We start from the raw sequence: 57,671 nt of genomic DNA, 5'->3' as shown, positions 1-57,671 counted from the left end.
TAGCCAAATTTTCCAGTCACATCGGTAAGATTAAACGAAATGCCAGATTTTCGTTGAAAAATTGGGTTATGAGAGGTGGATTTAAATGAAAAATCAAAATCCACAACCAGACAATTGTATAAACATCAGCGGTGCTGTCAAAACAACTAGTGTTTTCCATGGAAAGCCGATAATAAAACATCGCTTCTTGCGGGAAGCGATGACTAACAACTAGCTCTATGTATTTTGCTTAGAATGAGAAATCGAACGATGTGGTAAACCACAGGAGATTTTTATGTCCTTTACCATCCTCATTTCTTCCGATACAGTTAACCCAGGATTCTTTTGAAGCGTCATTACCGGTATAACGTACACCTGCCCGAACCTTGGCATTGTCATTGAAGGCATAGACGAGATCCGATCCAAGTCCCCAGTAGATGTAATTTTTTTTGCCTCCATTGAGGGTTTCTCCGGCCACATTTTCGTCCAGTTCAACGCCCTTATCATCGGTACCTTTGGTCAATGACTTGGTGGCTTCGTTGTATACCACATAGTTATTGGTTGTCTCTTCGGTATCATTTTTCCATTCGGACCACGGTATACCAAAAGGTCTTCTTGCTGTATCATAGCCGAGTTTTGCGCTCAAATCAATTGAGAACCCAGAAAACCCATATTCACCGAGATCTACCGTATGGCCGATCATACCTTCAAAATTTAATTCTTCCCGATTGAAGTCATAGGCACAATACAGAGATGGTTTTAATAGCACATCTGCTGTCACACCAACATATACCTCATTGGTATTGGTCCTTTTAAAGAAAATAGGTTCTAAATCATAGGACACATATTTCCCATCGTTGACAAGGCCTTTGGCCGGGACGACGGCGGTACCCAGTTCTGGCACATCTACCTTACCAAGCACTCCGGCGACTTTGCCGCGAAGATTGGTATAGAAGTGATGTATGTATCCCACATCAACGGAGAAGGTATCATCCACCGGCCATCTAACACCGGCATAGATATCCACTTGGTTCATTGTTTTTACTGTATGATTACTACCATCTTCCACGCTGGCGACTGTAGTATTTTCTTCATCCTCACCCTCTTTAGCCTCAGGCTTTTCTTTGAATGGAACGGCGGTTAGCGATAATTCCTGTCCTGCCTTACCTTTATTCTCACCATCACTAGGGGTATAGGTGGTACTAATGGCGTCTTCCACATCAGGTGCTGGATTACCAGATCCGGATGTACCCACAAATGCGTTCATACCAACATAGAATTCACCACGGTCAAATAACGGTAACCCGACTTCAACCTGAGGTCTAAATATCTGTTGACCTTGTTTACGGCCACGATATTCAAATTCAGAATCAAATCCAACATTGGATCTTACGGATAAATCCGGCCAATCAATTGCATTTGCATAACTGACTATAAACAAACTACCTAAAAGTGTAAAAACTTTTTTCATTCTCATATTCCTTTAAGTCTCCGTTCCTTTTGGCCCCTTATTCAGAACCGCTAACAACGTGTTAGTAGTATCTGTAATATTGGGTATCATGTCAATACTCTTTTGAAACAAATTATAAATTATTTGATCAAGATCATAAATTTGAAAAGAATGCTAGACATTTATTGTAAAAAAAAACTCAATGTGCCTATGCCAACCTTGGTCTTTTCGATTGTTAGTCAGGAATATGGTGTGGGAAAGACTACAACTGCCGTGAATCTATCGGTATCTCTGGCGCTAAAAGGCGTTAGGACATTACTGATAGACTTCGACCAGGCAGGTATTGCAACCAAAGGACTTGGTTATGAAAAGGAAAACAATGGAAGCTTGTATAGGATATTGCATGGCGCCTATGACTCAGATTGTAATATAAAAAAAACCCGCTATGCAAATCTATCCATAATACCATCCGATGAGAATCTGAAGGCGATCGAAACAGGGCTCAGGGAAAATGGTGATTACCTGATGGTCATTCACGAGGCAGTCTGCACAATAAAGGATTCTGGTGATTTTGACGCAATCATTTTGGATTGCCCTCCGGTGGGGGAATCCTCTGCCATCGATATCATCGGTTCTGTGGATAAACTATTGGTGGCGCTTCGAAGTGAGTACACCTCGATGGAGGTCATGTCCCAGATATCCAATGCCGTTGAGGCTCTTAAGCTGCATGATCTCAATAAAACTTTGGAAATTGGTGGTATAATAATGACCATGTTTGATATTAAGACCGACCTATCAACCAAGGTTTTCGAAGATATAAAAGCCCAGTTCAAGGGGTTGGTTTTTGAAACGGTTATACCTAGATCCAGCAGATTGAGCGAAGCCACAAGGCTGGGAAAATCCATATTCGAGTACGACAAAATGAGCAGCGGTGCCAAGGCCTATGATCGTCTCGGCCTAGAAGTTATAGAGCGTTTTAAACTGGTATAGTTCTATATTTCCCGGGCAAAAAATGGGATTTTATCAAGTATCTTAGTCTGCAGGTCTTCGAAGCACAGATAGAGTGCTGGAACTACATATAGTGTAACTATCTGCGAGAACACAAGGCCGCCAACCACAGCCAGTCCAAGCGGTATCCGTGATACTCCGTCAGCCCCGAGACCGGCGGCTATGGGGATCATGCCCATGAGTGCTGCCAGCGTTGTCATTATGATTGGTCTAAAGCGCTCCAGGCTGGCTTTGTGAACTGCTTCGGCGGGAGAAAGTCCTTCTTTTTGCCGTGCTATGGCAAAATCCACCATCATGATGCCGTTTTTGCCAACGATTCCGAGCAGCATAAACAGCCCAATGAAGGCGTAGAGTGATAGTTCATAGCCGCAGAACATAAGCGTTGCCATCCCACCGAGCATGGCGATCGGCAGGGCCGAAAGCACCGTGAGCGGATGGATATAGCTTTCGTAAAGAATTCCAAGTATCACATAGAGCACAAATATGGCTACGATCAACAGGACTAGAACCGACTGGGTGGTTTCCTTGAATGTGGCAGCTTCGCCATGAAATGAGCCAAGCACTTGCTGTGGAAGAATTTCTTTTGCTTTCTTAGCTATGAACTCAGTGGCTTCACCCAGAGGAAACCAATCCTGTAGGTTGAAAAATATGGTGACCGATGGGAAGTTATTGATATGGTTTACAGAAATTGGACCAAGGGTTTCTGACATTTTTGCCACCGAATCAAATGGCGTCATTTGGCCACTTTTGGAGCGGAAAAATAGGTCTTTGATGTTTGATTTATCAGTCCTTTGAGATTCTTTTGCCGTCACGATCACGTTGTATTGCTGCATCGGTGTTTTTATAATATAGGATCGGTTTTCCGAGAAGGATTGCTTAAAACTGTCTTCGATCTGGGTGGTGGTGATGCCATAGATCGATGCCTGGTCTCGGAGTATTTCGATGTTTAGTTCCGGGTTGCTGAGGAACAGGTCGGATGACACACTGGTAAACCCTGGATTGCTCATCATTTCCATCATCAATCTTTGCATAGGTACTACCAGCTCTTCAGAATTTTGGCAGGTCATGGCAAAGGCATATTTACCCTGGTTTGTGCTCATGGCACCGGTATTTATATGAAGATTTGGCATGGGTTGTAAAAATGTGAGAGCGCCCGGGATTAGGAATAGATCTTTTGTTAGCCTAGTGGCTATGTCCTGGATTTTTGGACGCTTGCCGTCCTTTAAAAACGCTATCAGCATACCTTGGTTGCTTGGTAACATGCCGGTCAGACAGGATAAACACAGGTACTGATTGATGGTTGGATCGCTCTCGAGAACCTTGCTGATTTGGTCCTGGTAGCTGTGCATTTGTTCCGGCGATGTACCTTCTTTGGTTAGAAATACACCACGGAGTACGCCGCTATCACCGGCCGGCAGAAATGTTTTTGGTAGTGACGAGAAGCTCCAATACAGGAGAAATAGGCATAATACCCAAAAAATGACCGACATATAACGCAGATTCAGTGCCCAATGGAGGGTCTTGCCATAGAATGACAATATAAGATTTTCGAATTTTTTTGATATCCGCTCAAGCAGAGTTTTTTCTTTTCCATGGATCGATTTCAACATCCTTGCGCACATCATTGGTGTCACCGTCAGCGAGACCAGCCCGGAGGAAAATATGGCCACGACTATGGTGATTGAGAATTCTCTAAAAACTCTTCCTAGCTGACCGGTCATAAACACCATGGGGATGAACACAGCGATCAGAGATAGGGTCATGGCCAATATGGTAAAGCTCACTTCTTGCCCTCCGTTTATGGCCGCTTCGGTGGGATTTTCGCCAAAAACTTCCATTCGGCGTACCATGTTTTCCAAAAAAACGATGGCGTCATCCACCAGGAAGCCTATGGCCAAAGTCATGGCAAGCAGAGACAGATTATCGACGCTGTAGTCCAATAATCGCATGACAATGAATGTCATAAAGAGAGAAAGTGGCAGTGCTACAGTTGGGATAATCGTTTCGGTGAACCGGCCAAGAAAGATAAATATGACCAATATTACCAGTATAAATGCGATGACTATGGTTTCTTTTACGTCGTTTATGGACTCGATGATTTGCACCGATCGGTCGTAGGATGGTATCAAATTCATGGATTTTGGCAGCTGAGACTGGACGACGGGTATCAATTTTCTTATGGATTTAGCGACTTCTATGGTATTTGAACCGGCGGCTCTGGTGGTGGCTATCATGACGGCCGAATCTACTTTGTCGCTATCGGATCGCCAAAACACCAGCCTGGTGTCGTTGGAAGCGAAGCCATCGATGGCCTGGCCGATATCCTTTAGATAGATGGGCGAGCCATCCCGGTAGTCGATGATTATTTCATTGTACTGTGGGGCCCGGTCCAGTTGACCTAAGGGTTTTATAACCAGTGAGTTGGTGTGGCCATTTAGGGTGCCAGCGGCCAGAGAGGCTGTGTGCTTTTGCACCGCACCGACCACATCGGACATGGTGAGTCCTTTGTTGAACAGCTTATTGTTGTCGATTTCTAGACGAACTGCCCTGGAAACGCCGTAGACCTGGCATTTTGAGACCCCGTGCAACATACTTATTTTGTTCGCTATCTCATTGGATGCAAAGTCGTAGAGTTCGCCTTTTGACAGCACATTACTGGTCAGTGCCATGAAGTGGATCGGCGTGCTATTGGGGTCAGATTTTTCGAACATTGGTGGCGTGGGTAGATCCGGCGGGAGCGACCCTATGGCTCGGGATATGGCCGATTGTATATCGGTGGCCGCGGCGTCGATATTTTTGTTCAGGCTAAATTGCACGGTGATGGTGGTGGATCCCTGGGTACTTTGGGATGTAACTAACTCTAATCCAGATATTTGCATGAATTCCTTCTCCAGTGGAGAAGCCACATTGGCGGCCATCATAGACGGGTCCATTCCTGGGAAAAAAGCTCTTACGGTTATGACCGGATAGTCGACACTTGGCAGGTCGCTGACCGGCAGAGAAAAGTAGCTATACAGTCCTGCCATGGCGCAGGATAGCGCCAGAAGAACTGTCATGACCGGACGTTTAATAAATGGCTCAGATATGCTTTTCATCTATGAATTATCCTGGAATTATTGTTATTCATCTTGTTGCATCACAATTATTTGTGACCCATTGCCTAGCATTATATTGCCTTTTAATATTACGGTTTCATCCGCGGCCAGGCCTTCTTTTATCACCGTACGATTATTATAGGTTTCACCAACGGAGATTTGCCTGAGCTCAGCGGTGTTATCTGGCTTTGCTACGAGCACATAGTACCTATTGTTCCCATGGATTTTTATGGCTTCCGTTGGCAGGGTAATTGCATTGTTAAGTGTTGTCATTTTGAGCCTTACAGTAACAGATTGGCCTGGCCAGAAGCTGGTGTCTTCATTTTCGAGGCTGGCGCGTAGATGGATTGTGCCGCTGGACGGATCAATGGAATTATTGACAAAGTCTAGGGTCCCGGTGGCTGTAATGCTCGGATCGGAAATGCTTGATACTTCGACATCCAATGAATCTTTTTCCGAAAGATATCTGTTGAGGTCAGGAAAATAGGTTTCGGCTATGGAAAAATCGACGTATAGTTGCCAAACGTTTTGGATGTTTGCCAATACGGTTGCCTGGGATACAACATTTCCACAGTCGACCTGGTATTTGCCCATCAGTCCATTTATCGGTGATGTTATGTGGCAATGTTCTAGATCTACTTTGGCTTGAACGATTTGTGCCTCTATCTGCTTTATACTTGCCCTGTCTTGCAGCACCTTCGATTCACAGGTTTCAAATTCCTGCTGGGAGATATAGTTGTCCGGTAGAAGGGATTTGGATCTGGTGAGTTTTGCCTCATCTAGTTGGAGCTGGGCCTCGGCCTTGGCTAGCTCGGCTTCGAGTTTGGCGAGGGTGGCTTCGTATTTTCTTGGATCTATTGTATATAACATTTCATTGATTTCCACATAGCTACCCTGGGCCACATGAACCTCTTTTATTTCTCCTGGCACCTGGGCTGTAATATTGATCGATTCCTGGCTAATGCATTTTCCTAGGCTGCCTACGGTTATGGGGACATCCATAACCTTGGCTGGGGTTACGGTGACTGGCACAGGCGGTCTGGCTCCTGGACCTCCGGGTATGCCAGCGCTTTTTGGAGTTTTGGTATTACATCCATGAAAACCAATCGATAGCAACACCAGGGCGATTAATTGACACCTATTTGATTTTGTCTTCATATTATTAAGATTTTATCTATTTCTATCATTTATTGTTAGGTTGCCGGCGGCATAGGCCAATGCGGCTAGGCTGATTGCTAAACCGTTTTTGGATGCCACCAGTTTTTGTCTGGCCGATGCCAAACTGTTTTGGGCTGTCATCAAATCTAGGAAAGAACCCAGACCATTTGCATAGGCAAGCTGTATGGAGTCGAAAGCTTCCTTGGCAGATTTTTCATATTCACCTGCAGCTTTCAATTGTCGGCAGGCTGACTTAAATTTATGGTATTGATCCCAGACATTTTTGGCTGTATCGAGCTTTGCCGCCTGTAGTTCATGTTTTGCAGCGCGGGTTCTTGCCCTGGCTTCGATGACATTATTAAGGTTTGCAAAACCATCGAACAGATCCCATTGCAGGCCAACGAAGGCGCTGTATTTTTGGTAATTGCTATCGTAGTGTTTAACCTTATTTATGGATCCTGTGAATCCCGCTATCAACTCTGGCATCAGATTGCGACTGGCTGATTTATTGGCCTGGGTGGCTGCATCGAACCTGGCTTTGGCTGCCAGGATATGGGGATGGCATTCCAAGGTTTTGGCGAGGATATCGTCGACCTGCCCCAGCAATGCGTCATCTATGTTGTTGTCAATGTTTGGGTTAAAAATATCAATCTGGGATGATACCTGGAGTCCTAGGACCCTGGCCAATTCAGCCCGGGCCGTCTCAATATTTGCCGACGAGTGTTCAAATTGAAACTGGGCTTGGCTAAGATTTGCCCTGGCTTTTAGGAGATCGTTGATGTTGCCCAGGCCGGAATCATATCTACGTTGGGCATATTCAAGAGAAGCCTTTGCGTCATCGAGACTTAGCTGATTTGCTGAAACCGCTTCCTTGGCTGAATCAAGGTTGAAGTAGGCCATTTGGACCGAGAATGCGAGTGTTTGCAAGGCCCTGTTGTACTGGAAGTTAGCGGCCAATAATTCGGATTTTGCAGCCTCGGCCCGGGCCCTATGGGCGCCGAACTTGAAAAGTGAATAGGTAATTTCTATCTGTGGATAAAATACCGTGGATTCATGGGTTATAAGTCGTTTATTATCAGATGGATTTTGTCCTGCAATATCCTTTGAGTTGGCCGCGATGGCCTTCAGTTTAACCTGAGGAAAAAACACAGCGGCGGCTTTGCCCTTTTGTGCCTCGGCTATTTTAGCCCTCTGCCAGGCCAGTCTGGTCTCGGGATTGTTCGAGAAGGCTATGTCAAGCAATGTATTAAGATCCGCAGGCCAGGTTATTTCAGTGGAAGGTAGGTCTTCTTCGGTACTGCATTCGGCGGGCAGATAATCAGAAGGACTATCACAGTTAACTGGTTGCTGGTCAGTATGGTTGCACGCGCAACCAAACAATGAAAGCATTACAATAGCCCAGCCGGCCAATTTATATGAAAAGCCCACGATAACTATTTTCTAACATTGTTTATTGATTGGCAAGTCTTTTTAAGTCTTTTTGTCACATTTTTTTATAATTTCGCCATGGTTTAAGTATAAAATTTTGCCATTTACATAAATTTCGCCGCGGCACGAGATAGCCTGTCATTCAACGCCATGCCCAGGCCGACGGCCGGTGCTTTTTCACAGAAAATTGTGTCATAACCACATTGATCCAAGTATCTTAGTATTGAGAAAATATTTCTGGAAGCCTCGGATAAATCTCCGTTTTCGCTCAGCCAAAAGGTGTCTTTTTTTTCCTGGACGGGCCTTTTCAGGTACACAATGGCGGTGTTACTGGCGGCCGCTGGAACCCTGTCGGCGTCAAATAATCTCAGTTTTGTATTTGGGCTGTAGTGTCGTTTAAATAGTCCCGGGGCTGCCGGGTCCGTGGTGGCCATTTGCCTAGGGCTAACCACTTCTAAGCCAGTGGCTTCCTGTAACATCTCTGCGGTTATTGCTCCGGGTCGTAAAATCTTTATTTGGTCTTTGGAAAGATCTATTATGGTGGACTCCAGGCCTATTTCGCAGGGACCGCCGTCGAGGATATGGTGTATTTTTCCCTGGAGCGAGTTCATAACATGTTTTGCTGTGGTTGGACTTATATACCCGAACTGGTTTGCACTGGGCGCAGCCAATGGTACCTTGGTCCTAACCAAGACTTCCCTAAAAACCCTGTGGGCTGGAATCCGGATGGCTACGGTGCGCTTTGAGGCCGTTATTTTGTTTCTGACGGAATCGGCCTTCGGTAACACAAACGTCAGTGGGCCAGGGCAGAATGAATCCACCAGGAGATTTAGGCTAGGGATAGTGTCATCCTTGATTTTTGTAAGGTTTAACAAGTCGTTAAGGCCTAGGACATGGACTATCAATGGATCCGTAAATGGCCGGTTTTTTATGTTAAATATCTGATTTATAGCGGTTTCGCTGGTGATTATGCCAGCTAACCCATAGACGGTTTCTGTGGGCAGTGCGACCACACCACCGGCCAACAATTCCCTACTGACCAGCGCAAGTGAATCGTTGGTTACACTTAAAATACTCGTATCTAAAGTCACTTATCTATTTCATTAATAGCATGTTACGAGCCCTCTTTATCATACGAGTTATATGTCTTTGTTGCCTGGCCGACAGACCTGTATATTTTCGTGGCAGAATCCGGCCAGTACCGGTAACATATCTGGCCAACTGTTCCACATCACTCCAATCGACATCTAAAGGCGACTTTTGGTCAGCCACTTTTGCATTTGTATTTTCCATAAGCACGGGTTTCATAGATAGAAAATTTCGAACATAAAAATCAAGAATAAAGTGCTTATTACAATTTTTTTATATAATAATCAGATTTCTATTGAATTTTTACAGAAAACATGCTGTGCTCATGAAATCTAAAAAATAAAACCATGAACACACTGGTGTTACTATTAAACGAATTTTACTGTGACGATTTGACTCAACAGAATGGTTATAACATAGTCAAGCTCAAACAGTTAATAAACTTCAGAGGATTTGAAAAAATTGTTATAGTATTGGATGGAATCCGTGAAGTAAATTTGGATGCGGTGCTGAAAATTTTCTGTGAGCATCTCTGCTGTGACAAAAATATAATACGTTTTGTTGAGTCAATTAATAGGGTTATTTATGAGGTTATACCGATTAATACCGATGATTTTTATGTATTTATGCCGGTCAGTGCCATGAATAAAGACAACCCGCTTCATGATATTTTCGAAAAAATGCAGCCCAATAAAAAAATACGGTTATGTCTCATTGGAGTGCCGGAAGTTATTGATAATAAGTTTGATACAGAAGTAGAGCTGCCACCAATAACAAATGGTGGATCCGTATTTGAGGACCTGTGGTCGTAAAATTGCTCTTGGCTATCATTTTTTCGTTGATATAATGCCAAGATTAATTTTTGACAACGGTGTAATGAATACGAGGCTTGACCCGCTGGAATACTATACCGAGACAGATTGGTGCGCCATGATTGCAGAGGCTGAAAAACATGAGACGCCGTTCTTGCTGATAAATCTCGGAATAATACGTAAAAGGTATCAGCAGCTAAAGGAGTTGTTTCCCTATGCAGTTGTTCATTATGCTGTTAAGGCAAATCCAAGTTTGCCGGTTTTGGAATTGTTACGTGATCTGGGAGCAAATTTTGATGTGGCTTCGATAAATGAACTTGATAGCCTGCTGTCCATTGGGGTTTCGCCGGATAGAATAAGCTATGGTAATACTATAAAAAAGAAGGTGCATGTTAAGTACGCCTATGACAAAGGCATACGTCTTTTTGCTTCGGACAGTGAAATCGACATAAGAAATCTCGCCGCCGTGGCTCCCGGTTCGGACATTTTTTTGAGAATTCTTGCAGAACACAGCTCCACCGCCGACTGGCCACTGTCAAAAAAATTTGGTTGCCATTCGGATATGGCCATAGATTTGCTTATGCTGGCGGATAAACTAGGGTTAAAACCCAAAGGGGTTTCGTTTCACGTCGGATCCCAGCAAAGGGAAATAGGCGCATGGGATTCATCGATAAGCCGCGTTAAATATATATTTGATTATTTGGAGAGCGAAAAAATCCCGCTTTCGCTGATAAATATGGGCGGCGGGTTTCCGGCCTCCTATATTTCTAGGACACCGGAAATGTCCACCTATGCAAGCGAGGTAACACGTTATCTTACAGAGGATTTTGGTGAAAATTTACCACATATAATATTGGAGCCAGGGCGTTCCCTTGTTGCCGACGCCGGCATTTTGGTCACCGAGGTTGTGTTGATTTCAAAAAAATCTTCCTTTGGCGTGGATACCTGGCTATATACGGACGCAGGTAAGTTCAACGGCCTTATGGAGACAATGGAGGAGAGTATCAAGTATCCGCTGTTTTGTGAAAGTGCTGGTCGGCTGGTTGAAGACTTTATAATTGCCGGTCCAACCTGTGATAGCCAAGATATTATGTATGAAACATTTAGAAACCCATTACCCAGACACATAGACGTGGGTGATAGGATTTACTGGTTAACCGCCGGGGCCTACACATCCAGCTATTCATCCATTGGATTTAATGGATTTCCGCCGATACAATCCTACTTTATAGAGCCATAACCTGTTATAGTCCAAGCTATTACTATTCATCTTGTGCTTTTTCTGCTTTTTCTGCTTTGGATTTTAATTTGGAGGCTTGCTTTTTTGCCTGGGCGCTTTGATATTCGAGCAGGCGTGTGTATTTATATAATGTGAAAAATCCCTGGGATATGGCTATGTACATGCCATGAAATCCGTCCAAAAATCCTAATTTTATCACATAGCATCGAAAAACTTTCCACAGCGCATGGGCCACTATGGACCAAATGTCAACTTTATCTAGTTTATGGTCTTCCACAAACAGGTCTGTGTATTTCAGCATCATCTCGATATGCTTCCTGGTGGAATCGTAGGTATAATGTAACAGGTTACCATTCAACAACTTGACCTTGCCATCTATCTTTAATTGTTCGTGGACGAGCCCACCAGCCCAGTAGCCGTAATCTTTTCTGAAAAGTCTCCTGCAGTGGTCGGGGTACCAGTCACCATGGTGTATCCATTTATTCAAAAAAAATACAATTCTTTTAAATTCAGCGCCATTGTATCGTTTGTCATTGTCTGCGACGAACATCAGTATAGATGACCTAAGTTCTTCTGATACAGCCTCATCGGCATCGATGGATAGGATCCAATCCTTGGTGGCCAGTTGCTTGGCGAAATTCCTTTGGTCCCGGAAGTTTTGCCAGGGATGTTCTATTACCTTTGCGCCATAACTTTCGGCTATTTCGACGGTTCTGTCGACACAATCATTTACGACCACAATGATCTCTTCCACCCAGCTGTGAACGCTATCTAAACAACGAGATATGTTCTTTTCTTCGTTACTAGCTATAATAACAGCGCTAATCGGCAATCTATTGCTCATCATTAATGATCATTTACAATATTTTCATAAAAATCAAAGTGGTCAATTCTTTTATTCGATAGCCAATCTATTATATAATTTACTAAATCCAATATCCAATATTCAACAAATTTTTTTGGTCGGGGCGACCGGGTTCGAACCGATGACATCATGCTCCCAAAGCATGCGCTCTACCAGACTGAGCTACGCCCCGAGGTTTTCATATATAACCACAAATAATTAATAAATTTTGCAATAAAAATAAATTTTTACATATGATTTTACTAGATATTTTTCCTATTTTTTATAACAATTCTCTTGACTCATGCCATGGGTGATCTAGATTGCTTTTCTGAGTAGATAAAGTTATCGACGGTGTTAGGATTAATTTAATATGAATTTTTTTGTTAGGTCATTCAAGGATGTTTTTATGGAAATTGGCCCATTGGCGGCGGTGGTGTTATATATAAGTATGACGCCGCATTATATCGAAAGAGAAAAGGTAAAGACGGCGTATATTAGTTGTTTGGTGGGCTGGGCTGTTTTGGTATTTTTTGCCACCACCGGTGAATGGATTTTTAGAGCGTTGGGCATAGGTATTAACTCATTTAACATATCTAGTGGATTGATATTCATTATGGTAGGCTTTGGAATGCTTCGGGGCAAGGATCCGATGGAAAAAGTGGCCGAAGGCGCGGGAAATAAGTCTCTGGCTAACCCAGCGATAGGTATAATCCCACTGGGAATTCCCATAATAGCTGGGCCCGGTGCGGTTGCATTTTCCATAGCCGAGAATGGCCAATCTAAGAATGTTGCGTCACTTATGGTATTTTTATTGGCCGTAACCTGTGCGGTGTATTGCCTGTATTTGGTCTTTCTTGTGGCGGTAAAAAGTGTACGTAAATTACCAGCAACTGTTGTAAAATTGAGTTACAAATTGTCCGGTTTATTTATGCTTGCCCTGGGTATACAGCTTATGATGAATGGCATTAATGGTGTGATCAATAAAGCTAAGATTCAGGCCGAGACAAGCATTAGTCAGCCCGCATTACCCAAAAAATAGAAATGATCTCGGTGATCGTTTTATATCTTTTATAGCAATGCCAGGTTTTGAGATTGGCCCACGAGATTAAAGAGTTTCGAAGTAACCAGAAGTGGTATATCGTCGATTATAGATAGTGTGATGGCGTCACTGGGTCTACAGTCTAGATCCAGATGTCTTTTACTATCAACGGTACCGGTCATTCGCATTTTGGCGAAAAAAACCGAATCTTTAGCAGAATGGATTATAATGGATGAAATTTTGTATCCAAGCACTGTTATTGCGTTGCTGAGCAGCATATGGGTCGACGGTCGAGCTAATTTCTCTTTGCCTATGGCATCCATAATTGCTTTACCCGACAGTGGCGATATATGTATATCAAATACTTTTTCTTCATTACCTATAAGCAGAGTTGTTACGCTAACGGATGTAATAACTGCTAATAATCCCACTCCCACGACATCCATGGGTGAGACTATAGGCAAAGTATGAATTAAATCAAGAAAATGTAACAAAATATCAAATTATGCCAAATTTTGTGCGATTTTTTTGATGGCCATATGGCAGGTGATTATTTCATCAATGGACTCTGGTTCAAAGTTTTCTGTACCATTCATCAGCTGTTCTATAAGTGTTGGAATGCGGGTAAATTTTATTTTATCTTCCAAAAACAACTCGACAGCTGTATCGTTGGCTGCATTGAAGACCGTTGGCATAATACCGCCGGCCTCTAGACACAGTTTCGCGAGTCGAAGACATGGAAATTTCTTTTCATCCGGTGGTTCAAAGCTGAAATTTATTGGATCGGAGAACGAAACGGTCTTTTGTGAGCTTGGTTGTCTATGGGGATAAAAAAGACAATTTCTTATGGGAAATCTCATGGATTTTTCACTAATTTGGGCAATAATTGACCCATCCAGGAATTCCACCAGGGAATGGACCAGGCTTTGCCTGTGTATTGTGACTTTGATTTGCTGTGGAGCTAGATCGAACAACCACCGGGCTTCGATCATTTCCAATCCTTTGTTTGCCAGCGTTGCCGAATCTATGGTGATTTTTTGCCCCATACGCCAGGTCGGATGTTTAAGTGCTTGTTGTGGAGTTACATAATCCAAGGCATCGGTATCGTAATCCAGGAATGGGCCGCCGGAGGCAGTTAGCCATACCTGTCTTAGGGACTTTTTGTCCTCACCGGCAAGGCATTGAAAAATTGCATTGTGTTCGCTATCAATTGGTAGGAGTTCAACGTTGTTTTTTTTTGCCTGGGCACATAGAAACTTCCCTGCCGTCACAAGTATTTCTTTGCTGGCAATTAGTATCTTCTTTTTTAATGAGATAGCGTTCAGTGTGGCTCTAAGGCCGGCTAGACCGCTCACAGCCATTATGAATATGTCGAAATCGATGTTAGAGACAAGCTCATCCATGGCCTGTTCACCGCTAAATACCCTGCAATCTGCACAAAGTTCATGCAGTTTTTCACTTTCACCGTCGCTGATAGCTAGATTTTTAACGGAAAATTCACCGGATATTTCGGCGAGCCTATTTAGATTGGTTTTGGCTGCAATCCCAACCAGTTCAAAGTGTTGTCTGTGTTCCCTCAGTTCTTCTAATACGCTACTTCCGATCGAGCCGGTTGCCCCGAGGAGTATTACTTTGCTTTTCATATATAACAACTTGTACAAAAATCCTCCTCCATAGATTCGCGAGAATAAATTTGTTTTTTTATAATATTGACTGTGATGTCGTGTTACTTAGACCTCAGTTGAGTCATAAATTTAGTGTTCGGTACGGTGAAAAGTGAAATAAAAGATGTGGGCAGTGTGCGCAAGGTTTTTACCATGACCATTAGTAAAGATGAGGCGCAAAATGAAGAGAACCTGTTGATTAAGGCGATTTCGAGGGATGCTAAGATGCCTGGATTTAGAAAGGGTCATGTGCCAGAGGCTATTGTACGTGCAAAGTTTTCAAAGGATGTAAAGGCCAGGCTTGACAGACAATTATATTCCAGAGCCATGGAGTTTGTAACCAAGGAGCACAATGTTCGGATTTTTTCAGTGGTCAAGGTTGATTCCAACGATAAGGCAAGTGGCGAGAAAGAGCTGGTTATGACCATAGATGTTAAGCCAGATTTTAAACTGATCGATTATAAAAACATAGAGTTCGAACCGATCAGTGCTGAGGTTAGCGATGATGAAATAGATAATGCCCTGGAGCAGATAAGAAACCATAATGCTGACTATATTAGCGTGGATCGCGAAGCCAGGAAAGGTGATTTTTTGAGGCTATCCTACCGCGGCCTACTGACTGACGGTTCGGAGATTTCTAAGCTGGATGCTGTACTGCCTATTTGGGGTAAGCAAAAAAGTACCTGGGAAGAGGCCGGTGCTGAGGATTCACCTGGTGTTAAAGCAATTATCGACGGTATCATTGGTATGAAAGCCGATGAGGATAGGGAAATTGAAACCACATTTCCGGAAGATTTTTCCGTAAAAGCTCTTGCTGGCAAGACAGCTAGGTATGATGTTCATGTTTTTGAGGTAAGGGAAAAGGTTCTGCCAGCGCTTGATGATAGGTTATTTGAGAAACTAAGAGCAAAGACCATCGAAGAGTTGCGGACCCAAATTGTTAATGATTTGAAGGCCCGTAAGGTACAAATGGGCCGGTTCGAACAGAGAGAGCAATTGGTAAGAAAATTGATTGATAGTGTGGACTTTGAAGTTCCAGAAAGCGCCGTAGAGCATGAACGGATTCAAATTTTTAGGACATTTTGGGAGCGACAGGTCCAGGAAGGGGTTTCCCCGGCTGAGCTGGAAAAACACAAGGATGTGCTGTATAAAGACACCGAAGATATTGCTCGAAATAGGGCCAAGATAAATTTTATCCTGGAGCGAATTGCCATTGAGGAAAAAATCACCGTGTCCGCCGATGAACTAAGCCAAATGATTATGCAGGAAGCATCTATGTTGCACACCACACCGGAGAAGCTGGTAAATGAAATAAAAAATGATAGGATTAGGATTCAGGATTTGCAAAGGCGGGCATTATTTAGCAAAACATTGGATTTCTTGATTATGGAAAACACAAAGCATCACCAGGATCCGGCTGGAACCGGTTCAAAGGAAACTTCAAATAACGAGTCGGAGGAGTTGGGCGCTGGAAAGGCAGAGGCGGAGAAGCCCAGGCGTAGCCGATGATGCCAGGGATAATTTGGTCGTTTATGCATGAAAAAAGTACTTCATTTAGAAAAAGAGTCGAATAATTATGAAAACACTTAATGCACATTATCTTCCATTACCTTATGTCTATGAACGAGATGGCAGACAAGAGCGCTCTTGGGATATATATAGTCGCCTGTTAAAGGACCGGATAATTTTTCTTGGGACATCGATAGATGACTTCGTTGCCAATGCCATCGTGGCGCAGTTTTTGTTTCTGCAGATGGAAGATCCCAAAAAGGATATTCACCTTTATATAAACTCTCCTGGTGGTAGCATTACCGCTGGCATGGCCATCTACGATACGATGAAATTTATGAATTGCGATGTGGTTACCTACTGCGTGGGCCAGGCGGCCAGCATGGCGACCGTATTGCTAGCTGCTGGCACAAAAGGTAAACGTTACGCATTGCCTAACAGTAGGGTTATGATACATCAACCCTCGGGTGGCGCCGGTGGTCAAACATCGGATATTTCCATTGCCGCCAAGGAACTTTTACGTTGGAAAAGGACCCTGAACATGGTACTCTCGGAGTGTACGAGTCAGCCGGTGGAAAAAATTGAGAAGGACTCTGATAGGGATTACTTTATGGTAGCCGCCGAAGCTAAAGACTATGGCATTGTCGATGAGGTGATAAAGAGCAAACCAAAACCTGAAGAGACCTAGATTATACCATAACCATCGTCATAAGTAATTGGCCTAGAGCAAGGTGCAACCCATCCAATGGGTGTTGCTATTTATGGCATCGGTCCCAACGTCTGTAAAAATTTTATTGATTTCATTTGGGTATTCAGGAGATATACCCATCTGAAATTGTCTCATCTCGGTCCTTTTATTTTTTATGATTTGATCAAAATTTATCATATCACAGCCAATGTTTACAAGTTTATTATATGTATCTTCAAGAATTTTTATAGTCTCATCGGTAAAATCCTTGCCCGAATGTTCGCAGGCCAGTGAGATGGCCCACATAACTGGTTTGCAGATAAATTCAGATATGGCATGACCTATGTCATTCAACGGCAAATCAAAAAGTATAACTAAGGCTTCTTTCAGTATTGCGGCTAGGCGATCAGGATAATAGTCGCCGATAGAGCCACCTAGCAAATAAGGTAACCATACGACTGGAAGATGTTCATTATTTATTTCTTGTGGAAAGTTCAGGTTATTATATGTGGCCACTTCATGAAAAAATAATTCCAATCTTGTAAAAAAATCCGATGTTGATCTACATAACTCTATGTAATAGTGAAGGTTTTCTGTTTTCGAATAATTGAATTTTAGATATTGATTAGAATAGATGGCTTTTTCGTTAGGTAGAATATTCCTATAGCCCCAGTAACCATTCCTTTGTTGTAATATCCAATCACGCCACGGATTCGCATTGGCAGAAACAACCAGTGATAAAAACCAAACCAATACGACAAACCATCTCGTCTTCATTGTATATGTATTCTGTTATATTTATTGAATATTGTCAATATTTTACACCCTGTAGAGGTATATTACTCCGTCAAAAATAAAATCCATTTGGTTGTAAATACGACCATCCATAACTGACATTAGCTCCGATTGTTTTTTGAACACATTTGACCTGTTTTCTTTCGATAGACCTATTTTCAGTTCAGTTTAGGGCTGGGATTTTTTGGTTTTGGAGTAGTTGGGTTCTACCCCAACACCCTGGCTAACACGGTTACTGTTTTTTTCTACGACCCCTGGTGGATTTACTATTACTGGCTGGGGCTTTATGGTTATTTTTTGCTTTTGCTGCTGTTTCAATAATGTTATTAACCCTAGCAGATTCATCCTTGGCTGTTGGTTTGACATGGGTTGTGTGGTTGCCATTAGCATTGGCCAAATTAGTTTTTTCATTATCAGAAAGCACTACTTCAGCTCTAGCTCTGTTGTCTGCACTTGTGTTTGTTATGTGTATTGCTATCTTTTGCAGTCTTTGTTTGACTGGCTCTAATTCTATACTATATCCGCTATTTGTAAGCTTGTTACAAATACGTTCTATTATATTTATAGACCCTAATGAAAATTCTGAATTTTTATGTTTAAAAGATTCTTCAACGATTTTCATTAGTATAGAATATATACGCTTATGTAAAACGTTAGCTACATTGGCCACACTTTTTAAATCAAACACTTTGCACAACCCTTCATCTAGTCTTTCCTGTAATTTCTTGGGATATCTATCTCCCACACTGCCACTTAATAGGTTTGGCAACCATAGGATAGATTTATTAATTTCTTCGTTTGGTAAATGCTTCTTATTATATTCGCAAATACTACGAAGAAATTCTTCCAATTTTTCAATAAATCCAAAGCATAAATTAGCTACACTAGCGTTGATACCGTTGGAATTATAACCAGAATCATAACCTAGAAGAGTATGTAATTTACTTTCTTCACCGCCTGCTTTAAGATAGTTATTAATACTTATATAAAAGTTACTTCTGGGAATTGCAATTGATCGTGCATACTTATCACTCTCATTGCGACCATAGATCCATTTACTATATACTTCCTTTCTTAGCCATTCGTCCCAGTCTGCTTTTGCCGGGTTAATCACCGACATAAGGAAACACAACAAAATAATTTTTTTTGCACTTTTACTCATAATAAAACTAGGGTGTCATAGTTTATAAAAATTATCAAGTTTTTCTTGACAGCCAATGTAAGCCATTTGCTACATAATATCCTCTTCATAAGTCTGTTATGAAGCAATGCCAGAAAAACCGATAAGCAGACCGACGGGATAATATAGTTGCTAAGTTCTTGATATAGAAAATAATAACCAAGATTGTATGTCGCGGTATCAGAATAGATTGGATTCGTTCACTCTGGTGGAAATAGTTTCCTCTCTTGGGATCATAGTTTTGATTGTAGGATTCGGCAGTAAGTTGTTTCGCCGGGACGACGGTGTGGAATCTGTGAGAGCCGCCGAGCGGATTTTTTTCGAGGCCATGAACTATGCTAGGTTTCGTGCCATATATTATCATTCGGTGGTTCGGTTCATGATTGATGTGTCCGATGATTCCGAATATTCCCATCGAAAGATCATAGTTGCCCTCAAAAAGACCGGTGATGGAGGCCAGACGATCCTGGAAAAACAAAAGGAGATTTTGCTTCCACGGCATACATTTTTCATACCAAAGACTTACGTTAGAAATATTTTACCCGGGGCATCGGATGCTAGGTATTTCTGGGACAACTGCTTATTTACCGATGGTGGCAAAACCTTAACCATGGCCTTTCGGGACATAGATAGCGTTGGAATGCCAATGGAATCTTCCTCGGTCAAGCCTATACTCTATGCTGTTGGAGCCGGCTCCTGTAAAGCGGATGCTTCTAATAAATTCAGTGTTAAGTTCTTAAAAGACACAAAGGTTTGCGGTGGTGTACTACTACCCGGTGGTATTATTACCACATTGGATTCCCCGGATAAAATCATCAAGCTACTCCAGTGAGCTACCTATGCAAAGGCACAAACGAATTGGATTTTCTCTGCTGGAAGTATTGTTGGCAATAGGTGTGATTGGCGTAGCCCTGCCTGCCATTTTAACCATTTGGGTTAGTCAGATTGCTGCACTGGATGCAAGCAGAAATATGGTGAAATTGATCAATGCCAAGAAAAATTTTTTGGCCATTATATCCGATGACGCATTTAGCTCCTATGAACCAAAAACGATGTTCTTGATGAGACGGCTGGAAACCATAGCCGGTAAAAGTATTTGTAAAACTTCCGTGACCGCAGATGCTTCCAGTCTAGCCTTGCACTGGGATGATGAAGTTTTTGTAATTTCATTTACAAAGGATGCAACGAATTCGCTGGCCGGTGTATTTGGGTTGTATGATTTGACCATAAGGCTATCCGCTTGTTCACCTACAAATCCAGCGAAATCTAAGCCTAATTCGCCGAAACATATTTTTCAAAATTTTTACTATTCCAGGACTAAAATGTAAAACCAATGGCTTTTCATTCTCGTTGACTTAGCCATGGGTGGTCAAGATGATAGGAAACAGTGAAGAACAATTTTGTCCATCTACATGTTCATACCGATTACAGCCTACTGGATGGTTCCTGTCGGTGTGATAGATTATGCGCCAAAGTCAGCGAAATTGGAATGCCAGCCGTTGCGATGACCGATCATGGCAACATCTTTGGCGTGCCAGATTTCCTGGAAAAATGCAAGAAATTTGACATTAAGCCGTTGGTTGGCTGCGAGTTATATACACTCTACGAGGCCGATTTTACAATCAAAGAGAAATTTCCTCTGTATCATATGGGACTCATTGCTATGAATGAGAATGGGTTTAAAAATCTGTCGAAGCTTGTGTCCTTGTCCCAGCTAAAAGGTTTTTATTATAAGCCGAGAATCAACTGGCAGACCATTGCCGAGCATTCGGCCGATTTAATCTGTCTAACCGGTTGCTACCAAGGCTATTTGTCCTCGATGATTCTGAACGAGGATCCGACATCGGCGAGAAATGGATTGGCTCGATTATTGGACATTTTTGGCAGAGACCGGTTATTCATCGAGGTGCAGAACCACGGAACCCAGGAGCAGGAATATTATTCAAAAAAATTGTTTGAGCTAGGCGATGAATTTAATGTAAAAATTGTTGCAACAAACGATTCTCACTATGTGAATCAGCAGGATTGGGAAGCCCATGATGCATTGCTATGTATACAAACCGGTGCTAAACTGTCCGATGAAAAACGCATGCGTATGCAAACCCGGCAGTTGTATATTAAGTCGCGGGAGGAGATGGAGTTGGTATTTGGCGAGCGGCCAGATTGCCTGGATAATACGCTGCTTGTTGCCGACATGTGTGACTTTTCGCTTAGATATGGGGAAAATCACTATCCGGTATTTCCTAGGCCGGTGGAGTTGAATTTTGAAAGCAACGTTGATTACCTTAAGTCATTATGCTGTAGTGGTCTCAAAGAAAGATATGGGCTGGACTACCAGGATCCAGGTGGCATCGGTGAATCCGGCGAAGATGCTAGGCGCCGGAAGGAAATCATCCTCAGGATGGACTATGAGCTGAGTATTTTGGAAAAAACAGGCTTCGTTGATTATTTTTTGATCGTCTGGGATTTTGTCAACTGGGCACGAAAAAATCACATATCGGTGGGACCGGGGCGCGGGTCAGGAGCCGGTTGTGTTCTGGCCTATCTGCTCAAAATAACTGACATCGATCCGATTAGGTTTGGTCTGCTTTTTGAGCGATTTCTCAATCCTGAACGCATTTCTCCACCGGATTTTGACATAGACTTCTGTATGCGTAGGCGCGGAGAGGTGATAGATTATGTGCGTAAAAAATACGGTGAGGATCATGTGGCGAACATAGTAACCTTTGGTACCTTCGGCACAAAGATGGTAATCCGGGATCTGTGTCGTGTTCACGATATACCCTATGCCGAAGCAGATAGGCTTGCTAAGATGGTCCCGGACGAGCTGCATATGACCCTGGATCTTGCTCTGGAAAAATCAAAGGAGCTCGCGCTGGAAGTAGAAACCCGGCCAAACATTGCAAAAATTTTGGACCAGGGCCGGATTATCGAAGGCACCGTTCGCAACATCGGAACCCATGCGGCCGGGGTTATAATCACAGAAGAGCCTGTGGCGGAAATGGTTCCAGTAATATTGCAGGACGGAATTCTAACCACCCAGTTTTCAAAAGATCCCATAGAGGCGCTGGGATTACTGAAAATGGATTTCCTTGGCCTGAAAACCCTTACCGTAATATACGATGCGCAGAATTACATCCGACTGCGGGATGGCCTGGAATCCTTTCGCATCGAGGATATTCCTCTGGATGATAAAAAAACCTACGACCTGCTTAACAGTGGCGAAACCATAGGTGTCTTTCAACTTGGCGAATCTGTGGGCATGAGAGCATTGTGCAAGCGGTTCAATATGTGGTGCATAGAGGATGTTAGCGCCATTAGTGCCCTATATAGGCCCGGGCCAAGCGATTGGATCGATGATTATATTGCCGGGAAAAATGATCCGTCGAAGATAAAGTATCCGCATCCTCTTTTGCAGGATATTTGCTGTGAAACCTATGGTATAATGGTTTACCAGGAACAGGTTATGGAAGCCGCCAGGGTTATAGCCGGCTATAGCCTTGCCGGTGCGGATATTTTACGTAGGGCCATGGGTAAGAAGAAGTTGGATGTAATGAATGCCCAGAAAGCTGACTTTATTGCCGGTGCTAAAAAGTATAACGGTATAGGAAGGGAGAAGGCTGAAGAAATATTTTCAATTCTGGAAAAATTCGCTGGCTATGGCTTCAATAAATCGCACTCGATTGCCTATGGAATAATATCCTATCAAACCGGTTACCTGAAAGCCAATTATCCGGTAGAGTACATGGCCGCGGTGCTATCATCGGAGCTTGGCAATGCGGAGAAGGTGGCCTATGGCATCGGTGAATGCTCCAGGATGAAAATTCCAGTCCTGGGCCCTGATATAAACAGTTCACTGGGTAGCTTTACGCCAAAATGGCGAGATGGTTGCATTCAATTTGGACTTGGAGCTATAAAAGGTGTTGGTGATGCGGCGGCGGAAAACATAATCTCCGAACGTGGGCAACACGGTAATTTTTTGGATTTTGTGGATTTTTTACGGCGAGTTGATCTACGTTTAATCAACAAGCGGGTGCTGGAATGTCTCATATTGAGTGGTGCTTTTGATTCCTTCGGTGTCGATAGGAACCATCTTATGGAGTCGGCCGAAGCCGTTGTCACCGAAGCATTTTTATTGAAGAAGGACAGGGATATTGGCCAGGCAACCCTGTTCGATATGTTCGCTGAGGATGAGGCGGTTAATGTTCGTATCACTACCACCGGTGCGCTGATGTCTAGTCTGGATAAACTTAGGCATGAAAAAGAGCTGCTTGGATTTTACATAAGTGGCCATCCATTGGACGAATTTAGCAATTGGACCCATAAAATAAACTATCCGGCCGAGGCGGACATGGAAGGGTTGGCGGATGGATCGGTGTTCCGGCTATGCGGCGTGGTGAATTCCATTGAAAAAAGAATTACGAAAAAAGATAAGCGACTGTGGGCCACTTTCTGCCTGGAAACCATAGGCAGGAAGTTTTCTTTTAACTGTTTCTCCGATGCCTATGAAACCGTTAGTATTAATTTGATCGAATCCCAGGTAGTGGTTGTTACCGGAACGGTAAGGAAAAGTAATGATGAGGTTAGATACAGCGTTTTTTCGATGGACACCGTTTCTGACTCATTGAAAAAAAATGTAAAAAAAATTATATTCAAAATGGATTGTGTCGGTGGTGATGTGAAGTCGGCATTGACCGAAATAAATTCCTATTTGCAGAGCAATCCTGGCTCGGCCGAAGTTATTTTAAGCTTCAGGTTCAGTGAAGGTCAGGTTCTGCCGATTAAATTACCGTTGTCGTTAACCTGTTGCGCTTCGATAAGTGAATTAGCCATATTGATGAAAACCAACCCCTCTGTGGACGTTGACATCGAGCTGGGTGTACCGGTTATTTTAAGAAAATCATGAAGACTATAAAAAACATTGTACAAATTTTTCCTGGTTGCTTACAGTTAGAACCATGGAAAATAGGACGATATTTCAGAAAATCATCGACGGCGAGGTTAAAAGCGAAATACTTTTTGAAGATGAATTTTGCCTGGTGATCAATGATATAAATCCCCAGGCACCGACCCATGTGTTGATCATTCCCAAAAAGGTCATTCCACGGGTTTCGGAGGCAACCGATGAGGATGTAGTTATTATTGGAAAACTCCTGCTGGCCGCCAGGGATTTTGCGAAAAAAAGGTCACTTGGATCCGGCTTTCGGCTGGTCCTGAATAATGGTCCGATGGCCGGAGAAACGGTGCCCCATCTACACGTTCATTTGTTGGCTGGCAGACCGATGTCCTGGCCTCCAGGCTGAATGGTTGTCTGATCAAGACTTGGTTGTTGACCATTGGCTGCGTTTATGTTTTCTTTCGTAGCATCGGTAGACCCTGTGGTGATTTTTTTAAAAAATCTATTGACGGACTTCATTGCATTAGAAGCCGGTTTCGACCCAGGTATTTTTTTTAGTAAAGAAAAAAGTGACGAGACATTTTCACCAATTCCATATACAAAAAGATCTCCGTATATTTGCTTTGCAACATTTTTGAATGAAGATACATTATGAAACTCTTTTGAGTAATTTATTGTGAGTTTTTTGCTTTCTTTGGATTTATTGCTATTGATGCTGATGGCTTCGATTTTAACCATAGCCGTTTGGGCGATAAAATCGATGTGGTCTTTTTCATCCCTATCTTTCTTGTTAGCGTTGCTCAGCATGAGGCTGTCGATGTATACATCTATATTGGTTATTGCTACCGGTGGATTTGCAATCCACAACTCGCTAAGGTTTAGTGTTATGTCATTGATAATTGTGTTGCTTTTTAGCAGTGACAGGTGGATTAATTTTCCTGATATGCGGCTGAACTTTGCCAGTTCAATGGACTTAAATTGACCCTTCGGGTTTTGTATAATAACATTCCTAAGATCTACAATGCCTTTAAACACATTGCACTGAGATTTTTCTATGATGATTGGAGATTTATATTTATACTTGGAATAGATCCTAATGGCCGTTGGCAGCCATAGGTTGATAAGCGATGCCATCAATAGCAAAAAAATGGAAACTATAAAAATTGTACTAATCAGCAGAGCAATCAATTTTTTTACCGTTGATACGGTCCTGAATAAAACCTTAAAAGCCCTAAAAGGCCATAATAGAAAACCAAACATAGAGATTAATTTTTTAGAAAGTTGTTCCAATTTATATAAGTATCAATCATTTTATTTCTTCTGTATTGGTAGCCAAATGGATAATACTAATGATTTAATCGAGAAAATTTCTCCGTTCGACCTGGGGATTTGGATGATTTTTGAAAAAAAATTTAGATCATTTTGCTTTTTGGGAACAAAAATTGCTAGTTATTTATGTAGCTAGGAGTTAATAAATAAATTATGGCAAAAATTTTAGGCATAGATCTTGGTACTACTAATTCATGTATGGCCGTCATGGAGGGTGGTAAGGCGGTTGTAATTCCAAATTCCGAGGGAGCGAGGACAACCCCATCGGTGGTTGCTTTTACAAAGTCTGGCGATAGGCTTGTTGGGCAAACTGCTAAGCGTCAAGCGATTACAAATCCGCAAAATACTATTTTTTCAGCAAAACGGTTGATTGGTCATAAATACTCTGAGATTAGAAAATTGGCCGATTCACTGCCCTATAAGGTGGTGGAAGGTGAAAATGGTGCTGCCTGCGTCCAGTGTAAAATAGGTGATAAAATCGAAGTATTTTCACCGGAACAGATATCGTCAATGATTTTATCGAAACTAAAAGCTGATGCAGAAGCCTATCTGGGTGAGACAGTTACCCAGGCCGTCATAACCGTACCTGCCTATTTCAATGATGCCCAGCGCCAGGCCACCAAGGATGCGGGAACGATCGCCGGATTGGAGGTTTTGCGTATTATAAATGAACCGACCGCAGCTTCTTTGGCCTATGGATTGGATAAAAAAGGCGAAAAAAAGATTGCAATTTACGATCTTGGCGGTGGCACCTTTGACGTGTCAATCCTAGAAATTGGAGATGGTGTGTTTGAGGTCAAAGCCACCAATGGAGATACACATCTCGGTGGTGATGATTGGGATAAAGCAATCATCGACTGGTTAGCCGATGGTTTCGAAAAAGAAAATGGTATTGATCTAAGAAATGATCCGGTGGCTCATCAACGGCTTAAGGAAGAAGCTGAGAAGGCTAAAATTGTTCTGTCGTCGGCTCAGCAAACTGATGTGAATCTGCCATTCATTGCCGGAGATGCCAGTGGCTCAAAACATCTTAATGTCACCTTGACCAGATCTCAGCTGGAAAAAATCTGTGATAATCTTTGCCAAAGGACCATTGCTCCCTGCAAAAATTGTCTGAAAGATGCTGGGTTTAACGCTTCGGATATAGATGAATTGGTTTTGGTCGGTGGAATGACCAGATCACCGAAGGTCATTGAAGTTGCTAGGCAAATAGTTGAAAAAGACCCAAATCAGGGTGTTAATCCGGATGAGGTCGTTGCCATTGGTGCGGCAATCCAGGGCGGTGTGCTGAAAGGCGAAGTCACCGATGTGCTGCTACTCGATGTGACACCACTGACTCTGGGTATAGAAACCGCCGGCGGTGTATCCACACCGATGATAGAGCGTAATACCACGATTCCTACTAAAAAAACCCAGGTGTTTTCTACCTATGCTGATAACCAGACCGCTGTGGATATAAAAATTTTACAAGGTGAGCGTCCCATGGCTAGAGACAATAAGATGCTTGGTATCTTTAGGTTAGACGGTATTCCCATAGCTCCAAGGGGTTTGCCCCAGGTAGAAGTTACATTTGACATTGATGCCAGTGGTATTTTAAATGTATCGGCCAAGGATCTGGGTAGTGGTAAAAATCAACACATCACTATCTCCGGTGCTTCGGGATTATCCGACGAGGAAGTCGAGAGGCTTAGGAAGGAAGCAGAAAAATTTGCCGAAGCGGATAAAAAAGAAAAGGAAAAAGTTGAAACTAGAAATCACCTAGATTCGTTTATCTATCAAACCGAGAAGCAGATAAAAGATACGGCAGATAAGCTTTCCGAGGAAAATAGGAAAAAACTTGAAGCGGCGGTGAGCGATGCCAAAAAAGTATTTGAAAATAAGGAGGCATCGGTGGAGGAACTGAAATCTGCCCAGGAAGCATTGACGAAGGTTTTCCAAGATATGGCTCAGGAAATGTACAAGAATGTGCAACCCCAGTGGTCAAATGATGGGGCGTCACAGTCATCGGACCAGAATCAAAAATCAGAAAAGTCAGAAAAACCAGAAGGTGTTATGGACGCTGATTTTGAAGTTATAGATGAGAAAAAAAGTCCTAGTTGAATTGAGATGGGTAGATCTATGGATAAACAATTTAACATTGAAGAAACACTATGAATATGAAGGAAAATATACAACCATTAGGTGATCGAATCCTCATCAAACAGGCTGAGGAAAAAGAACAAATCAAAGGTGGAATAATAATACCAGATTCGGCGAGGGAAAAATCGCAAGAAGCTACTGTTCTAGCACTTGGAACAGGTAAACGTGATGAAGATGGTAAAAGGATCGAGTTTGATGTAAAAATCGGTGATCAGGTTCTGGTCAGTAAATACAACAGTGGTACCGAGATCAAGCTCGGCGATGAAACCTATTCATTGGTTCGGAGTGATGATATATTGGCTATACTTAAATAACATATTTATAATTAGGAGAATAGAATTATGGCAAAACAATTAATATTCGATGATCAGGCACGCAAAAAAATGTTGGACGGCGTGTCTATTTTGGCAAAGTCTGTCAAGGGTACGTTGGGGCCTAGAGGTCGTAACGTCTTGATAGATAAGAAGTTTGGCGCACCGATTGTGACCAAAGACGGCGTTACCGTGGCGAAGGAAATAGAGCTAGAGGACCCATTTGAAGATATGGGAGCGCGAATGGTCAAGGATGCGGCTTCACAAACCTCTGACGATGCCGGTGATGGAACAACCACCGCTACGGTTTTGACCGAGGCGATCTTCTGTGAAGGCCTCAGGAGTATGACCTTTGGTGTCAATCCGATTTCCGTTAAAAGGGGAATCGACAAGGCAGTCGAAGCCGTTGTGAAAGAGCTATCTAAAACTTCCAAAAAGGTTGGTGAATCCGGGGAAGTTCGACAGGTCGCTACGGTTTCGGCGAATTGGGATGAAGAAATTGGAAAAATCATTGCCGAAGCCATGGAAAAGGTCGGTAAAGATGGAACCATAACCGTCGAGGAAGCCAAAAGCATAGAAACCATGTTGGAGGTGGTCGAGGGTATGCAGTTTGACAAGGGTTATCTGAGTCCTTACTTTGTGACCAACCCGGACAGCATGGAGTGCAATCTGGACAATGTCTATATCCTTATTTATGAGAAGAAAATAAGCTCGTTAAGTGATCTGTTGCCACTGATGCAAGCCGTTGCTCAGAGTGGTAAGTCGTTGATGGTCATTGCCGAAGAAGTTGATGGCGAAGCTCTAACAGCCCTTGTGGTTAATAGGCTACGCGGCACACTCCATGTCTGCGCAGTAAAGGCTCCATGTTTTGGCGATCGTCGCAAAGCAATGATGGAAGATATTGCCATACTAACCGGCGGAAAATTCATATCGGAAGACCTGGGCATAAAACTGGAAAACGTTAAGATTGAAGATCTTGGCTATGCGAAGAGGATAAATGTAACCAAGGAAACCACCACCATAATTGAAGGTGCCGGTGATCGTTCCGCGATAGATGCGCGAATAAAGCAAATTCGCCATCAAATCAATGAAAGCAAATCGGATTTTGATAAAGAAAAATTACAGGAGCGCCTGGCAAAATTGTCCAATGGGGTTGCTGTTATAAGAGTTGGTGCAGCCACCGAGGTGGAAATGAAAGAGAAAAAGGACCGCGTTGATGATGCCTTGCATGCCACGCGAGCAGCCGTCGAGGAAGGAATTTCCACCGGTGGAAGTGTGGCGTTGTTGCGTTCGGCCTATGTGATCGACAATCTCGACCTCACCGGTGATGAGGCAATCGGTGCTTCGATTATAAAACGTGCCATAGAAGCGCCACTGCGCCAATTATGTGCAAATGCTGGCATAGATGCTTCACTGATTGTGAACGAGGTTAAATCAAAAAATGGTTCCTATGGCTATAATGTGGCCACAGGTAAGTTCGAGGACCTGATGGCTGCCGGTGTGATCGAGCCCACAAAAGTTAACCGGACTGCGCTGCAGAATGCTGCTTCGGTGGCCGGAATGTTGTTGACCACCGAATGCATAATCACCGAGCTTCCTAAAGAAAAATCTTCCTGTGGACATATGTCACACCATGGCGGTGATATGGATGGCATGATGTGATCTAACATCAAGTCCTGGTATCATCTGATTAAAGCTAGGCTAGTATGCGGCATACATAGTAGCCTGGCTATTTTATCTTTCACAGCTAGGCCCTGGGCCCCATGGCCTGGTTTACTATGGTGTTTACTGTAAGAGACTTGAAGTTCAGTCCCTGGGAAAACTGTGAAACCTCGATCCTTTGGTCAGTGGATGCGTTCTGGGTCTGGGTCCAGCAAAATTGCAAATCATCGAGCGAATTGCTGGAGTAAACATACGGCCTGGCAGGCAATTGCATCACCGCTTCCGATGGCGTCCAGTCCCTCGTTGCTTGTCGCTTTGATGCCAATTTTTGCAGGATCTAGGCCAATGGCTGTGGCTAAAGTGGCCTTCATTTCTGGTATGAATGGAGTTAGCCTGGGCTGTTCAGCTCTGAGCACCGTGTCCAGGTTTACAATGTCATAACCGCGGTCTCTGGCCATTTGTACGGCCTGTTTTAGGATTTTTACCGATGATATGTCCCGGATACTTTCGTCATCGTCGGGAAACAGCTGACCTATGTTTGGCAAAGCCAGCGCACCCAGGATGGAATCTGCCAGAGCATGGCAGAGGCAATCGGCATCAGAATGGCCAAGAAGCCCTTTATTATTAGGTATTTTTACTCCACCAAGTATTAAATCCCGGCCGATGACCAGGCGATGAATATCAAATCCAATGCCAATTCTCATGAGAATCTTCTGATGATTTTCAGCAAAGTTTCAAAATTTTTCGGTGGCCTGGCGACCAGTGTTACCTCTTCTCCCAGAATGGACGAATTTAGGACTATGCTGCCCAGATGGATGCATTGACTGGTAAACAATGGGCTGGCGGTTCTCTTCATCGGATATACTTTTTTAAAATCTTCGATGGACGGCACAGGAACATAATCGTAAGTATCTTCGCCTAATATCTTTAGGCCGCAATTGGCCCCATGGAGCCGAACCTGATGGTACCTCAGGTAATTGCATGAGGCTTCGTAGATAGAAAAATTTCCGATTCGTTCGATTAGACTAAATTTTGTCTGGGATTTTTTCCCAGTGCTTCGGGAGATAACAGCCATAGGTTTCGAGAAATGCTTTGCCAGTGGTAGATTGCAAACTATCTCACTATCAAGATGTTCTGTGTCTCTGCAGAGCACTGTAAATTTGAATAATAGAGCCTCGGATCCATAGGCATTTCTCAGCAATCCCGAGGATTCGCGATGGGTGGCGATGATCGAGCAGCCACTGATGTTGTACTCCAACGGGTAGACAGGCTTATAAAACGCTTCAGGGTTTTTCTCCCCCAGGGCAGCTATTATGTTTTTGCCATTTGGATCAGCCGATTTATCTAGATGGACACCGTTCGGCTTGTTTAGAACAAAAAAGTCGTCCCGGCTATAAACTATGTCCATCCTTATTGGTCTATCTAACAGGACCTGTTCTCCAAAGCTTAGAAAATTTTTTGTTGGCACATTTTTAGAGAATGCAATTACAAAATTGCCGTAAATGAAAATTTTTATTTAAAAAAGGTTTTTGTATTGTAGATTTAAAACATCTGGATGTATGGACTCAATTGTGAAGACTATTATTATCGTCGGTTGCCTGGTTATGATTAGTGGCTGTGGTCAGTCCGGCGTGGAATTGACACCGGAAGAAATCGATGATAATAAATTTATCGCTGGCCAGCGGTTATTAAGAGAAGGTAGAGCCGTCGATGCTATCGATAAGTTTCTTGCTGTTATAGATAGTCGAAAAAATGCCCCAAGGTCGCATCTGGAGGCCGGGAAGATTTATTTGGAAAAATACGATGATCCGGTGTTGGCCATTTACCACTTTCGGCAGTTTTTGCTAAAGTCTTCGTCTACTCTGGAGGATAATTTGGTGACTCAAATGATTGAAACCGCCCAAAAGCGCTTTGTGCAGAAATTACTTGGGAATGATGCAGATGGCTATAATAATCAAAATTTTCTCGTTCTGTTAAAGCGGCTTCGTGAAGAAAATATTTCATTGAAAAGACAGCTGGATGAGCTCAGAAAACTGAAGAATATCAATGAAAAAGAGATATACTTTGCGGAGAATCGACAGCTTCAAAGTTCGCTTAATAGCTATACCGTTACGGCCGGCGATACGCTTTCCAGTATCAGCCAAAAAATCTATGGTTCTTCAGAAAAATGGAAGGTGATTTTTGCGGCAAATAGCGATAAATTAAACACGCCTGATAGTTTAAAGGTTGGGCAGATTTTGGTGATTCCGAGAGATTGAACCAGTCAATCATCACCCGAATTGCCTCCCGTAAATGGGTGTCAGGCCGGAATTTTTTTGGCTTTTTGTCAGCTTTGTCCATTTTTTCATTTTCCTTGTTTTGCTTCTCTATGGCATCAAGGACAATTTCGGTGTATTTGCAGTCAGAGGCTTCAAGTATCTCAAATTCTTTTTCAATGTTGGCCTTAAAATTTTCTTCGATTTCCTTTTCCTGGCGACGGTTGGCCAGATTGAGAGACATTTGTTTATTATCGAGTTTTTCCTTGGCATGGACTATGCGCTCGGTCAATAGCTTAAACTCCGGCAGCGAGTTTTGTCTGGCCTTGCTTTTTGTGCCTAGGGTGTCGATGGTTTTTTCGTCGATGAAAAATCCAAATTTTCTAGCATTGGCTTCATAGTCATATTTTACTGGCGTTATCGAGTTCCAAGGCAATGCATTGGGTAGAGAAGCCTCGTCCAGAGGGATCAATGAGTCAAAGGAACTCAATGGTATATGGGCTGTAACTCCTTTGATTTGGGTGGAATTACCACTGGGTAAATACCACTTTTGTATGGTTATCCTGGCCGCGCCAAGTTTCTGATCTTTGGTAAATTTTGTTAAATTATTTATTGGAATTAGCGCCTGTACAGACCCTTTGCCATGGGTTGCCTCATCACCGATTATTATTGCCCGATGATGATCTTTGAGCGCACCAGGCAGTATTTCAGCGGCGGATGCACTGAATTTTGATACCAACACTATCATTGGGCCGGACCATTCGATGGTGTTTTTCGAGCTCCATAGACATTCTATATTGCCTAGCTGACCATTGATCTGTACCACCGGGCCCTTATCTATAAATAGCCCGGCCAGCGAAACGGACTCTTCCAGCAATCCACCGCCATTGTCCCTTAGATCGAGTATTAACCCGGAGATGACGTTGGATTTTAATTTTTTTAACAATTCGAGGACATCATGGGTACTATCGGAGGTTTTTGGTTCTTTGTCATTATGGCCATAAAATGCTGGTAGCTTTATATACCCAATCTTAACTTTTGGGTTATCAGTAGCATAGAGCCTTGCCGATGCTCTGTTGGTGGTTAGTTCAACTTCATCACGGACCAATGTTACTACGTTTTGATCATCCAGGTCGGATTCTTTTGGTTGAATTGTTACTTTTACTACGGTGTTCTTTTTACCTTTAAGCAGTTTGACAACCTTATGTAGCATCATTCCAATAATATTCACAGGTTTCTCATCTCCCTGGGCTATGGCAACTATCTTGTCCCCAGGATGGATGTAACCACTTTTAGCCGCTGGGCTACCCGGTATGAGTTCGCGAACGGTACAGTAGCCATTATCGTCGATGAGGTAGGCACCTATGCCGATAAATGAATTGTGCAGCGATGTGTTCATATCCTCTAGCGTATCACTGGATAGGAAACTGGAGTGGGGATCGTACATCTTTGCCAGGCTATTTAAAAAATATTCCTGGATTATCCAGGATTCCACATCAGAAAACATTTTTAGTATGTTTTCGTATCGTTGTTTCATGTTTTTTTTTGCCTTGGCGACTTTCTGCTCAAGCGTTTTTGGCTGTTTGGTTTTGTTTTTCTTTTTGTTCGTATCTTTTTCGCTATCGCTGGTCTCGTCCTTCTTTTTGGTTTTCGATTCCTGGGATAAAATCTCTGTTACCAGTTCGAATCGAATGCGTTTATCCCAGAGCAGATCGGCTTCAGTTTGGTCCTTTGGCCAGGGTTCTTTTTCTCTATCCAGCGTAAACGTATCATTGCCGGTTAGAGAGAACTCCTTGGATTCCAATTGGTCGAGGATGGATTTGGTTCTGTCCACCAGCTTGTCTCTGAAGTTTTCGAACATTATACTCGCCGGGCTGAGGCTGCCTGCTCTCAGAAAAATATCCAGAGTTTGGGAAAACCTATTCACGTATGCATCTACTTCATGCTGAAGCATATACATTTTAAATGGATCCAGGCTAGATAGAAAATTTTTGATGACTTCGCCCTGGTCCACATTGGTTAATTTCTTCTTAAGGTAATGGATTTCCTCCAGGCATTTTACCATGAACAGTGTTTCGGTCATGGTCGTAGCGGTTAGCTCTAGAGGTTTGATTTTTAGAGACTCGAACGAAAATTTACTGGGTAATATCTTTTCTGATACCTGGAGTACAACCTGTTGCTGGTCTTGTTTTTTTTCGGTGTAGTTTTCTTTTAACTGACTTGAGTTTGTTAATACACAAGCACTTAGAGATAAACAACCCAGAGTGATTAGTCGTGTAAAAAATTTCTCCATCTACTGCCTATTATAATCTTGATGACTGTACTTTAGCAAGATCAAAGCGTAGCCAGGGCTTTTAGCCAAATATAGATTCCAAATTTAATTTTCCCCGGGGATTTTTCATTTTTTTCATCATGGCCTGCATTTGCATGAATTGCTTAAGCATGGCATTCACATCTTGTATACTTCTGCCAGAACCATTTGCAATTCGTTTGCGTCGGGATCCGTCTATTATCTTTGGATTCCTGCGTTCTTCTCTGGTCATGGATAAAATTATGGCTTCGGTTACCTTTAGTTTGTCGCTGGCGCTGTCTATATTATCGAGTTTGTGAGCACCGGGAAGGCTTTGGATTAGCGACCTGATAGATCCCATCTTCTTTATATTGCGTATCTGGGTGAGAAAATCTTCCAGGTTAAACCTGGATTTTTTTAATTTTTCTTCAAGTTTTTTAGCTTCCTGGGCATCTATGTGTTCTTCGGCCTTTTCTACGAAGGAGATGATATCACCCATGCCGAGAATTCGCTGGGCGATGCGCTCTGGGTAGAAGACGTCCAGGGCATCCATTTTTTCTCCCACACCTAGGAATTTTATCGGTACATTTGTAACAGAAACCATTGATAAAGCGGCTCCGCCATGGGTATCACCGTCTAGTTTTGTCAAAATGATACCGGTTATGCTGAGTGCGTTGTTGAAATGTTCGGCTATGCTAACGGCTTCTTGGCCAATCGCTCCATCCGCAACCAGTAAAATTTCGTCCGGGTTGATGGTTTTTTTGATATCCCGAATCTCTTCGATAAGTTTTTCGTCTAACTGAAGGCGGCCAGCGGTATCGAATATTATCGCGTCGTGACCGTTATCACCGGACCATTTCAATCCGGCCCGGGAAATTTCGACGGCGTTTTTTGAGGTCCTGTCAATGTAACAGGCAATAGCCTCCGAGAGGGCCAGTGTCTCGAGCTGGTCCATGGCCGCTGGACGATAAACGTCGCAGCCGATCACGGCCGGTTTGTATCCTGATTTTTTCAACAATTTGGCCAGTTTTACGCTTGTGGTTGTTTTTCCAGAGCCATGGAGACCAGCAAGCATTACTATCAATGGCTTTTTGCCAGATAATTGTCTGGCAGTTTTACCTAGGATTGCAACCAGTTCGTCGTATATAATTTTGACTATCTGCTGGCCTGGCATTATGCCTTTGGTTACTTCGTAGCCAACGTATTCTGCCCTGACCCGATCCAAAAAATTTGTAACAACTTTGAAATTAACATCCGAGGCGAGCAGGGCCTCTTTTACCACCAGAAGAGCATCACTGATATTTTTTTCGGAAATCTTGTTGATGCCACGGAGCCGAGCCAGAGCATTGCTCATTTTGTTTGTGAGATCTTCGAACATATGCTATAAAATCTTAAAAATTTACCATCAAGAGCAATTATATTTTAACAAAACAAATTGCGAGATGCCAGCTGATAGGTATAATTCAACAAACCAGACAAAAAAGTTCATATGGATGTTCTTTGAATAATATCGCCGGGCTTGACTAGTAGCATTATATGCCAGAATAGGCCAATGTGATAGTTTCACTAGAAGGACAGCTTGAAGAGGTCAGTTCAGTGGCCTGTGTGATGAACTGTAATGGTGTTGGCTATGAAGTCAATGTGCCGCTGTCCGTGGTAGAAGCATTGCCAGCAATTGGTTCAAAGGTAAAGCTGTTCACCTACCCAGTGTATAGAGAAGATAGCCAGGCGCTATATGGCTTTTTAGACAAACAGGAAAGAAATTTTTTCAAAGTCGTTGTGGAAAAAGTTTCCGGTGTCGGTCCAAAAATCGCTCTGGCAATGCTGAGTAAGTTTCGCTCCCAGGAAATAAAGTCGGCCATTATCTCAAAAAATATTTCCTTGCTTTCAAGTATTACCGGCATCGGTAAAAAGACCGCCGAAAGAATGATTATCGAGTTAGGTGAAAAATTATCCCAAGAATGTATTGACAACGCAGGCGGTTTTATGGTAGAATTTAGTTGTATTAATAGTAATAGAACAGATGCAGTTTTAGCATTGGTATCTCTTGGGATTAAACCTAGCGAAGCAGAAAAGATGATCAGTGCCGTAGCCGCAAAGAACTCTGAGCTCTCGGCAGAGCAATTGATCAGGTTAGCATTGCAATAGGATGTTGTGGTTTCTATATAAGTTGTGATTGACAGCATAATATTACGGGTTTGAATTAAGATTTAGGGTTGTGCTTATATACTATTCCCATAGTGGCAGAATAGTTTGTGGTTAATCCTAATGGAAGTACTGATATCGCAGTTTTATTATGGCCTTTATCGTTGATGTTGCGTTAGTCTATGGAAAAAGTTTTGGTGAAAAATTATCCTGCTGACAGTTTAGTGCAATTTACAGGAATTGTAGACCTAGAACCAGGTGGTCGTTTCGGACAACTCGTGCCATTGGATGCCAATGGGAGGAAATGTATAGAGTATCCATATCTAAGTAAGGATTTTATCCATAGATTTAGATTGAAAAAAGGCATGGAACTCGATGCATTGATCTTACCACGTACGGATTTTCCCAATCCCAGAGTAACGGAAATAGTCAATATAGATGGATTGAGCCTAGGACAACGCGATTCTGTGCGCCGATTCGAAGACCTGACTACGGTTACGCCGGATCAGTGGCTGAATCTGGAGATTGCCAGTGGTGAGTTGACCAATAGGATGATCGATCTTTTCTGCCCCATTGGCAAAGGTCAGCGTGGATTGGTGGTCGCGCCACCACGAACCGGTAAAACAACCCTGTTGCAAAATATTGCCAAAGGAATTCGAGAGAATCACAGCAATTGCCATTTGATCGTCGCACTGGTGGATGAACGCCCGGAAGAAGTCACTGATTTTCAGCGAACGGTCCAGGCCGAACTATATGCATCATCGAACGATGAGGATAGATATAGACAGATCATGGTGGCTGAATTGGCCATTGAAAGAGCGAAACGGTTGGTGGAAGTAGGAAAAGATGTGGTGGTTTTGTTGGATTCAATAACGAGATTGGCCAGAGCCTACAATGCAGTCAAATCCACCGGTAGGACCATGTCCGGTGGCGTGGATGTGCGGGCATTGGAAAAACCTAGACAATTGTTTTCTTCAGCTCGTAATGTGGAAAATGGTGGCAGTTTGACCATGATTGCTACGGCGTTGGTCGGAACCGGTAGCAAAATGGATGATATTATCTTTCAAGAGTTTAAAGGTACAGGCAACATGGAAGTGGTGCTCGATAGGAAGATTGCCGATATGCGTCTATATCCGGCGATAGATATCAATTCCTCCGGGACCAGACGTGAAGAGTTGTTGTTACCTGGCGATGTTTTGGGAAAAATTTCGTCGCTAAGAAAAGCTTTCAGCGGCTTGAAATCTGATGAAGCCCTAGAGGCACTCCTAGGCAAAATGAAAAAAACAAAAAACAACAAAGAATTCTTGATTTTATTGCAAAGCGCATTAGATCGATGATAAAGTAAAATTCATATAAAACTAAAATAATGCAGAATTTTTCTGAGCAATGCCTGGATTTGGCACGTTCTATTTTGAATCATAATCTTGGGTCCATATCCGAAGACGGAATGGTTTTACCCTATGATAATGAACTAAATGTTGATGATGAGCAGGTTAAAGCCTCGTTGGCCATTGGAGAATATTACCGATTGACCCATGAGAAAAGTTTTAACGGGTTCAACCTGGTTGATCTGGCAGCCAAATGCATTTCCTCAATGATTGATAACAAAAAAATCCCAGAGCCTTCTCTTGGTTATCTGGCCATTGCTTTGTTGTCCTTTGGGCCCTGCAGGAAGCGCAATCCTGTCTGGGAAAAGCTGACAGATGAGACCCGGGATGTGATTTGTAAGGCCTTACTGGTTAATAAGTACGAGAATAGTAGTTCCATCGCTTTTAACCTAGCCGTAGCCGTGGCAAAATATAGTCTAGAGTTGACCAAAAAAGATGATAGTTGCAGGCTTGTGGACAAATTTCTGGAAAATTTGTCTGGGACAACGGGTAATTTTTTTGACAGTGCAGCCGGCCAGGGCCTTGGTGGTTGTTTCGACATAGGTGGCCTGGCTACTTTTTCATTTATAAGGCAGACACTGCATATGCATACCTGCTTTTCCGTATTGGGGAAAAAATTGCCAAGTTTGCGTTCCTATGCGGATAAATACCTAAAACTGTTGCCGGACCTGATGAGGTGCGATGGTATGGGTTGGAGCTTCGGCCCAAATGTGGGTGCGTATACCCAGATGCACTGTGTCAATGTGGTCATTCAGGCCTTACATGACGGATGGATTTCAGCGGACAAGCAGAGCAGCTTCGTTCTGATACTGAGGAGCCTTTTTTATAATTTTTTCCTACACTATATAGACCAGGAGAATGGTTTCGTGGTTGTTAGAGATGATGAGAGAAATTCTCCGCCGGGGCAGACGACCAGGAATGCTAACTTCGACGCTGTCAGGTACCTATGCCAATGGGCAAGGCTTGCAAAGGAAACAAACTTGACCTTTGATCAGGTCGACAGTGGTGAATTAAAAAACGTCTGTCGCTATGTAAGCTTTGACAAAACCGTCAAAAAGGAGCAAGGCGTGTTCATCTATAGAAATAAAAAAACCGGTGTTAACTTCCAGTTGCCGCTGATTTCTGGTGGTACAGCAGGTGGCAGCGACTCTTTGGCTTTCCCGCATTGTTCTGGTATTTTTGACTGGCCGGTGGCTATGTATCTTCCAATTCTGCAGCCAGAAATTACAATCAACAGGAAAAAATTTTTGCCATCATTCTATGGTAAAAAGTGTACATCTGGTATAGGTAGCGGCGGAGCGATAGTCTTTTCCTATGAGCAGCCTGATTTAATAACAGTTGATGAAGAAATAGTTACCGGGTTGGCATCTTTTGAGGTCCGGTGGACATTCTGGGAAGATAAAATCCTATCCGAATTTACTTTCATTCCGAAGGCTAGGCTCAGGCTGGATGGTTTACGCTATGTCGTTGTCCTGTCATCGCCACATACGACCTTTGGCGCGAATAGCTTAACACTCGGTGAAAATGGACTGAAGATTGAAGTCAAAAATGATGATTTTATGGCAAACTGGAAGGATGTTTCGGTGGTTTCGGATGACCCGTTGTATCGAACGTTTTTCGGAAAAATTCACTATTTGCAGGTACTGGCCCGGGACAATTTTATGTTTGTGCAGCCTGGTCAACCCTATAGATTGGCTGTCATGTTGACGCCGGATGTGATTAAAATTTAAAATATAGCTGTGGATTATGTTAGTTGTTGTGATTAGTCATATTTTGTCACTCATCGCTATTGACTGGGATTGTTTATTGGGTAATTATACCAACATGGCATCGGAGAAGGTTATCCATCTAACCCTAAATAATTTTGAAACTGTGGTTGGTTCGTCGACCAAACCTGTGGTGATAGACTTTTGGGCACCATGGTGTGGTCCCTGTCGAGCGCTTAGCCCGATTTTGGATTCGATCGCCGAGGAACATGATGACATTGTGGTTTGCAAAGTGGATATCGACGAGGAGACCGGTCTGGCTGAGAAATTCGATGTTAGCGCGATACCAACGCTGGTATTTTTTAAAAACGGCAGGCAGGTCGACAAAACCGTTGGAGCGGTTACAAAAACAGCCATTTTGAGCAAATTAAAGTAGAACTGCTAGGCTAGGGGAATTCTACCTTTTTCAAAACTATATGTCTTGGTAAGCCATTGGTGAAGCTTTGCCTAGGTTCGCCCTGGATCAGTGGTGTGGCATATTTTAGGAAACTATTTGTTGGCTCGTCTTTCTCGGATAACCAACTGTCCGGTAAAGCCTTATCATGGCCAACCACATTGCTGAGATCGGCAAGGCCATATTCGACCGAATATCTATTTGGATCGGCTCGAAGTATGGTAAGCATCTTTTTATTGGCCCCATTGATGGCAAATTCTACGGCTTTACCACCAGAAGCTATGGCTTCTTTCAGGTCCACGGCGGAGGCGACTGCAGAAAATCCTTTCAGAAGAGTTCCGAGTTTTACAATATTTATACCAACATCAAGTTCTTCAGTAATAAAATCTTTTAGTTCATCAGCCGCGCTGTTATTGTCTGTGGCCAGAGGATTTCCAAGCTCATTGACCAGGTTGCTGGACGTAACGATTGTACAAAAATTACTTGATTTTAATACACCGCTAACCTGTTCCAGCAGTGTGGATTTACTCAAAACTGTTCTTGGCAAATATAACATATGTGGAGAGTTATGTCGAGATGTTTTCCGTGCCAACACGGCGCCGGCAACTAGCCATTCAGGGTTTGTACCAGGTATTTCAAAAATTTCGACTACATTACGCAACCCACTTGATTGTAAGACGTTAGATGATTCTTGTAGGGCCGTAGCCAGTAGCTTGATCGCGCTGCCATAGCCTAGACAATGGTCGGTGATCGGGATGTTATTTTCTATGGTTTCAGGTATGCCAATTACCCTTAGTTCGTAGGCGTTTTCTATGGCTAACAGTGAGATTTGCTCAGAAAATTTTTGAGCTTCCTGGGCTCCCAGGTTGAAAATAAACCTGATGTTGTGCTTTTGTATCTGGTTCAGCATGTTGCCAAGATCCTCGGCCGACAGGGTTCCCTTTATATGGGTGCCAAGTACCGCTCCTGCAGAGTATTGCAGATTAAGCATCGTTTGCTGTTGCTCGGATGACAGATCTATAAAATCACCGGAGGTTAGCCCCTGGAGGCCATTTACACTACCAAGAATTTCTTCGATACATTCATGGTTAAGTGCTTCGGTGACAATACCAGATAAAATAGCGTTACTGACGACGGAGTTGCATCCGTGTTGGATAATAAGCAAATTTCCTACTAAAAAATCAGACATAATACAAAATTTATACATTATAATGTGGCTTTTGCCTAGTAGAGATGCAATAAAAATTTTACATATATATCAAAATCTCCTGATATATGGTTTCATCATCTTTATAAACAACACATTATGGCGCCCCCGCCCAGACTCGAACTGGGATTAACGGTTTAGGAAACCGCGGTTCTATCCATTTAACTACGGGGACACGACCTGAAATGCTTAGGATGGTACCGAATATTTCAAGTAAATAGATTAGATGCACTAAATTATAAATGGTTGCCTTAGAAATCGCTTGATATAGTATTTTATATTCTAAGCCTGGTAGCCCTTCGGAAGTTGTTTTGTTTTTATGATTAAATCCATGCGTGATAGAGTCGAATCCGTTAGTAGAGATATGGTTAAGCCAATCGAGCATATCAAGACCAAGGGCATAAATGGTGCGATAATATTCTGGGGATCAGCAAGAATCCCTAGCCAAGAAAAGTCTAGCAGGATATTGGGTTCCAAAGCGATTAACGGTGGTACGCCGGGAAAAATAGCTAAGCTGTCAAAGTATTATAAATCGGCCGAAGAATTGTCATTTAGGTTGGCAAAGTGGTGCGATTCGGTCTTTGAAAGGCCAAACCGCTGTGTAATTTGCTCTGGCGGTGGCGGTGGAATCATGGAGGCAGCCAATACCGGTGCGGCTTTAGCTGGCTGCGAAAACATTGGATTAAACATAAAAATTCCGTCGGAGCAAAAGATTAATCCACAGGTTACCGATGGCCTGAGCGTGGAGTTTGAGTACTTCATGCCAAGGAAGTTTTGGTTCATGTATCTGGCCAAAGCAATAGTCGTTTTTCCCGGTGGATTTGGCACGCTGGACGAAACCTTCGAGGCTCTGACGCTCATTCAGACCGGTCGGCAAAGAACAAGGTTGCCGTTCATATTCTTCGGATCACAATTTTGGAAAAGTCTCATAAATTTCGATTTGTTGTGCGAATTGGGGCTGGTGGAACCTGAAGCCATGGCCAGCTTTCATTTTTCCGATACGGTGGAAGACTCGTTTGACTTTATAACGAAAAATATCGAAAAATAACAGCGGTCGGTAGGTTATATGACTGTGACAGCAATTCAGGAACAGGACTGGAACTATTATTCGCAGAGTTTATGCACCTTGATTCCCAGGTCTAAATTAGAGCCCGATGCGGTCGATTTTATAAATCAAAACCGCTCCCTGGGCCTATGCTGTTCCGGCGGAATGGATTCGGTCTGCTTGCTGCTGTTAATCCATAGCCACTTCGGTCCGAGCCATCGGATTGTTGTTTTACATTATAATCACAATACCCGCGGTGAGGAAAACAATGTGGATGAATTTTTTGTTAAAACCCTAGCCACATCGTTGAGTTTGGTGTTTTTTTCGGAAAAAAGAGAGAATACCCAAAATAGTTCTGAGAAAATTTTAAGGCAAGATCGATACGATTTTTTTCTTAGGGCTATCCGTAGCTTTGATTGCAGCTGCCTGGTTCTTGGCCATCATATGGATGATCTGATCGAGTCGATGTTGATGCGTTTGGCAAAAGGATACGGGCCCAGGGCCCTGGCATCGCCCCAGGCAGTGCAAAGGTTTGCAGATCATGTCAGGGTGCGACCTCTACTTAATACCAGGAGAAGTTTTATTGAAAAATCTCTTAAAAACATCGGAATCCCCTGGCAGGAGGATCCAAGCAATGGCACGGATCTATATCTGCGCAATCGCCTGAGAAGCTGTATTAAAAGGAATTTTGACGAAATTTTCCAAGACAGAGACTGGCGAAGTGGGTTTGCAATGGCCAGACACCTGATGGCTGAAGATTCCGAAGCCTTGGATCAAATCCTAGTAGCATCGGCTGTTTCGACCGATGCCAAGATGCTTAATTTGCATGAGATCAGGTCGATGCCCAGAGCAATAATTAGGCGCATCCTGTCCCTGTGGCTGGTAAATAATAATCTTGTAGCCATGGCTAGCTTTAAGCATTTGAGCAACATTATTGACTGGGTAATAAACAGGGAGGCCAAAACCATAGGTTGTGCAGACAACAGATCCATTGAGATACAAAATGATTGGATAGTAATTCGCCAACTAGATAAACCCGAAAGACCTAGAGAGTTTATGTTTGGCAATTGGCTACATGGTGATCTTTATCTACCATCCGGTGTGCTAAAACGTAGAAAAATTCATGTGCACGACGGTGCCCTGGCCACGGATGATAATACCATCGCAAGGTTATCAATGGACGGCAACGCTAAGCTAATAGTAAGAAATTGGAACCATGGAGATAGATACATTCCGTTTGGGTTGGCTGGATATAAAAAGTTGAAAAAATGTTTCTGTGAGCGAAAAATTTCAGTAAATGTGCGAAAGATACTGCCGGTTGTGACCAATGGTAGTGGTGAGATACTATGGGTGCCGGGCCTACCAGTATCAAATGATGCCAGGATAAAATTTAATGATAAGTTGGCTCTAGAGTTGACATTTTTAAGACGATAGCGAGGGTTAACGTCAGTACAGGCTGTATGACCAGAAATAAAAAAAATCCAAAGTTTGGTATGTCACAACTTCGATCTTTCATGATTTGGGTCTTATTGATCAGCATAATATTTACATTGTGGTCAAGTTACTCGCAACATGACAGCACGAAGGTCATTTGGACAATAAGTCAGGCGATAGATGCATCTGAACAAGGGAGAATTTCAGAGGGTGTGATTCAACCAGATCCATCCAAAGGTGACAGGTGGTATCGGCTGTACGGCAAGGCGAGAACCGATATACCGATTAAGCTACTCAATGGAGAAACCGTTGATCATGTGTACTTTGAGGCCCAGGGTCGGCTTACCAGCGAGAGATTTAATAAGCTCATAGATTCATCATCTAATTGGCGCGAAAAGCCCAGCAGTACATTTTTTACCGATTTGCTGCTTAGCGTGTTGCCATTCCTAATCGTCATATTCGTCTTCTATCTGCTATTTGCTAGGCAAATGCGTGGTGCCGGCAAGAGCGCAATGAGCTTTGGTAAAAGCAAAGCAAAGTTGTTGACGAAGGATTCCAACAAAAAGACATTTGCCGATGTGGCTGGTTGTGATGAAGCCAAGGAAGAAGTTTCGGAAATCGTTGATTTTTTGAAAAATCCGAAAAAATTTCAGGAAATAGGCGGCCGTATACCGAAGGGCTGCCTGATGATTGGTCCACCAGGTACTGGTAAAACATTGCTAGCCCGTGCCGTTGCCGGAGAGGCCGATGTGCCATTTTTCAGTATAAGTGGTTCGGATTTCGTTGAAATGTTTGTGGGTGTTGGTGCGGCCAGGGTCAGAGATATGTTCGAGCAAGGTAGAAAAAATGCTCCCTGTATAGTGTTTATAGATGAGATAGATGCCGTTGGCAGGCACCGGGGTGCTGGTCTTGGTGGAGGAAACGATGAGCGGGAGCAGACACTGAACTCGATATTGGTTGAGATGGACGGCTTTGATGGTCGCGAAGGGGTGATAATCATAGCCGCTACAAACCGACCAGATGTTTTAGATACGGCGCTGTTACGCCCAGGACGTTTTGACCGTCAAATAGTTATAGATTTGCCAGACCTGAATGGCAGGCTTGATATTTTGAAGGTGCATGCCAAGAAAATTAAACTGGCCAAAAATGTCAATTTGACGGAAGTTGCTCGTGGAACTTCTGGGTTTTCCGGTGCGGATCTCGAAAATTTATTGAATGAATCTGCGTTGTTGGCTGCTAGATTTGATAAAAAAGAGGTTGAGCCTATTGATATAGACGAAGCCCGGGACAAGATCTACTTTGGTCGCGAACGTAAGAAGTTGATGGATAAGAAGGATAAGCTCATAATTGCCTATCATGAGGCCGGCCATGCCATTGTGCAGGCGGTCATCGATGATGGCAATCTTCCGGTCCATAAGGTTACGATTATTCCCCGAGGCCAAAGTCTTGGAAGCACAATGTTTATGCCGAAAAAAGACATATTGAACCATTCTAAAGCGAATTTGTTGAACCAGATTTGCTGTTCAATGGGCGGTCGTGTGGCCGAGGAACTGGAATTTTCCGAGATCACAAGCGGTGCTGCCGGTGATGTAAAATCGGCAACAAAACTAGCACGCCATATGGTTTGTGACTGGGGAATGAGTCCGCTGGGGCCAGTGGCCTATGGTGAAAACCAGGATCACATATTCCTCGGCCGAGAGATAACCAGAACGCAAAACTATAGCGAGAAGACGGCTCAGCAAATAGATAGCGAAATTTTTAAAATCATAGACGGAGAATATTCCAGGGCAAAAGAAATTCTAACGGAAAAACATGATTACTTGAAAAAGCTTGCAGAGGCATTACTCCGCTATGAAACCATCGAAGGCCGATTGGTCTATGAGTTGGTCAAGCATGGCGAGTTCAAATCTAGGGTTTCTCATGGCCGTAGACATTCCAAAAAAAAGAACGAAATACTTGTTGATACCCCAAAAAATGAGGTACCAAAGAAAGAAGCTGACAGCACCCTGGGAGATATGGGCTCGGTCCTGTAGTAAGTTCCCTAGTTCTGGATATTTCCAAATTGCTTGATAGCTTCGGTGATGCTAGGGACAAGATATTCTAGTTCAGTGTATGATAGTTGCTCGAGCAGACTAGCTAGAGTTTTTGTTATAGATATAATGTCATGGACCGAAGTGTATGGCAAATACAATTGATTGAGCAGGTGTTCAATTATGTGACCTATGTTATCAATGTCCGTTGTGTTAGTCGTACAGTGCATACCTGTGATAATTTTTTCTTTTAACACACTGATTAGTACTGGTATAGGAATAGGGTTCAGCCCACAGATTTTGCTTAATTTCAAACAGATAAATCTATAACATTCATCGTGCTTGATCTTCAGTATTTTTTTACTAGCATAGTATTCCATTGTCTGTCGTAGGTACAATAGGTTGTGTTTAAGTAGCTTTCTGCAATTTTTACCTTTAATTTCAGTTATTTTATTTCTTATGATTTTATAACTTTCGGCTAGCCGTTCGGCATTGTCAGCTAGTATTGCTTCGATATGGTTTTTGGCCATGGCTTTTGTTTCAGCAGTATCACAAAATTTATTAAATTTTGGTATAGAAACAGATGGCTTCATTGGTGTTCCAATATAGTATTTATAACATTTATAGCTGAAAGGTAATCTTAGCTTTGCTGGGTCTTCAACTTGATTGTCAGTTTGTCCGATTTTTATACCAAATAACGGACCACATGCACCCAATATAATATTCAAAATAATCCAATTTTTATTTATTTTCATTGCATCTCCTGTTATTTTTAACACAGTCCATTATATGTGATTGCTTTGTTGCCGCAAAGGTAGCTATGCAATTATTAGCGTCGTTAATATAGGTGATAAGCGATACTTATTAGATTAAAATTTTAATGGTTTTTAATTATCTATTTCCAATTCTATCAGTCGCTTGAGTTCGATGCTGTACTCCAGTGGAAATTCGTTGAGTAGATCGTTTACGAAGCCATTGACTATCAGACTGATAGCCTGTTTCATGGGAATCCCTCTTTGCTGCAAGTAGTACAATTTTTCCTCGTCTATTTTTGACACGCTCGCCTCATGCTGCAGGTGATTTTTTTTACCCTGTACCACAATGACCGGCTGAGTCTCGGTGCGGCTATTTTGGTCTATTAGCAGTGCATCACAGCGCGTGTTATTGCGACAATTTGATGCGTTTTCATCGATTTTTACCAGGCCTTTGTAGGAAGCTAGACCTGTGCCGATGGAAATGGATTTTGACACAATATTCGATGTGGTTGAATTTGCCCGGTGGATGATTTTTGCGCCGGTGTCCTGCAACTGGTTATGTGACGCCATGGCCACGGACATTATTTCACCTTTGGCCTGGTTGCCAGCCAAAATTATACATGGGTATTTCATGGTTTTTTTTGAGCCAATGTTGCAATCGATCCACTTTATTTCGGCATTCTCCTGGGCCAGGCCTCTTTTGGTGACCAGATTATATACATTGTTTGACCAGTTTTGAGCCGTTATATACTGGATCTTGGCGCCTTTTTTGGCGATGATTTCTACCACGGCGGCATGAAGCGTTGTGGTTTCGAATTTTGGTGCTGTGCAGCCTTCCATGTAGATTAGCTCAGCCCCTTCATCCACAATAATTAACGTGCGTTCGAATTGACCAAAACTTTCTGCATTTATACGAAAATATGCCTGAAGTGGCTGTTGAATTTTGATACCCGGTGGGACGTAGATGAAGCTGCCGCCGCTGAAGACTGCGCTGTTTAACGCGCTGAATTTGTTATCATCTACCGGCACCACGGTGCCGAAGAATTTTTTGAAGATCTCCGGATAATTCTTCAGGCCGGTGGCCGAATCGACAAATATCACGCCATCTTTTGCCATGGTATCTTTCAGCCTTGAGTAGGCTGATTCGCTGTCAAATTGTGCCTCCACGCCGGCGAGATATTTTCTTTCTTTTTCAGGGACACCCAGCCTATCGAAGGTTTTTTTGATTTCATCTGGTACCTCATCCCAGGATCTTTTCGAATCGTTACCCTTTGATAGGTAATACCTTATGTTATCAAAGTCGATGCTATCCCCCATCAATGACGTTGGCATCCCGAGGCTTTTGAAGGTTTCATAGGCCTTTTTTCTGAATTCCAGCAGCCAAGCATCTTCGGATTTGGTTTTTGATATATATTCTATGGTTTTTTCGGTCAATCCGATTCCGGCGTTGTATTCATAGGTCGTATCATAGTGAAAATCGCCATCGGCTGCGCTTTCGATTAACTTGTTATCTATGGCCATGTTATGAATCTTTGTCGAGCCAATCGTAACCATGGGTCTCCAATTCCTTTACGATGGATTTTCCTCCGGAGCGAACTATTTGGCCGGCAATCATGATATGGATCCGATCCGGGTCTATATGGTCCAGGAGTCTTTGATAGTGGGTTATGATAAGTGCGCTGAATTTGCTATCTCGCATGGAGTTAATGCCATTTGCAACGATCTTCATTCCATCCACATCAAGACCGCTGTCTGGTTCGTCGAGCAGGGCAAATTTTGGTTTTAACATCATCATTTGTAGGATTTCACAGCGTTTTTTTTCACCGCCGGAAAATCCAACGTTTAGTGATCTGGACGAAAATGATCGGTCTATCTTCAGATTGTCCATGGCTTTGTATAGGTCTTCGTAGTAGGTTTGCACGCTGATTTTTTTGTTCATGTCAGTTGCTTGGATGGCGGTCCTCAGCAGATTAGCTACAGTAACCCCTTCTATTTCAAGTGGATGCTGGAAGGCTATGAATAATCCATGTCTGGCTATTTCATCGGGCTTAAGGCCAACGATCTGGGTCCCGTCGAGGGTTATGGTACCGGTGGTAATTTCATAGTCAGGATGGCCTGAAATGGCCTTGGACAGAGAGCTTTTGCCGGCACCATTGGGGCCCATCAATACATGTAATTCGCCCCGGGGAATCGATAGTGAAAGGTTGCGAATAAGTGCCTTATGATTGATTGACACGGTCAAATTTTTTATGTCGATGGCCCCCATGTTCCTATGAGCTATAGCACTTTCAGCGAAAAGTCAAAATTTTCTGGAAAGACCGGCGTTGTTGACAATATTCCTGGTAAATTTGTATATTTTGGCGATGAATCGGCGGAAGACTAGGGAAGTTGCTGTTAAAAATGTCATTCTTGGTGGAAATAATCTGGTCCGAGTGCAGTCTATGACAAACACAAAAACCGATGATATTGAAACTTCCGTTGGCCAGATAAAAAGACTATATGATGTTGGCTGCGAGATAGTTAGGCTTGCAGTCACCTCATCCCATTCCTGTGAAGCCCTTGGCCATATCCGGCACAAATTGAGTGCCGATGGCATAGATATCCCGCTGGTCGCCGATGTTCATTTTTCCAAAAAAATTGCCTTTGAAGCCCTCAGGTATGCAGATAAGGTCAGGATAAATCCAGGAAATTTTTTGCGCTTCAATGAAAATTTGTCACCAGAAACCAGACACGAGAACATCGCTAACTCATTCGGCGAGTTCGTGATAGCAGCCAAAAATGCCGGGAAGAGCCTTCGGATTGGCATAAATCAAGGATCGCTGGATGGCTACATAATAAAGAGGTTTGGGCGAACTGTTAGCGGAATGGTTGAAAGTGCGATCGAGTTTGCAAAGGTTGCCGTGGCCAATGATTTTTATGATCTGGTTTTTTCGTTTAAGTCCAGTTCTGTCCCGACGATGGTTGAAGCCTATGAGCTTGCTTGCCATAGACTTGATGGAATTGGGCTTAACTTCCCGCTGCATCTTGGTGTTACCGAGGCCGGAGATGGTTCCTACGCTAGGGTAAAAAGTGCAATTGGCATAGGGTCGTTATTGCTGAAGGGGATAGGTGACACGATCCGGGTTTCTATCACCGGCGATCCCGTTGATGAGATAGGATCAGCCTACGAGATTTTGCAATCCTGTGGCGTTAGAAAAACCATGGTTGAGTATATAGCCTGTCCATCCTGTGGGCGGACCCAGTTCGACCTGGAAAAGACTCTGCGCGACGTGAAGTTGGCTACGTCAAAATTCTCAAATCTGAAGATTGCGGTGATGGGCTGTATCGTAAATGGCCTTGGTGAGATGAAGGACGCGGATTTTGGCTATGTTGGTGGATTGCCCGGTAAAATAGATCTCTATAGATCCGGGAAGTGTGTGAAGTCTGCGATAGATGAAAAAGATGCTATTAATGAACTGGTTGCATTGATTTTGGCCAGCCAGTAATAACCAATTATTATTTGACTTTTAATTTTATTTTACAAATTACTTACAATCATGGGGTATGTTCTGGTCACCGGTGCCGGTGGCTTTATAGGTGGGCATTTGGTCAAAAGATTGATTGTATCTGGAAATGTAAAGGTTAAAGCCGTTGATATAAAGCCACTTAACCTGTGGCATCAGGTCTACAGTGCTGCGGAAAACATTGTGCTTGACCTGAGTGATAGGGGCAATTGCTATTCGGTTATGGCCGGCGTCGATTCGGTTTATAATCTTGCCGCTGATATGGGCGGAATCGGGTTCATTGAAAACCACAAGACAGCCTGCATGCTGAATGTTTTGATAAACACGCATCTTCTTTTGGCTGCGAGAGATAACAAGGTAAAGAGTTATTTTTTTTCTTCATCGGCCTGTGTTTATTCCCAGTCAAAACAACTGGACTGCGATAATCCGGGGCTGAAAGAATCTGACGCCTATCCGGCTATGCCCGAGGATGGCTATGGCTGGGAGAAGTTGTTTAGCGAAAGGATGTGTCGCCATTTTCGTGAAGACTTTGGCATTGCTACTAAGGTATTTAGGTTTCATAATGTCTATGGACCTTTCGGGTCTTTTGAAGGGGGCCGGGAAAAGGCTCCGGCGGCAATCTGTAGAAAGATTATAGATGCCAAACTTTCAGGTAAAAGCCGGATCGAGATCTGGGGCGATGGAAAACAAACCAGATCGTTTATGTATATAGATGACTGTATTGAAGGCCTGGTTAGGTTGATGGAAAGTGATGTGGCAGAACCACTTAATCTTGGTAGCGCCGAGTTGGTTTCCATAAATCAATTGGTGGCGATGGTGGAAGCTATTGCCGGCGTGACCCTTGAGAAAACCTATTTACCCCAGGAGGCGAAGGGAGTCAGAGGCAGGAACAGTGACAATAGGATGATTAGGGATCTTTTGCATTGGGAACCGTCTATTTCACTACAAACTGGCTTAGAAAAAACCTATACCTGGATCCATGGTGAAATGAAATCCAGGTACGGAATCAATTAAAACAGTTTTTTAGTATTATTTAATATATATAGTCGTATTTCCTCAGCAGTTCCTCGGCCTTCTTTCTTTTGTAGTTTATGACAGCTTCTGCTTTGTCCTTTAGGAAATTTTCGCGGTATGCCTCGGCTTTAGAATAATCTCCAGATTCATAGGCTTCACCTATAAGATTATTATATTCTTCGATATCATTAACAGCAGCATTAGCATCTTTTTCCTGCTTTAATAGCCCTTGATATTCCTGGTCGTCTTTTAGTACTATCTTTTCAAATATTTCTTCACCGATGTCTACTCCATCATAGACCCCTGCACAGATGAAGCCCACTAGTCTTTCTTTGTTGTTGATTCTATCTAGTACCTTGTCCAGATTATTTATGGGGTCACCATTGTCTTCGGTATAATCTCTCCCAAGTGCATGATAAAGATAACTAGGCATTGTGATGCCTGGAAACACTATATCTGCCGTATATTGTGTTAGATAAGCGATACCCTCCAACTCTTCATTACCCTGTTTTGCAAGAGATTGGCTTAATGTATTTCTTTTGTATAAATCAATTAGTATGGAAATTATCACACCTTCAATCGATGTGTTACTATTATTGCTGTTATAGGCAATGGCTAGACAACTAGCTAATTGTAATCCCATGTAGGCTTTATCTTCGCAGCTATCTGCATAAGTTAATATTACTTCTAATATTTTTATGGCATTACTTTTGTTTTGATCCATAAGACAACATTTTATGTTATTAAGCATAAACATGATATACACTTCGTTGCTTTTATTTTTAGATAAAAATTCTTCAATTTTTTTAATAAAATTAACGATACAGTCGACTATGGAGATTTCTTGAGAGTTAGGATAAATCGCAAGCAATTGGTTGGTAGCATTAATTATAAGTTCTTTAATTTCTTTGTATGCATCAGTTACATATGAGGTTGACTCCGAACCATGCTGCTGATTGTATATTTTCTGAAAATCGTTACAATTTGCAGCGCTTTTATCGCAGTATACTTTGTTTGTCAATACTTCCTTCATTTTTATATTATTACAATCAGTTGCATCAATCGCTTCACACTTTTTATCAGCCAACTCTTTTAGTGCTCCAAATTCTTCTTTTGACAGATCATGTAGTTTTGATTTTTTTTCCACAATTGAATCAATACAATCCCTACTTTTACTACTTAACTGGCCAAGATATAATCGACACGTGTTTGGAGAAATATACGACGTCGGTAAAGCATACATCGAGCTGATGTCAGAATCAGAATTTGAAGTTGTCGAATGGGTGTACATAAATACCACTCCATTTCCTGAAGGTCTCCGACTGGCACCTGGAGCATGCGGATCGAGCATCAAAATTACTCGTGGTGTCGAGCTGCTACTCGGAGCTGTTGTCCTGGTACTCGAAGTTGTTGTGCTACTAGGATATGTAAAGCTAGGTCTTGAAGCTGTTGAGCTGGTGCTAAAAAGTGTCGTCCTGGTGCTTGGTGGTGTCAATGGAATATAAGAAAAAGCCGAATGATTGGTCCCGATGTAACTCGGTGCAGATGATGTAGATCTCCTGGTAGGTATTTTCTTGTGTCTGCGGGTAGATCTTTTCCTAGATCTCCTGGTGGATATTTTCTTGGATCTACGTGTAGATCTTTTCCTGGATCTCCTGGTGTACCTTTTCTTGGATCTGCGTGTAGATATTTTCCTGGATCTTTGTGACCCAGTATGTTTACCGTATGCTTGGGTCTCTGTAGCAGAAACCACACATAATCCAAACGCTAATAAGGATAGTAATTTAACCAATGTCTTCATAACAAATTAATTTGTCACATAGTTGGTTGATTGTGTCAAGATAATTTAAATAAAATTTTATTAAATTTTTACTTTTATATAAATTCGTAGGATAATAACTATCTAGGCAATTACCTAGTGAACATGAGCTCACAATACTTATTTGACATTATTATAAAATTTAATATACTACTGAATTGTTGTATCTCGGACCTAGTGGGTCGGATCTGTTGCTTTTAACAGGACGTGCTTTTTATTGATTCTAATAAAACTCCTGATAGTCATAAGGAATTTTTAATTATAGGAATCGGTCTTGTTTTTCAGGTGAGAATGTTTTATAAGACTGAAAATATATAACAACTTACATTGGCATGAAAGTAAAAATGAAAGATAGTATGATTTATAAGTTTGTTATTAGGTTTAGATCGAAACTGATCAAAAGCCTGTGTGTATTGCTTATCTATGGTCAGATGGCTAATGTGGCTATCGGTTCCAAAAAAAAAAGGAAGGACCCAGTGAAAATGAAGAGAAAGCAATAGACATATTCGCCGATAGAATTCTTAGTAAGAAGAAAGTTCGTGATAAAGATAGTGAATTTTCGCAGGCCCAACGAACTCTTAAGAACGTAATTAGTTTCACAAAATTAAAAAAAAATGTTAAAAGTAATGTAAAAAAGCCATCCAAAGCCAAGATTATAAAACTGGCTAATAAAATGTTTATTGATAGAATTGGAGAAAGACGAGATTTAAATAAAATCTATAAACAGCCCAGTGAACAACGCAGTGAACAACGCAGTAAGTCGGCCAGTACGGCGATCAGCAAAGAAGATGAAAACAATGCCAGCAAATATGTCAGTAATGAAGCTAGGAGATGTATAAATAATGTAATTAAGGACCTAGGACTGCAAGGCAAGCTGGTTGCCCATTCGGATAGGATCGAAAGTAAATTGACTGATATTGATATTACAAAATACTATAACAATAGTGAAAATAATTTGGATTGCATCAAAGCCTTTGTTATGGACACAATTGCTATTTTGAATCCAGACTTATCTGCTGAAGAGGGTAAATCGAGTTTTTCAGATAGCATTAGTAATAGAATGAAAGGCGAACAAGACAATAATCTTATACTTCCCAACGCTAATACACTTAAGTATTACACTTGTGAGATATTAAAGCTGAAATATATAAATGATGCGATTAGAGAAATGGGGATGCAAGGTAAACTAGACACCTCTCCGGGGGATATCGAAGATGAGCTGAAAAATATAGATATTAACAATAACAGTAATAATTGTGGTAAAAATTGGGTAACACGCATTAAGGAATCGATCGTCGACATGGTTATTCTTCTAAATCCAGGCGTATTTGATAAAAAAGATGCAAATTTTTTAGTACACCTCAATGATTGTATAAGTAATAGTAAAATTATATTCCCCAGGTATGGTACAATTGTGTACTTCGCTTATAAGATATCTTGGCAGAAATTAAATCAAATAAAACAACATAATATCGACTATTGTAAGCTATATTTTAGCCAAAAAAGGACAGAGAAAGAAGAAGATTTTATGAAAAATAGCAGCCAGTCTGGGAATATGACGAGTGGTTTTGGCGTGGATGGTAATCAATCAGTTAACATGTTCAATGATCCACGTCTTTTGACAGTATTTAACTGTATTGATGATATCGATATTTACAACCCATGTAACGATATCGATATTTGCAACCAGGATAATGATATCGATATTTACAAACAGGATAATGATATCGATATTTATAACTCTAACTTAGACAACAATCCGGGTGATGATAGTGGATTTTATGATATTGATTTAAACATAGATCTAGATGTTGATAAATCAGGTTTTGAGCACCTACAATCTTAATTTAACGACTAAATATGTTTTGATGGTTTTACCGAAGCCATGGGCAATAATGATTAGGCCAAAGCCAAGCCTTTAGTCTGTGGTTCGCATAGTCTTTGGTTGAAATGACTTGGCAGATGGTATTTTGGCAAAAAGCTATTTTAGCTGCTATTTAACGATAAATTTTATATTATGATTGAATTTTTTTAATAATATATTACAATTAAACACAAATGAATTATACCTTATCATTGTTATTTACATTAGGTGTATTCTTTGTAATTGCCCAGGTCAACGTAGCCTGTGCCGAAGACTGGAGCAGGTTTTTTTCTAAACTAAGCGATGAAGATTTTGTCAGTGCAATTAACGGATTGTCCGATTGGGAACTAACCAATGGTATATATTTTTTGGTCAGAGAAGACCCGGAGTTTTTTATAGAATTTTTCAACAAATGCTATGGACTACAGGATCAAACGGTGATCAAAAAACTATCAAAAGCTATTCGTTGTATGGTGGCGGTGGCAACTAAGATGAGGTGTTCCAGGAAGTCATGGCTTTTGTAAAATTGAAATTGTTAGCTATAAATCGGCTTTCAGCGATCTGAGTTTGGCTAATCTTTCACCTATTATTTGCTCTGTTCCTGATTTTCTTGGGAAATAAAATTGTTCTGGTCTAACCATATACTCTTGCCCTGAGATATTGTCCGGGAATTCATGGCTATACTTATAGGCCTTACCATTGCCAAGCTCTTTGGATATAATGCCATGGGAATCACGCAGCCATAGAGGTACCTGTTGGGCGCCTTTGTCTCTTATGCTAGCCATGGCACTGTCAATGGCCAAATAGGCCGAGTTACTCTTTTGGGCAGCTGCCAAAAATATGGTGACATGGGCTAGGATTATTCTACACTCTGGTAGGCCAATTTTTTCGCAGGCATCGAAGCAAGCCATCGCCAGTGGTAGAGCCCGCGAGTCGGCCAATCCAATGTCTTCAGAAGCCGCAATCACAAGTCTTCGGGCAATAAATCTCGGATCTTCTCCACCAACCAACATTTTCGCTAGCCAATAAATTGCTGCGTCGGGATCACAACCGCGTATGCTTTTTATAAAGGCAGAAGCCGTATCATAATGCTCATCTTCGTCCGAGTCGTATTTGGTGTATGTATTGCCTAATATCTTGGCAAAGATATCGTTATTTATCGTTGTGCCGGATGGTACGCCCATCACGATGGATTCAAGTTGATTAAGAGCTCGGCGTAGATCTCCGTCGGAAATGCTAGCTATCTTTTTCAACACATCCTGGTCCACCGAGCAGCCGGTGGCTTTCAGTCCAACGACACTATCATCCATAGCTCTGTTCAATACAGAGATTATGGCATCGGCAGTTATCGGTTCGAATTTAACAAGATGACTCCTGCTGATAAGCGGATTTATAACATAAAACCCTGGATTGTGGGTGGTGGCACCGATCAATCGAATAGCCCCGCTTTCGATGTCTGGTAGTAGCAAATCCTGCTGAGCCTTGTTAAATCTATGAATCTCATCTATAAAAAGGATAGAATTGGTATTTTTTATCCTGTGGATGACCTCTTTCAGTTCGGCCACATTTGACAAAACAGCATTGATTTTTACAAAATTGCAATCCACCTGGTTTGAGATTATCTCGGCGATGGTTGTCTTACCGCAACCCGAAGGACCATAGAATAGCAAATTGCCGAAGGAATTATTTTCTATAAGCTTTGGCAACAGGCAGCTTTTGCCCAAAATCAGATCCTGCCCGACAATATCGGCCAGAGTTTTGGGTCTCATCCTGGCGGCTAGAGGTACATGTTGCCTGGTCTGTTCTGTATTTTCCGATAAATTAAGTATTTCTTGGTCATCTATCATTTTGATCGAACATAGGGATTGTTCGCCATCTCATGGCCAATGGTTGTGGTCCAGCCATGACCTGGCACTATTATTATATCCTTTTTGTGGCTATAGATACGTTCGCGTATGCTTTTGAATAACCGATGCTTATCTCCTCCTGGTAGGTCAGAACGTCCAACGGTTCCATTGAATAACACGTCGCCGGTAAATGCTATACCAAGATCTTCAAAAAAATATCCAACGCTTCCGTTCGAATGCCCCGGAATATACTCGATGGTTATATTAAGGTCACACAACTCAATTTCTTTAATATCGTCGACATATTTATCTATTTTGCAAGAAAGTAATGTGATATCGGGAGAAGAAAAAAACGACATGGTGCTTGGTTCTTCTATCCAGGAACTATCGCCGGAGTGAGCAAAAACCATGGCGCCTTTTTGTTGGAGTAGGGCAGCCTCACCACAGTGGTCCCAGTGGCCATGGGTGATTAAAACATAGATCACTCTAAGTTTTTTGCTGGCCAACATGGAACTGACACTTTCAGCAGCATTTGGAGGAACGTCAATAACTATTGCCTCGCCGGTCAGCCTATTTGAAATGATTCCAACATTAGTATTTAGTGGCCCTAAACAAACAGTTTCAGCAGAAAATTTATCATTAGAGAGCAATTCCATGGCATACTTTATTTTTACATCGATGATATTCTATAATATAAACATATAAAAGATTAATCAAAGACTTGTAAGATCGCAACGAAACAATGATAAATTTTTGTATTAAATAGCACGGTTGCAGGTCAGTCCACCGAAGAATATACCTGGCCATTAGGGGAAAGGCAATCCGGCCAGGTGGCCAACTAAAATTGGTTTTCAATATATATAGCCGAATTTTCTTAGTAGTTCCTCGGCTTTCTTTTTGCAATAGTCTACTAGATCATATTTCACTTTTTGCTCGTACTCATAGGCCTCGGCAATTTTTTTAGGATCATCATACTCTTCAATAAGATCACAGTAATATTTATCAGCCGCTAGGCCTTTCTTTGATGCTTTTCTTTTCAACTCTTTGTATTTTGGATCGTTGGCTAGAGCTATTTTACAAAATATTTCTTTACCGATGTTTACCCCATTGAAATTACCTCTGACGACAAACCCTTTTAATTCTTCCAGGTCGTTTATTTTATTTAGGACCTTATCCACGTTCCTCATCGGGTCGCCACCGCCTTCGGTATAATTTGGACCAACAGATGTTGAATGGATGTATTGTGGTATAGTCATATGTGGAAATACTATAGGGGTCATATATTTGTTTAGATATAGATATCCTTCCACCTCTTCTCTGCCTGATCTTACCAGGCATCTATTAAGCATTGATTGCTTATACATGTGGACCAAAATGGCTGTTACTCTTTCTTCCAGAGACAGGTTTCCACTACTTTTTAGGTACAAAATAGCCATGATATCAATTAGTTGTAGCCCCTCCATAAGTTGATCTCCGCAGCGGTTTGTATGATTCAAGATCATGGTTAGTAATTTTTCTTTGGAACTATCATCCAGTTTTGAAAGGTTGCAATTAAGTCTAGTTAACATGTCTAATGTATTTTGATCTTTATCTAGG

General features: G+C 42.3%; 51 protein-coding genes, 2 tRNA genes and 1 pseudogene (1 of these 54 running past the window's edge). 26 read left to right on the top strand and 28 right to left on the bottom strand.

Annotated features, from left to right (window positions below; genetic code table 11):
- A protein-coding gene (locus tag LBB20_01650; GenBank protein ID MDR2735528.1) for a 4-alpha-glucanotransferase crosses the window boundary here: on the bottom strand, positions 1-104 show its 5' end (the start). The gene continues 1,411 nt to the left of window position 1, outside the view; the window shows 104 of its 1,515 coding nt (coding positions 1-104); the start codon lies at positions 102-104; the stop codon falls past the left edge of the window.
- 125 nt (positions 105-229) lie between these two features.
- On the bottom strand, positions 230-1,456 hold the full coding sequence (locus LBB20_01645) for a hypothetical protein (protein MDR2735527.1): 1,227 nt from the start codon (positions 1,454-1,456) through the stop codon (positions 230-232).
- Positions 1,457-1,639: 183 nt separating this feature from the next.
- Between LBB20_01645 and LBB20_01640 the strand changes: the two genes are divergently transcribed.
- Complete coding sequence (locus tag LBB20_01640) at positions 1,640-2,419, top strand: ParA family protein (GenBank protein ID MDR2735526.1); 780 nt, start codon at positions 1,640-1,642, stop codon at positions 2,417-2,419.
- A 2-nt stretch (positions 2,420-2,421) separates the two neighbouring features.
- On the opposite strand, the gene LBB20_01635 is transcribed toward LBB20_01640, so the two are convergent.
- The 5 genes from LBB20_01635 to rpsR form a co-directional block, all read right to left on the bottom strand.
- The gene (locus tag LBB20_01635) at positions 2,422-5,532 is read right to left on the bottom strand and encodes an efflux RND transporter permease subunit (GenBank protein MDR2735525.1); all 3,111 of its coding nucleotides are present in this window, start codon (positions 5,530-5,532) and stop codon (positions 2,422-2,424) included.
- Positions 5,533-5,556: 24 nt separating this feature from the next.
- The gene (locus LBB20_01630; protein MDR2735524.1) at positions 5,557-6,690 is read right to left on the bottom strand and encodes an efflux RND transporter periplasmic adaptor subunit; all 1,134 of its coding nucleotides are present in this window, start codon (positions 6,688-6,690) and stop codon (positions 5,557-5,559) included.
- 12 nt (positions 6,691-6,702) lie between these two features.
- A complete protein-coding gene (locus LBB20_01625; GenBank protein MDR2735523.1) occupies positions 6,703-8,118 on the bottom strand; it encodes a TolC family protein in 1,416 nt (471 codons plus the stop codon).
- Between the two features lie 104 nt (positions 8,119-8,222).
- The gene (locus LBB20_01620; protein MDR2735522.1) at positions 8,223-9,209 is read right to left on the bottom strand and encodes a threonylcarbamoyl-AMP synthase; all 987 of its coding nucleotides are present in this window, start codon (positions 9,207-9,209) and stop codon (positions 8,223-8,225) included.
- A 4-nt stretch (positions 9,210-9,213) separates the two neighbouring features.
- Positions 9,214-9,426, bottom strand: a complete 213-nt coding sequence (rpsR, locus tag LBB20_01615; protein MDR2735521.1) for a 30S ribosomal protein S18 — start codon at positions 9,424-9,426, stop codon at positions 9,214-9,216.
- Positions 9,427-9,554: 128 nt separating this feature from the next.
- On the opposite strand from rpsR, the gene LBB20_01610 reads away from it, so the two are divergent.
- Both LBB20_01610 and LBB20_01605 read left to right on the top strand, forming a co-directional pair.
- Entirely contained in the window at positions 9,555-10,019 is a 465-nt protein-coding gene (locus LBB20_01610; protein MDR2735520.1) for a hypothetical protein, read from the top strand.
- Positions 9,985-11,259, top strand: a complete 1,275-nt coding sequence (locus tag LBB20_01605; protein ID MDR2735519.1) for a type III PLP-dependent enzyme — start codon at positions 9,985-9,987, stop codon at positions 11,257-11,259. The genes LBB20_01610 and LBB20_01605 overlap by 35 nt, the downstream gene beginning before the upstream one ends.
- A 22-nt stretch (positions 11,260-11,281) precedes the next feature.
- On the opposite strand, the gene LBB20_01600 is transcribed toward LBB20_01605, so the two are convergent.
- On the bottom strand, positions 11,282-12,106 hold the full coding sequence (locus LBB20_01600; protein MDR2735518.1) for a glycosyltransferase family 2 protein: 825 nt from the start codon (positions 12,104-12,106) through the stop codon (positions 11,282-11,284).
- A gap of 113 nt (positions 12,107-12,219) precedes the next feature.
- Positions 12,220-12,296 (bottom strand) — tRNA-Pro (locus LBB20_01595).
- A gap of 180 nt (positions 12,297-12,476) precedes the next feature.
- On the opposite strand from LBB20_01595, the gene LBB20_01590 reads away from it, so the two are divergent.
- On the top strand, positions 12,477-13,145 hold the full coding sequence (locus LBB20_01590; GenBank protein MDR2735517.1) for a MarC family protein: 669 nt from the start codon (positions 12,477-12,479) through the stop codon (positions 13,143-13,145).
- A 29-nt stretch (positions 13,146-13,174) separates the two neighbouring features.
- Here LBB20_01590 and LBB20_01585 read toward each other — a convergent pair whose 3' ends face one another.
- Positions 13,175-13,591, bottom strand: a complete 417-nt coding sequence (locus LBB20_01585; GenBank protein ID MDR2735516.1) for a bifunctional nuclease family protein — start codon at positions 13,589-13,591, stop codon at positions 13,175-13,177.
- A gap of 57 nt (positions 13,592-13,648) precedes the next feature.
- On the bottom strand, positions 13,649-14,788 hold the full coding sequence (gene dxr / locus LBB20_01580) for a 1-deoxy-D-xylulose-5-phosphate reductoisomerase (protein ID MDR2735515.1): 1,140 nt from the start codon (positions 14,786-14,788) through the stop codon (positions 13,649-13,651).
- A 114-nt stretch (positions 14,789-14,902) separates the two neighbouring features.
- Between dxr and tig the strand changes: the two genes are divergently transcribed.
- On the top strand, positions 14,903-16,318 hold the full coding sequence (gene tig, locus LBB20_01575) for a trigger factor (protein MDR2735514.1): 1,416 nt from the start codon (positions 14,903-14,905) through the stop codon (positions 16,316-16,318).
- Between the two features lie 67 nt (positions 16,319-16,385).
- Positions 16,386-17,006, top strand: a complete 621-nt coding sequence (locus tag LBB20_01570; GenBank protein ID MDR2735513.1) for an ATP-dependent Clp protease proteolytic subunit — start codon at positions 16,386-16,388, stop codon at positions 17,004-17,006.
- A 33-nt stretch (positions 17,007-17,039) separates the two neighbouring features.
- On the opposite strand, the gene LBB20_01565 is transcribed toward LBB20_01570, so the two are convergent.
- On the bottom strand, positions 17,040-17,783 hold the full coding sequence (locus tag LBB20_01565) for a hypothetical protein (protein ID MDR2735512.1): 744 nt from the start codon (positions 17,781-17,783) through the stop codon (positions 17,040-17,042).
- A 250-nt stretch (positions 17,784-18,033) separates the two neighbouring features.
- A complete protein-coding gene (locus tag LBB20_01560) occupies positions 18,034-18,963 on the bottom strand; it encodes a hypothetical protein (protein ID MDR2735511.1) in 930 nt (309 codons plus the stop codon).
- A gap of 187 nt (positions 18,964-19,150) precedes the next feature.
- Here LBB20_01560 and LBB20_01555 point away from each other — a divergent pair, with 187 nt between their 5' ends.
- Genes LBB20_01555 through LBB20_01540 form a run of 4 tightly spaced genes read left to right on the top strand, consistent with a single transcriptional unit; the run spans position 19,151 to position 24,284 of the window.
- Positions 19,151-19,813 carry a hypothetical protein gene (locus LBB20_01555; protein MDR2735510.1) on the top strand — a complete coding sequence of 221 codons (663 nt, stop codon included), beginning with the start codon at positions 19,151-19,153 and terminating at the stop codon, positions 19,811-19,813.
- Positions 19,814-19,820: 7 nt separating this feature from the next.
- Complete coding sequence (locus tag LBB20_01550) at positions 19,821-20,309, top strand: type II secretion system GspH family protein (protein ID MDR2735509.1); 489 nt, start codon at positions 19,821-19,823, stop codon at positions 20,307-20,309.
- Positions 20,310-20,368: 59 nt separating this feature from the next.
- The gene (gene dnaE, locus LBB20_01545; GenBank protein MDR2735508.1) at positions 20,369-23,887 is read left to right on the top strand and encodes a DNA polymerase III subunit alpha; all 3,519 of its coding nucleotides are present in this window, start codon (positions 20,369-20,371) and stop codon (positions 23,885-23,887) included.
- Between the two features lie 52 nt (positions 23,888-23,939).
- Entirely contained in the window at positions 23,940-24,284 is a 345-nt protein-coding gene (locus tag LBB20_01540; protein ID MDR2735507.1) for a histidine triad nucleotide-binding protein, read from the top strand.
- Here LBB20_01540 and LBB20_01535 read toward each other — a convergent pair.
- A complete protein-coding gene (locus LBB20_01535; protein ID MDR2735506.1) occupies positions 24,242-25,138 on the bottom strand; it encodes a hypothetical protein in 897 nt (298 codons plus the stop codon). The genes LBB20_01540 and LBB20_01535 overlap by 43 nt on opposite strands.
- A gap of 222 nt (positions 25,139-25,360) precedes the next feature.
- Here LBB20_01535 and dnaK point away from each other — a divergent pair, with 222 nt between their 5' ends.
- The 3 genes from dnaK to groL are packed head-to-tail and all read left to right on the top strand — an operon-like array spanning position 25,361 to position 29,319.
- A complete protein-coding gene (dnaK, locus tag LBB20_01530) occupies positions 25,361-27,307 on the top strand; it encodes a molecular chaperone DnaK (protein MDR2735505.1) in 1,947 nt (648 codons plus the stop codon).
- A gap of 50 nt (positions 27,308-27,357) precedes the next feature.
- Entirely contained in the window at positions 27,358-27,660 is a 303-nt protein-coding gene (locus tag LBB20_01525) for a co-chaperone GroES (protein MDR2735504.1), read from the top strand.
- Between the two features lie 24 nt (positions 27,661-27,684).
- A complete protein-coding gene (groL, locus tag LBB20_01520) occupies positions 27,685-29,319 on the top strand; it encodes a chaperonin GroEL (protein MDR2735503.1) in 1,635 nt (544 codons plus the stop codon).
- Positions 29,320-29,404: 85 nt separating this feature from the next.
- Here groL and LBB20_01515 read toward each other — a convergent pair whose 3' ends face one another.
- The 3 genes from LBB20_01515 to LBB20_01505 are packed head-to-tail and all read right to left on the bottom strand — an operon-like array spanning position 29,405 to position 30,787.
- Positions 29,405-29,542 (bottom strand): hypothetical protein, encoded by a 138-nt coding sequence (locus LBB20_01515; protein MDR2735502.1) that lies wholly within the window; start codon positions 29,540-29,542, stop codon positions 29,405-29,407.
- Position 29,543: 1 nt separating this feature from the next.
- Positions 29,544-30,023: a 2-C-methyl-D-erythritol 2,4-cyclodiphosphate synthase gene (gene ispF / locus LBB20_01510; GenBank protein ID MDR2735501.1), complete on the bottom strand. Its 480-nt coding sequence runs from the start codon at positions 30,021-30,023 to the stop codon at positions 29,544-29,546.
- A complete protein-coding gene (locus LBB20_01505; GenBank protein MDR2735500.1) occupies positions 30,020-30,787 on the bottom strand; it encodes a hypothetical protein in 768 nt (255 codons plus the stop codon). The genes ispF and LBB20_01505 overlap by 4 nt, the downstream gene beginning before the upstream one ends.
- A 103-nt stretch (positions 30,788-30,890) precedes the next feature.
- Between LBB20_01505 and LBB20_01500 the strand changes: the two genes are divergently transcribed.
- On the top strand, positions 30,891-31,577 hold the full coding sequence (locus LBB20_01500; protein MDR2735499.1) for a LysM peptidoglycan-binding domain-containing protein: 687 nt from the start codon (positions 30,891-30,893) through the stop codon (positions 31,575-31,577).
- A gap of 61 nt (positions 31,578-31,638) precedes the next feature.
- On the opposite strand, the pseudogene LBB20_01495 reads toward LBB20_01500, so the two are convergent.
- Together LBB20_01495 and ffh are read right to left on the bottom strand one after the other, a co-directional pair.
- A pseudogene (locus LBB20_01495) lies at positions 31,639-33,639 on the bottom strand (carboxy terminal-processing peptidase).
- Positions 33,640-33,928: 289 nt separating this feature from the next.
- Positions 33,929-35,242, bottom strand: a complete 1,314-nt coding sequence (gene ffh, locus LBB20_01490; protein ID MDR2735498.1) for a signal recognition particle protein — start codon at positions 35,240-35,242, stop codon at positions 33,929-33,931.
- Positions 35,243-35,418: 176 nt separating this feature from the next.
- Between ffh and ruvA the strand changes: the two genes are divergently transcribed.
- The 4 genes from ruvA to trxA all read left to right on the top strand — a co-directional run bounded on the left by ruvA (position 35,419) and on the right by trxA (position 39,539).
- Positions 35,419-36,012, top strand: coding sequence for a Holliday junction branch migration protein RuvA (gene ruvA, locus LBB20_01485; GenBank protein MDR2735497.1), 594 nt, complete (start codon positions 35,419-35,421; stop codon positions 36,010-36,012).
- 179 nt (positions 36,013-36,191) lie between these two features.
- A complete protein-coding gene (gene rho, locus LBB20_01480) occupies positions 36,192-37,346 on the top strand; it encodes a transcription termination factor Rho (GenBank protein MDR2735496.1) in 1,155 nt (384 codons plus the stop codon).
- A gap of 29 nt (positions 37,347-37,375) precedes the next feature.
- Positions 37,376-39,127 (top strand): hypothetical protein, encoded by a 1,752-nt coding sequence (locus LBB20_01475; protein ID MDR2735495.1) that lies wholly within the window; start codon positions 37,376-37,378, stop codon positions 39,125-39,127.
- Between the two features lie 16 nt (positions 39,128-39,143).
- Complete coding sequence (gene trxA, locus LBB20_01470; protein ID MDR2735494.1) at positions 39,144-39,539, top strand: thioredoxin; 396 nt, start codon at positions 39,144-39,146, stop codon at positions 39,537-39,539.
- A 10-nt stretch (positions 39,540-39,549) separates the two neighbouring features.
- On the opposite strand, the gene LBB20_01465 is transcribed toward trxA, so the two are convergent.
- Positions 39,550-40,746, bottom strand: a complete 1,197-nt coding sequence (locus tag LBB20_01465) for a 6-phosphofructokinase (protein MDR2735493.1) — start codon at positions 40,744-40,746, stop codon at positions 39,550-39,552.
- A gap of 118 nt (positions 40,747-40,864) precedes the next feature.
- A tRNA-Arg gene (locus tag LBB20_01460) sits at positions 40,865-40,939 on the bottom strand.
- Positions 40,940-41,095: 156 nt separating this feature from the next.
- On the opposite strand from LBB20_01460, the gene LBB20_01455 reads away from it, so the two are divergent.
- The 3 genes from LBB20_01455 to ftsH all read left to right on the top strand — a co-directional run bounded on the left by LBB20_01455 (position 41,096) and on the right by ftsH (position 45,276).
- On the top strand, positions 41,096-41,812 hold the full coding sequence (locus LBB20_01455; protein MDR2735492.1) for an LOG family protein: 717 nt from the start codon (positions 41,096-41,098) through the stop codon (positions 41,810-41,812).
- A 24-nt stretch (positions 41,813-41,836) separates the two neighbouring features.
- On the top strand, positions 41,837-43,243 hold the full coding sequence (tilS, locus tag LBB20_01450) for a tRNA lysidine(34) synthetase TilS (GenBank protein MDR2735491.1): 1,407 nt from the start codon (positions 41,837-41,839) through the stop codon (positions 43,241-43,243).
- 80 nt (positions 43,244-43,323) lie between these two features.
- The gene (gene ftsH / locus LBB20_01445) at positions 43,324-45,276 is read left to right on the top strand and encodes an ATP-dependent zinc metalloprotease FtsH (protein ID MDR2735490.1); all 1,953 of its coding nucleotides are present in this window, start codon (positions 43,324-43,326) and stop codon (positions 45,274-45,276) included.
- 8 nt (positions 45,277-45,284) lie between these two features.
- Here the strand turns inward: ftsH and LBB20_01440 are convergent, their stop codons facing one another.
- The 3 genes from LBB20_01440 to sufC form a co-directional block, all read right to left on the bottom strand.
- Entirely contained in the window at positions 45,285-46,052 is a 768-nt protein-coding gene (locus LBB20_01440; protein MDR2735489.1) for a hypothetical protein, read from the bottom strand.
- Positions 46,053-46,160: 108 nt separating this feature from the next.
- The gene (gene sufB, locus LBB20_01435) at positions 46,161-47,582 is read right to left on the bottom strand and encodes a Fe-S cluster assembly protein SufB (GenBank protein MDR2735488.1); all 1,422 of its coding nucleotides are present in this window, start codon (positions 47,580-47,582) and stop codon (positions 46,161-46,163) included.
- On the bottom strand, positions 47,551-48,294 hold the full coding sequence (gene sufC / locus LBB20_01430; GenBank protein MDR2735487.1) for a Fe-S cluster assembly ATPase SufC: 744 nt from the start codon (positions 48,292-48,294) through the stop codon (positions 47,551-47,553). Before sufC ends, sufB begins: the two co-directional genes overlap by 32 nt.
- A 97-nt stretch (positions 48,295-48,391) precedes the next feature.
- On the opposite strand from sufC, the gene ispG reads away from it, so the two are divergent.
- Positions 48,392-49,513 carry a (E)-4-hydroxy-3-methylbut-2-enyl-diphosphate synthase gene (ispG, locus tag LBB20_01425; protein MDR2735486.1) on the top strand — a complete coding sequence of 374 codons (1,122 nt, stop codon included), beginning with the start codon at positions 48,392-48,394 and terminating at the stop codon, positions 49,511-49,513.
- Positions 49,514-49,564: 51 nt separating this feature from the next.
- The gene (locus LBB20_01420) at positions 49,565-50,545 is read left to right on the top strand and encodes an NAD-dependent epimerase/dehydratase family protein (protein MDR2735485.1); all 981 of its coding nucleotides are present in this window, start codon (positions 49,565-49,567) and stop codon (positions 50,543-50,545) included.
- A 19-nt stretch (positions 50,546-50,564) separates the two neighbouring features.
- Here LBB20_01420 and LBB20_01415 read toward each other — a convergent pair whose 3' ends face one another.
- Complete coding sequence (locus LBB20_01415; GenBank protein MDR2735484.1) at positions 50,565-51,692, bottom strand: hypothetical protein; 1,128 nt, start codon at positions 51,690-51,692, stop codon at positions 50,565-50,567.
- A 58-nt stretch (positions 51,693-51,750) separates the two neighbouring features.
- Here LBB20_01415 and LBB20_01410 point away from each other — a divergent pair, with 58 nt between their 5' ends.
- From LBB20_01410 to LBB20_01400, 3 genes are all read left to right on the top strand, one after another.
- Positions 51,751-52,050 carry a hypothetical protein gene (locus LBB20_01410; protein MDR2735483.1) on the top strand — a complete coding sequence of 100 codons (300 nt, stop codon included), beginning with the start codon at positions 51,751-51,753 and terminating at the stop codon, positions 52,048-52,050.
- A gap of 987 nt (positions 52,051-53,037) precedes the next feature.
- Positions 53,038-54,210 (top strand): hypothetical protein, encoded by a 1,173-nt coding sequence (locus tag LBB20_01405; protein ID MDR2735482.1) that lies wholly within the window; start codon positions 53,038-53,040, stop codon positions 54,208-54,210.
- 212 nt (positions 54,211-54,422) lie between these two features.
- Positions 54,423-54,752, top strand: a complete 330-nt coding sequence (locus tag LBB20_01400; protein MDR2735481.1) for a hypothetical protein — start codon at positions 54,423-54,425, stop codon at positions 54,750-54,752.
- 15 nt (positions 54,753-54,767) lie between these two features.
- Here the strand turns inward: LBB20_01400 and LBB20_01395 are convergent, their stop codons facing one another.
- From LBB20_01395 to LBB20_01385, 3 genes are all read right to left on the bottom strand, one after another.
- Positions 54,768-56,075: a replication-associated recombination protein A gene (locus LBB20_01395; protein ID MDR2735480.1), complete on the bottom strand. Its 1,308-nt coding sequence runs from the start codon at positions 56,073-56,075 to the stop codon at positions 54,768-54,770.
- Positions 56,072-56,731, bottom strand: a complete 660-nt coding sequence (locus LBB20_01390; protein ID MDR2735479.1) for an MBL fold metallo-hydrolase — start codon at positions 56,729-56,731, stop codon at positions 56,072-56,074. Before LBB20_01390 ends, LBB20_01395 begins: the two co-directional genes overlap by 4 nt.
- A 195-nt stretch (positions 56,732-56,926) precedes the next feature.
- A partial coding sequence (locus LBB20_01385) for a hypothetical protein (protein MDR2735478.1) occupies positions 56,927-57,671 on the bottom strand: 745 nt, incomplete at its 5' end.

It is taken from the genome of Puniceicoccales bacterium, from assembly GCA_031283585.1.
Classification (GTDB): Bacteria; Verrucomicrobiota; Verrucomicrobiia; order Opitutales; family LL51; genus JAIRTH01.
The sequence above is the reverse complement of the archived record's forward strand: the minus strand, read 5'-3'. Positions and strand labels throughout refer to the sequence as shown.

What these genes read in the sequence shown, in the direction of transcription:
- LBB20_01645 (MDR2735527.1), bottom strand. Translation starts at nt 1,456, where the DNA reads ATGAGAATGAAAAAAGTTTTTACACTTTTAGGTAGTTTGTTTATAGTC.
- LBB20_01640 (MDR2735526.1), top strand. Translation starts at nt 1,640, where the DNA reads ATGCCAACCTTGGTCTTTTCGATTGTTAGTCAGGAATATGGTGTGGGA.
- LBB20_01635 (MDR2735525.1), bottom strand. Translation starts at nt 5,532, where the DNA reads ATGAAAAGCATATCTGAGCCATTTATTAAACGTCCGGTCATGACAGTT.
- LBB20_01630 (MDR2735524.1), bottom strand. Translation starts at nt 6,690, where the DNA reads ATGAAGACAAAATCAAATAGGTGTCAATTAATCGCCCTGGTGTTGCTA.
- rpsR (MDR2735521.1), bottom strand. Translation starts at nt 9,426, where the DNA reads ATGAAACCCGTGCTTATGGAAAATACAAATGCAAAAGTGGCTGACCAA.
- LBB20_01610 (MDR2735520.1), top strand. Translation starts at nt 9,555, where the DNA reads ATGAACACACTGGTGTTACTATTAAACGAATTTTACTGTGACGATTTG.
- LBB20_01605 (MDR2735519.1), top strand. Translation starts at nt 9,985, where the DNA reads ATGGTGGATCCGTATTTGAGGACCTGTGGTCGTAAAATTGCTCTTGGC.
- LBB20_01600 (MDR2735518.1), bottom strand. Translation starts at nt 12,106, where the DNA reads ATGATGAGCAATAGATTGCCGATTAGCGCTGTTATTATAGCTAGTAAC.
- LBB20_01590 (MDR2735517.1), top strand. Translation starts at nt 12,477, where the DNA reads ATGAATTTTTTTGTTAGGTCATTCAAGGATGTTTTTATGGAAATTGGC.
- LBB20_01585 (MDR2735516.1), bottom strand. Translation starts at nt 13,591, where the DNA reads ATGGATGTCGTGGGAGTGGGATTATTAGCAGTTATTACATCCGTTAGC.
- dxr (MDR2735515.1), bottom strand. Translation starts at nt 14,788, where the DNA reads ATGAAAAGCAAAGTAATACTCCTCGGGGCAACCGGCTCGATCGGAAGT.
- LBB20_01570 (MDR2735513.1), top strand. Translation starts at nt 16,386, where the DNA reads ATGAAAACACTTAATGCACATTATCTTCCATTACCTTATGTCTATGAA.
- LBB20_01565 (MDR2735512.1), bottom strand. Translation starts at nt 17,783, where the DNA reads ATGAAGACGAGATGGTTTGTCGTATTGGTTTGGTTTTTATCACTGGTT.
- LBB20_01560 (MDR2735511.1), bottom strand. Translation starts at nt 18,963, where the DNA reads ATGAGTAAAAGTGCAAAAAAAATTATTTTGTTGTGTTTCCTTATGTCG.
- LBB20_01555 (MDR2735510.1), top strand. Translation starts at nt 19,151, where the DNA reads ATGTCGCGGTATCAGAATAGATTGGATTCGTTCACTCTGGTGGAAATA.
- LBB20_01550 (MDR2735509.1), top strand. Translation starts at nt 19,821, where the DNA reads ATGCAAAGGCACAAACGAATTGGATTTTCTCTGCTGGAAGTATTGTTG.
- LBB20_01540 (MDR2735507.1), top strand. Translation starts at nt 23,940, where the DNA reads ATGGAAAATAGGACGATATTTCAGAAAATCATCGACGGCGAGGTTAAA.
- LBB20_01535 (MDR2735506.1), bottom strand. Translation starts at nt 25,138, where the DNA reads ATGTTTGGTTTTCTATTATGGCCTTTTAGGGCTTTTAAGGTTTTATTC.
- dnaK (MDR2735505.1), top strand. Translation starts at nt 25,361, where the DNA reads ATGGCAAAAATTTTAGGCATAGATCTTGGTACTACTAATTCATGTATG.
- LBB20_01525 (MDR2735504.1), top strand. Translation starts at nt 27,358, where the DNA reads ATGAATATGAAGGAAAATATACAACCATTAGGTGATCGAATCCTCATC.
- ispF (MDR2735501.1), bottom strand. Translation starts at nt 30,023, where the DNA reads ATGAGAATTGGCATTGGATTTGATATTCATCGCCTGGTCATCGGCCGG.
- ffh (MDR2735498.1), bottom strand. Translation starts at nt 35,242, where the DNA reads ATGTTCGAAGATCTCACAAACAAAATGAGCAATGCTCTGGCTCGGCTC.
- rho (MDR2735496.1), top strand. Translation starts at nt 36,192, where the DNA reads ATGGAAAAAGTTTTGGTGAAAAATTATCCTGCTGACAGTTTAGTGCAA.
- LBB20_01475 (MDR2735495.1), top strand. Translation starts at nt 37,376, where the DNA reads ATGCAGAATTTTTCTGAGCAATGCCTGGATTTGGCACGTTCTATTTTG.
- trxA (MDR2735494.1), top strand. Translation starts at nt 39,144, where the DNA reads ATGTTAGTTGTTGTGATTAGTCATATTTTGTCACTCATCGCTATTGAC.
- LBB20_01465 (MDR2735493.1), bottom strand. Translation starts at nt 40,746, where the DNA reads ATGTCTGATTTTTTAGTAGGAAATTTGCTTATTATCCAACACGGATGC.
- LBB20_01455 (MDR2735492.1), top strand. Translation starts at nt 41,096, where the DNA reads ATGCGTGATAGAGTCGAATCCGTTAGTAGAGATATGGTTAAGCCAATC.
- ftsH (MDR2735490.1), top strand. Translation starts at nt 43,324, where the DNA reads ATGATTTGGGTCTTATTGATCAGCATAATATTTACATTGTGGTCAAGT.
- sufB (MDR2735488.1), bottom strand. Translation starts at nt 47,582, where the DNA reads ATGGTTACGATTGGCTCGACAAAGATTCATAACATGGCCATAGATAAC.
- sufC (MDR2735487.1), bottom strand. Translation starts at nt 48,294, where the DNA reads ATGGGGGCCATCGACATAAAAAATTTGACCGTGTCAATCAATCATAAG.
- ispG (MDR2735486.1), top strand. Translation starts at nt 48,392, where the DNA reads ATGAATCGGCGGAAGACTAGGGAAGTTGCTGTTAAAAATGTCATTCTT.
- LBB20_01420 (MDR2735485.1), top strand. Translation starts at nt 49,565, where the DNA reads ATGGGGTATGTTCTGGTCACCGGTGCCGGTGGCTTTATAGGTGGGCAT.
- LBB20_01405 (MDR2735482.1), top strand. Translation starts at nt 53,038, where the DNA reads ATGTTTATTGATAGAATTGGAGAAAGACGAGATTTAAATAAAATCTAT.
- LBB20_01400 (MDR2735481.1), top strand. Translation starts at nt 54,423, where the DNA reads ATGAATTATACCTTATCATTGTTATTTACATTAGGTGTATTCTTTGTA.
- LBB20_01395 (MDR2735480.1), bottom strand. Translation starts at nt 56,075, where the DNA reads ATGATAGATGACCAAGAAATACTTAATTTATCGGAAAATACAGAACAG.
- LBB20_01390 (MDR2735479.1), bottom strand. Translation starts at nt 56,731, where the DNA reads ATGGAATTGCTCTCTAATGATAAATTTTCTGCTGAAACTGTTTGTTTA.